Below are 45,289 nucleotides of genomic sequence, written 5' to 3' on the forward strand. Positions count from 1 at the left end.
GGGTTCCGTCGCGATGACCGTCGTGATGACCGGCCCGGTTTCCGTCGTGATGACCGGCCCAGCAGCGGCCCGCGCCGCGACGACCGTCCCTCCGGGCCCCGCCGTGACGATGACCGTTTTGGCGGTCCGCGCCGTGACGACCGGCCGAGCGGTCCTCGGCGCGACACGGACCGGGGTGGGTTCCGCCGGGACGACAATCGTCGTGATGACACCCGCCGCGACGACAACCGCGGCGGTGGGTATGGGCGTCGTGATGACCGGCCGAGTGGTGGTCCGCGTCGTGATGACGACCGTGGTGGGTTCCGTCGCGATGACCGTCGTGATGACCGGCCCGGTTTCCGTCGTGATGACCGGCCCAGCAGCGGCCCGCGCCGCGACGACCGTCCCTCCGGCCCCCGCCGTGACGACGACCGCGGTGGCCGTCCCAGCGGTGGCGGCGGTTACGGGCGTCGCGACGACCGGCCGAGCGGTCCGCGCCGCGACGACGACCGTGGGGCCCGTCCCAGCGGTGGCGGCTATGGACGCAGGGACGACCGCGGTGGTCGCCCCAGTGGTGGCGGCGGCTACGGCCGTCGTGACGACCGTGACCGTGGTGGCTACCGGGGCCGGGACGACAACCGGAGCGGCGGTTACGAGCGCCGTGACGACCGGGACCGCGATCGTGAGCCCATCAAGCGGCTGCCGATTCCGGACGAGGTCACGGGCGACGAAATCGACAGGAGTGTCCGGCAGGAGCTGATGAGCCTGCCCAAGACCCTCGCCGAGGACGTCGCGAGGAACCTCGTCATGGTCGCCAAGCTGATCGACGAGGACCCGGAGCGTGCTTACGCGTACTCGCGGGTGGCACTGCGGCTCGCCTCCCGGGTCGCCGCCGTACGTGAGGCCGCGGGCTTCGCCGCGTACGCCACGCAGAAGTACGCCGAGGCCCTGGCCGAATTCCGCGCGGCACGCCGGATGACCGGAAATGTCGATCTGTGGCCCGTCATGGCGGACTGTGAGCGCGGCCTCGGCCGTCCGGAGCGCGCGATGGCGATGGCCGGCGAGCCCGAGGTACAGAAGCTCGACAAGGCCGGCCAGGTCGAGATGCGGCTGGTCGCGGCCGGTGCGCGCAGGGACATGGGGCAGCTCGACGCGGCCATCGTGACCCTCCAGAGCCCGGAGCTGGCGTCGAACTCGGTTCAGCCGTGGACGGCTCGGCTGCGCTACGCGTATGCCGACGCCCTGCTCTCGGCCGGCCGTGACGACGAGGCCCGCGAGTGGTTCGCCAAGGCGATCGAGTCGGACAAGGACGGGGCCACGGACGCTTCGGACCGTCTCGCCGAGCTGGACGGGATCGAGTTTGTCGACGCCATGATCGACGACGCCGACGACGATGACGACGCCAACGCCGAGGACGACGACGAGGCGGAGACCGATGCCGCGTCCGCGTCCCTGAACGGCGTGGATCCGGCGGCCACGGAGCCGAGGGAGGTCCCGGACATCGATGACGAGATCGATGACGACGACGATGCCGACGAGGCCGACGATGCCGATGGCGTCGGGGAAGCCGACGACATCGCCGTCGTCGAGCACGACGGCGTCGAGAGTGCGGAGCGCGACAAGCGCTGAGTGATGATGCGTGTGGGCGGCACCCCGGCCGGGGTGCCGCCCACACGCATGTCTGGTCCCGGCCCTGGTGTCTCAGCCGAGAGTGAGGCTCCGCAGCACCAGTCCCGTCGCCGGCTTGGGGCCGAAGGATGTGGACTTGCGCGGCATGGTGACGCCTTGGCGGGCCAGGTCGAGCACGACTTCCTCATGTACCGGGTGCAGCAGGACCGCGGTGCCGCCATGGCGTTCCGCCTGCTCGACAGCGGCCTCCGCGTCGTGGATGTACGCGATGTGCTCGGGGGCGTCCGGGATCCGCCAGACATGGTCCAGCAGCGTGGAGTGCAGGACCGTCGCGTCCAGTGCGCGCCAGGCGGCCGGCCGGTCGGTGCGGATCGTACGCGCCAGCAGATCCCCGTCCGGACGGTCGACAAGGTGGAACCGTCCGTCGCCGGCCAGCAGGAACGCGTTGCCGGAGGAGGCGGCGCCGGCCAGGGCGTCAAGGGCGACTGAGAGGGAGCCCCCGATCGTACGGACCTGGAAGGAGCCCGCGAGCGCCGCCACGGCCCGGTCGACGGGCAATCGGTGGAGCAGCCGGTGGATGGCGCGGACCCGGAGCGGATGGCGCACCGTGTCGACCAGCAGGACCAGGCCGTACCCCCAGGGCCCGGTGGCCGGATGCTCGTCACGCAGCCGGAGATAGGTCGCCCAGCGGTGATGGCCGTCCGCGATCAGCGCCTGGTGGTGGGAGAGATCGTCGGCGATCTCCGCGAGGTCGGCGGCGTCCGTCACCGACCACAGCCGGTGCCGGAAGCCGTCTTCCGTGGTGGTGGCGAGAAGCGGGGCGCGGCCAATGGCGCGTTCGATGACGGCGGCCGTCCCGGACGTGGCGTCCCCGCCGGGCGTACCGGCTCCGGCGGTCGCGTCGCCCTCGCCGCGGTAGGTCAGCAGCAGTGGTTCCAGATTGGCGGCGGTGGCCCGCATCAGTGCCGCACGGTCCGCCACGACGTCCGGCATCACATCCTCGTGCGGCAGTACGACGCCCTCGGCGGGCGCCGAGAGCGCCAGGGCCCCGATGACTCCGCGCTGGAGCATGTCTCCGTCGCGCTGCTCGTACACATACAGCGCGGGCTCGGGGTCGGGTGCGAGGACGCCTTCGGACAGCCAGCGGCTCAGCGTCGACGCCGCCTGCCGGTGGCGGTCGCCGGGTGTGGCGGCCTGCGGCAGGATCAGCCGGACGATGTTGTGCGGATCCGCCGACTCAAGATGATGCAGCCCGTCGGGCCTGACGACCACGTCGTACGGCGGTGAGGTCACCGCGGCGAGGCTGCCGACCCGCTCGGGGACATAGCGGAGTCCACGGAACGGATGAAGTCGCAGCCCCTTGCCCGCAGGACCCGTTGTGTTCATCTGTGCATCGTATGTGTCAGCGGGCATGAGCGATGATCGGGGGAGAGGCCACGAGCGAGGAGCGGAAGACGGATGAGCGACCAGAGCAGGACCAGGCCGAGCGGCAGTGCGACCGCGCTGAACGAGGCGTACGACACGGCTCTGCTCGATCTCGACGGAGTGGTGTACGCGGGCGGCGAGGCCATCGCGCACGCGGTCGACTCCCTCGGTACGGCCCGGGAGAGCGGGATGCATCTGGCATATGTCACCAATAACGCGCTGCGTACGCCGGGGGCCGTCGCGGAGCATCTCACCGAGCTGGGGGTGCCGGCCGACGCCGCCGATGTGATCACCTCGGCTCAGGCGGTGGCCCGGCTGATCGCCGAGCAGGTCCCGGAGGGGGCGCGGGTCCTGGTGATCGGTGGGGAGGGGCTGCGGGTGGCGCTGCGCGAGCGCGGACTTGAACCGGTGGAGTCCGCCGACGAGGATCCGGCTGCCGTGGCGCAGGGATACGGCGGGCCCGACATGACCTGGGGCCGGTTCGCCGAGGCATGTGTGGCGATCTCCCGTGGTGTGCCGTGGTTCGCGTCCAACACGGATCTGACGATTCCGAGCGCGCGCGGGATCATGCCGGGCAATGGCGCGGCGGTCGAGGTCGTGCGGATCGCGACGGGCGCCGAGCCGCAGGTGGCCGGGAAGCCGCTGCCGCCGATGCACCGCGAGACGGTCCTGCGGACCGGGGCGAAGCGGCCGCTCGTGGTGGGAGACCGGCTGGACACGGACATCGAGGGCGCGTCCAACGGCGACGTGGACTCGCTGCTCGTGCTGACGGGAGTGACGGACGCGGCCCGGCTGCTGGCCGCCGAGCCCAGGCACCGGCCGACGTATGTGGACGCTGATCTGCGCGGACTGCTGACAGGGCAGCCCGAAGTGACCGAGAAGGACGGCGGGTTCGGCTGCGGCGGATGGACCGCTTCCGTCAAGAGTGGCGCGCTGGCGCTCGACGGGGACGGCGCGGCGCTGGACGGGCTGCGCGCGCTCTGCGCGGCGGCCTGGACGGACGCGGGCGACGGTTCCTGTGGGCTGGAGGCGGGCAAGGCGCTGGCGAAGCTCGGCCTGTAGTCCGCCGGGCACGCCGATGCGGCGTGCTCTCGCCCGGCGGGTGGCCCGGAGGCAGGGCCACCCCCGGTGAGGCGATAGCGAGGGTAGGCTAACCTAACCTCGTGTTGGTCGACAGTCCCCCAGAACAGCGCGTGGAGCCGATACCTCCCGCCGCCGCCCGCGGACACCGTTACGCGCGCGCCGGGGGGCTGCTGCTCTCCTTCGGCGTCCTGCTGCTGGTCTGTGCCGCCAGCATCGCCGTCGGTGCCAAGCCGCTTCCGCTCGGCGACGTGTGGCACGGGCTGTTCCATGACACCGGCACCGCCAGTGATGTGATCGTCGCCGATGTCCGGCTGCCGCGCACGGTCCTCGGACTGCTCGCCGGGACCGCCCTCGGGCTCGCCGGCGCCGTGATGCAGGCGCTCACCCGCAATCCGCTCGCGGAACCGGGGCTGCTGGGCGTGAACGCCGGAGCCGCCGCCGCCGTCGTCTCCGCCATCAGCTTTCTCGGTGTCACCTCGGTCACCGGTTATGTGTGGTTCGCCTTCCTCGGCGCCGCGGCCGTCTCCGCCGTCGTCTATGTCCTGGGCGGCAGCCGGGGCGCCACCCCCGTCCGGCTGGCGCTCGCGGGTACGGCGGCGAGCGCCGCGCTGTTCGGCTACGTCAACGCCGTTCAGCTGCTGGACTCCGCGGCCCTCGACCGGCTGCGCTTCTGGACCGTCGGTTCCCTCGCCTCGGCCGAGATGTCGACCGCCGGCAAGGTGTGGCCGTTCATCGCCGCGGGTGTCCTGCTGGCGCTGCTGATCGCCCGCCCGCTGAACGCCATGGAACTGGGTGACGACACCGCTCGCGCGCTGGGCGCGCATCTCGTCCGTACGCGTGTCCTCGCGATGGTCTCCGTGACCCTGCTGTGCGGCGCCGCGACGGCCGCGTGCGGGCCGATCGTCTTCGTCGGGCTGATGGTGCCTCATCTGGTACGCGGCATCACGGGGCCCGACGTGCGGTGGATCCTGCCGTACGCGGCGGTGCTCTCGCCGGTACTGCTGCTGGGCGCGGATGTGGTCGGCAGGGTCATCGCCAGGCCGTCCGAGATCCAGGTGGGCATCGTCACCGCGCTGATCGGTGGCCCCGTCTTCATCCAGCTCGTACGCCGCAAGAGGATGGCCCAGCTATGACGGTGTTCTCCCGTGAGAAGGCGCCGGTGCGCCCCGCGATCCGGGCGATCCGTCTGCCCGGCGGGCTCTCCGTACGGGTCGACAGCCGATCCGCCCTGGTGGTCCTGGTGCTGACGGCCGCCGCGCTGGCGGCCGGAATCGTGCTCGTCGGCAGCGGCGACTACCCGGTCCCTCCCGGCGATGTGGTCGCGGCCCTGACCGGACACGGCACACCCGGCCAGGAGTTCATCGTCCGGGAGCTGCGGCTGCCGCGGATCCTCGTCGGACTGCTCGTCGGCGCGGCCCTCGGCCTCGGCGGTGCGGTCTTCCAGTCCATCACCCGCAATCCACTCGGCAGCCCCGATGTGATCGGCTTCGGTCAGGGTGCGACCGTCGGCGCACTGAGTGTGATCGTTCTCTTCCATGGTGGGGCGCTGGCCGTCGCGGGCGGGGCGGTCGTCGGCGGTACGGTGACCGGCGCCGGTGTCTATCTGCTGGCCTGGCGGCGCGGGGTGCAGGGATACCGGCTGGTGCTCGTCGGCATCGGGGTGGCCGCGATGCTCACCGCCGCCAACCACTACCTGGTCACCAAGGCCGATCTGATCGATGCCACCCGGGCCGTGCTCTGGATGACCGGTTCGCTCGACGGCCGCGACTGGGACCAGGTCTGGCCGCTGCTGGCGGTGTGCGCCGTGCTCGTACCGCTGATCCTCGGTCACGGACGGCCGCTGCGCATGCTGGAGATGGGCGACGACGCGGCGTACGCGCTCGGGGTGCGGGTCGAGCGGACCAGAGTGGTCCTGATGGCATCGGCCGTGCTGCTCGTCGCCGTCGCGACCGCCGCCGCCGGCCCCATCTCCTTTGTGGCGCTGAGCGCTCCGCAGCTCGCCCGCAGGCTGACCCGCTCGTCCGGTCCCCACCTCGGTCCCGCCGCCGTCATGGGCGCGGTGCTGCTGCTGGTCGCGGACTGGTTCGCCACCTCGGCCTTCGGCGACCGGGAACTGCCCGTCGGCGTGGTGACCGGGGTCCTCGGCGGCTGCTATCTGCTCTGGCTGCTGATCGGCGAACGTAGGGCAGGGCGCATATGAGGGCGCGACAGATCCCAACGCGCGCGTGAACGGACAGGTATGAACCCCGTGGACATCAGGAGTACGACCATGCAACGCCTCACCGCGGAAGCGGTGACCCTCGGCTACGACCAGCGGATCATCGCCCGCGACCTGTCGGTGGAGATCCCCGCCCGCTCCTTCACGGTGATCGTCGGCCCGAACGCCTGCGGCAAATCGACATTGCTGCGGGCGCTCTCCCGGATGCTCAGGCCCACCGAGGGCCGGGTCCTGCTGGACGGCACGGCCATCCACTCGATGCCCGCCAAGAAGGTCGCCAGGACGCTCGGTCTGCTGCCGCAGTCCTCCGTCGCGCCCGACGGCATCACGGTCGCGGACCTGGTGGCGCGCGGACGCTATCCGCACCAGGGGCTGCTGCGGCAGTGGTCGCCCGAGGACGAACGGACGGTCGAGGAGTCGATGGCGGCCACCGGAGTCGGTGAACTGGCCGATCGCTATGTCGACGAACTGTCCGGCGGCCAGCGCCAGCGCGTCTGGATCGCCATGGCCCTGGCCCAGCAGACCCCGCTGCTGCTGCTCGACGAGCCGACCACCTTCCTCGACATCCAGCACCAGATCGAGGTGCTGGACCTCTGTGCCGAACTGCACGAGACGGAGGGCCGTACGCTCGTGGCCGTCCTGCACGACCTCAACCACGCGGCCCGCTACGCCACACACCTCATCGCCATGCGTGAGGGACGGATCGTGGCGGAGGGAGCGCCGGCGGACGTGGTCACGGCGGAGCTGGTGGAGCGGGTCTTCGGGCTGCGCTGCCAGGTCATCGAGGACCCGGAGACCGGCACGCCCCTGGTGGTCCCCGCCGGCCGCCGCGTGCGGCGTACGGCCCCCGTATCCACCGAGATGTCCTAGGGCGCGTTTCGAAAGCAGCGCCGTCCGCCTACAGCAGAGACCTCAGGCGCAGCAGATCGAGGAAGCTCGCGTCCAGCCTGATCCGTCCCGAGGTCCAGGCGCGGGCGAAATGCAGCTCGCCGTCGACCAGCGCGACCAGATCGTCGCCCGCCATGGCCAGCGCGATCTGTGCCTTTCCGCGCGGCGGGCCGTCCATGGTGTCGGCCACCACGATCCGGCCACCCGTCAGGCGGCCCGCGAAGGTGACATCCAGGTCCGTGATGTGGCAGCTCAGCGAGCGGTCGAAGCCGGCCGCGGTGCGGACCTTGCCGTCCGCGCGGGCCAGATTCTCCGAGAGCTTGTCGAGTGCGCCGCGGCACTCCTCCTTCGTCGCCATCGCGACCGACGGTACCTCAGTGCTTCGGGGTAGCGTCTGGGCATGAGCGACTCGATGGCGGGCCCGGCCGAGCGGGAGCCCGGAGCGGTGGACATCCCCGTGGACGAACCGGCGGCGCCACGGCCGCTCGGGGTGGAACGCGTACCGACCGGCGACGCCGGGGTGGACGCGTGGCTGGCCCGTCTCGCCGACGCCGACCACCTCCCCGCCGACGGCCACGCCGAGGTGTACGAGGATGTACACCGGGGGCTGCGCGACGCGCTGACCGCGCTCGACGCACGTCCGGCGCCCCCGGGACCCCACGGGCCCCGGGGGTGACGCGGTCCGGGACCACAGTGGCCTCAGGACCCTCCGGCGCCTCCGTGACCTCTCTCGCGTACGACCACAGGAGCTGAACCGAACGTGGCAGGACTGGCACGCCGCCGTCTCGATGCCGAGCTGGTACGCCGTAAACTCGCACGCTCGCGCGAGCACGCGAGCCAGCTCATCGCCGCGGGCCGGGTGACTGTCGGCGGCGCCACCGCGACCAAGCCCGCCACGCAGGTCGAGACGAGCGCGGCCGTCGTCGTCACCGAGGATGACGGCGACCCCGACTACGTGTCGCGCGGCGGGCACAAACTCGCGGGCGCGCTGGCGGCCTTCACCCCACTCGGACTGGAGGTCCGGGGCCGGCGGGCGCTCGACGCGGGCGCGTCCACCGGCGGCTTCACGGATGTCCTGCTGCGGTCCGGCGCCGCCCGTGTGATCGCCGTGGACGTCGGTTACGGACAACTCGCCTGGTCACTGCGGAGCGATGAACGCGTCGTCGTCAAGGACCGCACCAACGTACGGGAGTTGACGCTCGACGCGATCGGCGGGGAGCCGGTGGACCTGATCGTCGGTGATCTGTCCTTCATCCCGCTGGGGCTGGTGCTGCCCGCGCTGGTGGGCTGTGCGGCGCCGGACGCCGACCTGGTCATGATGGTCAAACCGCAGTTCGAGGTGGGCAAGGACCGGCTGGGCAGCGGAGGCGTCGTACGCAGTCCCGAGCTGCGCGCCGAGACCGTACGGGCCGTGGCGCGGCGGGCGGCCGAACTCGGCCTCGGGGTACGGGGCGTCACAGCCAGCCCGCTGCCAGGACCCTCCGGAAACGTCGAGTACTTTCTGTGGCTCCGAGCCGGAGCGCCCCAACTCGATCCGGCGGATGTCGACCGTGCAGTGGCGGAGGGACCCCGTTGACCACGAACGCAGAACGCACCGTATTCCTGCTGGCCCACACCGGCAGACCCGCGGCGATCAGAAGCGCCGAACTCGTTGTGAACGGACTGCTGCGCAACGGCATCGGTGTGCGCGTCCTGGCCGCCGAGGCGGTCGATCTGCCGCTGCCGCCGGCCGTCGAGACGGTCCCGGAGGGCAAGGACGACGTGCTCGACGGCTGTGAACTGCTGATCGTGCTGGGCGGGGACGGGACGCTGCTGCGCGGCGCCGCGTTCGCGCGGGCCTCCGGCGTGCCCATGCTCGGCGTCAACCTCGGCCGGGTCGGCTTCCTCGCCGAGGCGGAACGCGACGATCTGGACAAGGTCGTCAACCGGGTGGTCACCCGTGCGTATGAGGTTGAGGAACGGATGACCATCGATGTCGTCGTGCACAGCAACGGCGATGTCGTCCACGAGGACTGGGCGCTCAACGAGGCGGCCGTGCAGAAGGTCTCGCCCGAGCGGATGCTCGAAGTCGTCCTGGAGATCGACGGACGGCCTGTGACCGGGTTCGGCTGCGACGGGATCGTCTGCGCCACCCCCACCGGATCGACGGCCTACGCCTTCTCGGCCGGGGGACCGGTCGTCTGGCCGGAGGTCGAGGCGCTGCTGATGGTGCCGATCAGCGCGCACGCCCTCTTCGCGAAACCGCTGGTGACCTCGCCGACCACGGTGCTCGCGGTGGAGGTGCAGGCGCACACCCCGAACGGCGTTCTGTGGTGCGACGGGCGCAGGACCATCGAGCTGCCGGCCGGGGCGCGCGTCGAGGTGCGGCGCGGGGCCGTCCCGGTACGGCTGGCCCGGCTGCACCACGCGTCGTTCACGGACCGGCTGGTGGCCAAGTTCGCGCTGCCGGTCTCCGGCTGGCGGGGCGCGCCGCACTGAGGGGGCGTGGTCCCGGGCGGATCGTGAACGTACGGAATCCGGTGGGGCGGCGGGCGGGAAGCGGCGAACACTGCCCGGTCGGGCGAACCGGGGGTGGGGTCCGTCGCACGGCGGGGCCGGGACCTCGTATGGTCATGACCGTGTTGGAGGAGATGCGGATACGGTCGCTCGGGGTCATCGACGACGCGGTGGTCGAGCTGTCGCCCGGCTTCACCGCGGTGACCGGTGAGACGGGCGCGGGCAAGACCATGGTCGTCACCAGCCTGGCGCTGCTGCTCGGCGGTCGCGCCGATCCCGCGCTGGTGCGGATCGGGGCCAAGGCCGCGGTCGTGGAGGGGCGGCTCACCATGACCGCCGGCTCGTCCGCCGCCGTACGCGCGGAGGAGGCCGGGGCGGAGCTGGAGGACGGCACGCTGCTCATCAGCAGGACCGTCTCGGCCGAGGGGCGCTCACGGGCGCATCTCGGCGGGCGGTCCGTGCCGGTGGGGGTGCTGACCGAGCTGGCGGACGACCTCGTCGCCGTACACGGCCAGACCGACCAGCAGGGCCTGCTGCGGCCCGCGCGGCAGCGTCAGGCCCTGGACCGGTACGCGGGCGACGCGGTCGCCGGGCCCCACGCCACCTACGCGGCGGCCTACCGCAGGCTGCGGGCCGTCGCCACGGAGCTGGAGGAGCTGACCACCCGGGCCCGGGAGCGCGCGCAGGAGGCCGATCTGCTGCGCTTCGGGCTGAACGAGATCGCCGGTGTGGAGCCCCGGGCGGGCGAGGACGCCGAGCTCGCGGCGGAGGCCGAACGGCTCGGTCACGCGGAAGCGCTGGCCTCCGCAGCGGCCATCGCCCACGCGGCCCTCGCCGGAAACCCGGAGGACCCGGAGGGCGTCGACGCGACAACGCTCGTGGCGGGCGCCGGGCGGGCGCTGGAGGCCGTACGGTCCCACGACGCCGCGCTCGCCGGGCTCGCCGACCGGATGGGGGAGATCTCCATCCTGCTGGCGGATGTCGCGGGTGAACTCGCCGGATACGCGGACAATCTGGACGCCGATCCGCTGCGGCTCGCCGCGGTGGAGGAGCGCCGGGCCGCGCTCACCGGCCTGACGCGCAAGTACGGCGAGGACATCACCGGCGTACTCGCCTGGGCCGAGGAGAGCGCGGCACGCCTGACCGAGCTGGAGGGCGACGACGACCGGATCGGTGAGCTGACGGCCGAGCGCGACGGCCTGCGGACCGAACTCTCCTCGCTCGCCCAGGCGCTGACGGACGCCAGGACGGAAGCGGCCGCGCGGTTCGCGGAGGCGGTCACGGCGGAGCTGGCCTCGCTGGCCATGCCGCACGCGCGGGTCTCGTTCGACATCCGGCAGACCGAGTCCCCGGACGAGGTCTCCGGCGTCGAGGTGGGCGGACGCCCCGTGGTGTACGGGCCGCACGGCGTGGACGAGGTCGAGCTGCTGCTGGCCCCGCATCCGGGCGCCCAGCCCCGCCCGATCGCCAAGGGCGCTTCCGGCGGTGAGCTGTCGCGCGTGATGCTCGCCGTCGAGGTGGTCTTCGCGGGCTCCGATCCCGTGCCGACCTATCTCTTCGACGAGGTCGACGCGGGGGTCGGCGGCAAGGCCGCGGTCGAGGTCGGCCGCCGGCTCGCGAAGCTCGCCAAGTCCGCTCAGGTGGTGGTCGTGACCCATCTGCCCCAGGTGGCGGCCTTCGCCGACCGTCAGCTCCTGGTCGAGAAGACGAACGACGGTTCGGTGACGCGTTCGGGTGTGACGGTTCTGGAGGGCGAGGACCGGGTGCGCGAGCTGTCGCGGATGCTGGCCGGCCAGGAGGACTCGGAGACGGCCCGCGCCCACGCGGAAGAACTGCTGGCCACGGCCCGCGCGGACGCGTAACACCGCGCGGAGGCGCCGGCGCGCGACCGGGCGGCGCGGGCCCTCCGCCGGCGCCTTCACCCGTGTGAGTGATCCCGGCCGCGGAGTTGCGGCACCGGACACAAGAACGACGCCCCGGCGGTGCCGGAACGTGCGTACGGACTGGCATCCTTGACGGAGTCCCCGATCCCGAACCAGGAGCCTTGGCCACGTGACACAACTGCGTACGGTCCTGGTGCTGGGTGGCGGCAGTGCGGGCAGCAGCGCGCACGTCCGGTCGCTGGCGGCGGGCCTGGCCGCCCGGGGCGTGCGCGTCACGGTGTGCGCGCCCGCCGAGCTCGACCGCGCCTACGACTTCCGCGGTGCCGGGGCGCTGCACGTTCCCGTACCGAGACGCGGTGATCCGGCGGCTGTCGCGGCCCTGCGCGCCGCCTGCGCCGGGGCGGACGTGGTGCACGCGCACGGGCTGCACGCGGCGGTACGGACCGCGATCGCGCTCGGCGGCCGGCGCGTACCACTCGTTGTCACCTGGCACACCCGCCCGATCGAGGAGGGACCGCGGGCTCGACTGACGCGGCTGCTGGAACGAAGGGCGGCCAGGGCGGCGGCCATTGTGCTCGGTACGTCCTCGGAGCTGGTCGACCGGGCCCGCGGCAGTGGGGCGCGGGACGCCCGTCTCGCGCCGATCGCGGTGCCCGCGCCACACCGGCCGGCGGGCGGACCGGAGAGCAAGGCCCGCGCGGAAGTCGGCGCCGTCGGGCGTCCGTTACTGATGGCCGTCGGATCCCTGGAGCCCAACAAGGGATACGACACCCTGCTGGACGCCGCCAGGACCTGGCGCGGTCTCGACCCCGTACCGCTGCTGGTCGTCGCGGGGGAGGGCCGGGAGCGCGGCAGACTGCAACGCCGCATCGAGAACGGCGGGCTGCCGGTGGAGCTCATCGGCCGCCGGGACGACATCACCGAGTTGCTCGCGGCCGCCGACCTCGCGGTACTGCCCAGCCGCTGGGAGGCTCGCTCCATTCTCGCCCAGGAGGCGCTGCGGCTCGGAGTCCCGCTGGTCGCCACGGCGGTCGGCGGCATCCCCGAACTGGTCGGCGACGCGGCGGAACTCGTGCCGTACGGCGACGCGGCGTCCCTGTCGGAAGCGGTGCTGAGGCTGCTCGGAGATCCGGAACGCCGGCGGGAACTCGTCGCGGCGGGACGGGCGCAGGCGGCGACCTGGCCCACGGAGGACGAGACCGTCGCCCAAGTGCTGTCCGTGTACGACGAGTTGACGCTGCCGACGAGTTGAGGGCCGCCGACGGGCCGGGGCCGCGGGCGCCCTCCCGGCCCCTCGGCCGAATCCGGGTCCCCGGGGTCAGGGCGTGTGGCGGCGGGCCCTCAGGGCCAGGCTCAGGGCCAGCACCGTCTGGGGATCGTCCAGGTCGCTGCCGAGCAGTTCGGCGATCCTGGCCAGCCTGTTGTAGAGCGTCTGGCGGTTGAGACGCAGCTCGCGCGCGGTCTCGGCCTTGCGGCCCGCGTGCGCCAGATAGACCTCCAGGGTCGGCAGCAGCGCGGGTTTCGACACCCGGTCGTGCGCGCGCAGCGGTCCGATCGCCCGGTCCACGAAGGCCGCCAGATCGGGATGCTCGCGCAGGCGCCACAGCAGCAGGTCGATATCGAGACGCCGTGCGTCGTGCCACGGCCGGTCGGGCAGGCCCTGGGCCGCCGCCGCGGTCTCCGCCGCGTGCCGCAGCCCCGCACCCGCCGCGGCCCAGCCGCCCGGGACCCCGACCACCACCACCGGCGGTCGTCCGCCCGCCCGCTCCAGGCCGGCCCGCTCCACTCCGGCCCGCAGCGCCGTCGCGACCCGGTCGGCCACGGCCGTACGTTCCGACTCCGAGCGCAGCCCGAGCAGCAGCGGCACCCGGCCCTCCACGGGCCGTACGCCCAGCAGCACCGGCACCCCCACCGACGACAGCTCTTCCAGCACCGCCCGCGCCAGCAGCGCCCAGTTGCCCGAGGGCGACAATTCCGACGCCAGCCGCATCACCACCGGCAGCAGCGGTTCCTCACCGGGCCTGAAGCCCAGGACCCCGGCCTGTGCCGGAGCGTCCTCCGCGCGGATCCGGCCCGCCGCGAGATCGGTCAGGAAGTCGCCGCGGCCCCGCGCCGCCAGCTCCTCCTCCTGACGGGCCTGCATCAGCACGACCGCGAGAATGTCCGCGGCCCGCTCGGCCGCCATCCGGTGCACCGGCAGCAGCGGAGCCGACACGGCGGGCAGCATCAGCCGCGCGCGCACCGCGCCCGTACCCTGGCCGCCGCCCGGCACATCCACCAGCACCGAGCCCGCCGGCGGTTCCGCGGCCACCGCCGGCCGCCGGCCGCGCAGCCCCTCCCAGATCTGCAACGGGTCGGCGGCGGCCGGGGCGGCGCCGGGGGCCACGGCGTACAGCAGCCGCCTCTCCGCCGTCTCCAGGAAGACCGGGTTGCCCGCGAAGTCCGCGAGGATCCGGAGGACCTGTGGCACGCCTCCACCGCCCAGCAGCGCCTCCGTGCACTGCCGGTGGACCTCCTCGGCCCGCCGCAGCAGCGCGTAGTGACCGTTCACGATCTCGGTGTGGACCTCCTCGGTCACCGAGACGAAGGGCACCTCACGGTGGAGCTGCACCAGCGGCAGCCCGGCCGCGCGGGCCGCCTCCACGATCGCCGCCGGCAGCCGGTCGAACCGCGGCCCCAGCTCCACCACCAGCGCCGCGATCCCGCGTTCGGCGAGCCCCCGGACGAAGGCCCGCTGCCCCGCGGGCCGGGTGCCCAGGCCGAGACCGGTGGTGAGCAGCAGCTCGCCGCCCTTGAGCAGTGACGCGATGTTCGGGACCTCACCCGCGTGCACCCAGCGCACCGTGCGGTCCAGCCGGTCGGGGCAGGCGACGACCTCCGGGAGGCCACCGCGGAGTCCGGGCAGCTCAAGCGCCCGCCGCACGGTGATTCCGCCCTGAGTGTCCATGAGGCGGAGGCTACCCGTGGTGCGGGACCGGGGGTGTCCGGGCCCGGTCGCCGCCGCGCGTACGGGGGCTTCCGGCGGGGGCGTTCCGGGCTCCGGGCCGCCCCCGTCGGGAGGCCGCGGCCGACTCCTGGGCCGGATGGGGAATGGTTGACAGCGGCCCGGCGCGCCAGCAATCATGGTCATGTTTTGAGAGCGCTCCCAAAGTGTGCTGAGGCAATGCCGCCTCGCACAGGGACTCTCCTCGGCAGCCACTCCCTCTTCCGCAGGATCCCCACGCGACCGTCGCGGCTCCGTGCCGCGCGGCTGTCCGATCGGAACGGTTAAAGCTCCGTCGCGCGTACTCCAGGACGGCCCCGGCGGGCCGTGACCAGGGGCCGACGGTTCCGCCGACGCCCCCCGGGGTGGAGAAGAGAACGACATGCCTCGCAGAATCCTCGTGACCGGCGCAAGCGGCATGCTGGGCACGGACATGGTCACGGCGCTGAGCGCCGGAAACGAAGTGACCGGATGGTCGAACTCCCAACACCGTCCTGACCATTGGCGGATCGACGCCACTTCCCGCCGTCAGGTCGATCAGTTCTTCGCGGAGAACTCCCTGGACATCTGCGTGCACTGCATTGCCAACGCCGATGTGCAGGCGTGCGAAAGCGATCCCGAGTCCGCGGCCCGGTTGAACGCGGAGACGACCAGGAATGTCGCCGAGGCGTGTGTCCGCCACGGCGTGAAGCTGGTGTACATCTCGACGGAATACGTATTCGACGGAACCGCCCCGCACGGATACACCGAGAGCGACATCCCCCGGCCCTTACAGGTCTACGGCCGGACGAAAAGGCAGGGCGAGATCTACGCGTCCGGTGTCCCGGGCCAGTTGACCGTCCGTCTTCCGGTGCTCTACGGCAGCCGTGTCCCGGGCCGTGGGCCGACCTGGACGGAATCCCTGCTGCACGCGCTGGAGCGCGGCACCCCCGTGGAGCTGGACGATCAGTTCGAACGCCAGCCGACCTGGACACGGGACATCGCCGGGCTGCTGGAGCGCGCCATCAGCCGGGACCTGGACGGCATCCTTCACCTGGCCAGCCAGGAGGGGATGACGAAGTACGCCTGGGGCAAGAGGATCGCGGCGGCCGCGGGCCTGTCGGTGTCGCTGCTCCGTCCGCTGCGCACGCCGCCACCGGCGTCAGGGGTCGCGAAGCCCGTCCGTCCCTGGCTGAGCGCGGCACGGCTGGAACTGCTGGGAATGCGCCCGCCCGCGGGTGTCTCCGAACGCGTCGCGCCCTTCCTCCGGTCGATCGAGGCGGGCCGGACCGGCGGCGCGCGCCGGTAGTGACCGAGCCCGGGGCACCCGTTTCCCGGGCCCTCCCGGATTCTCGGATTCCCAGATTCGCGGAACAGATTTCGCACGTCACATCATTCCTGAAGGAGAAATCCGGTGGAAATCATCGTGCGCAACACCGTGTGCCGGCACCACCCGGATACATCTGTCGGCGTGCTTTCCCGTGTGCGAGACGCCGTACTGGACGGAACTCTCGGCCATGTCACCGTATTCACCGGTGAGACAGCCGCCGAAAACGACGAAACGGCCCCCTGGCCCGGCGTATTGCGACAGGTCGTGGCGGCCGAGGAGGAAGAGCGGTCGCGAGCGCTGACCGGGGCGCTGCGTGAAGGCGGCGGCAGTGTCCTTATTCTTGACTGTGCCTGTGACATCCGCGCCGGAGTTCTGCCGGCTTTCGCGAATCTGGGCACGGCGACCGCCCTGGTGACCGAGCGGGAAGATCTCGGAAGCCGGCTGTACGCCATGACCCGCCGGGAGGGAAAGCTCGCGCTGATCCTGGAAGGGCTCGCCACCAGCGGGGCCTTCGGCTACCTCGGAGCGCTGTTTCTGACCGAGCGGGACCGGGCGGCCCTGTGCGCGATCCTGGAAGAGAGCGGATTCCGGCTTCCCTGGCAGACGGTGGTCAGCCGGCTGGCACAGCGGACCCGTGTCCAGTGCGCGGCTCTGACCCGGGACGTCCATGGAAAGGACGTGGTCGTCGGAGGCTCCCTGGCGGGCGGCTCCCATGCCCGGACATATATCCGGCTCCATCCCGCGTCCGGGCGCCGCACGGTCCGCAAGGAGGCGGTGGGCGCCGGCTGCGGCAAGCTGACCGAGGAGATCGGCTGGCTGCACGGTCTCGAAGCGACCGCCGGCCGCCATTTCCCGGACGTCGTCGAATCCCGGATCGAGTCGCACGGGGTCTCGATGGATCTGGCCTACCACCATCTGCCCACGCTGCGGCGGCTGATTCTGGCCGGAGAGGTCGACGAGGAGGAGGCGGCCCGCTGGGCGCGCCGGACACTGGCCACGCTCAGACGCGATCTCTATCCGGTCGGGCACAGATCCGCGCCGGACGACTATGTGCGGCGCACCCATCTGGACCGTATCGAACGAAGGCTCGCGGAGACCGCGGCGGCACTGCCCGACCGGCGGCGGCTGTGGACCGCGGACACGGTGCGGGTGAACGGTGTTTCCTTACGCGGAGCCCAGCACCTGGTCACCGCCATGGCCAACGACGAGGAGGCACTGCGGATACTGACGCCGGAGCGGCTGGTCCGTACCCATGGCGACCCTCATTTCGACAACATCCTGATCGACCGGGACAACCACCGGTTCTTCCTGATCGATCCCCGAGGAAACTCCGGCTATGACATCGCCTACGACCTCGGAAAGATCTGGCACTCCGTCAACTCGCTGTACGACCTGATCCACGACGGCCATGTGCGGGTGGAGGCGGGCGACGACGAGATCGACTACACCTTCACCTCGCCGCGCCTGGTCGCTTTCTACCGCGGTGTGCGCGAACGGATCCACGCCTGGCTGCTGGCGACGGACTGGGCCCAGGGCGACGCTCACTGGCTGCTCAAGGTGCGCCTGGCGGAGGCCGCGCACATGTGCAGTGTCATGCCCTTCCACATAGTCCGCGACGCGCGGGAGACCGTCGCTCTGGCCTGCTACGCCCGCGGTCTCGAACTCCTCAACAGCCTGTACGAGGACCTGACGGCCGCGACCGCCACCGCCCGGGTGGCCTGACACGACGAGGGAAAGGAGGGGACGCGATGCGTGTTGTGCGCTCAGCGGACCTGACACCGGACCGGCGTCCGGACGGACGGACCGTGCTGTCTCTGCTCGACCTGCCGGTGGACGTGCCGGTCGACCGGGCGGCGGTTCTGCTCGTCGAGCACCCGGCCGGATTCACGGAGGAGAAGCACCTCCACCGGTATCTGTACGAGATCTTCTACTTCCTCGACGCCGCCGACTACTGGGTCAATGACATCCGGGTCCAGGTGCGCGCCGGTGACCTGCTGGTCCTGGAGCCGGGCGATTCGCACGGCGCGCTGCCGGTCCCGCACCCCGTCCGGCTGATCGTCTTTCATGTGCCCAAGGTGCCCGGTGACAAGGTGCCGGCGCCGGATCCCTCATGACGGCCCCGCGGGCCGTTCCTGGTGAGCAAGGTCCTTCACCGCGAGAAAAGACCACCGCGAGAAAAGACCACCGTGAGGAAAGAGGAGAACACCTGTGACGATCAAGGGCTGCATGTTTGACTTCTCGGGCACGCTGCTGCGGGTCGAGGCGACGGAGAACTGGCTCCGCGCGGTGCTGGACGACGCGTGCGTGCCCGTCACCGGCGCCGAAGTGGCCGAGTACGCGCAACGACTGGAGCGGCTGGGCGCGCTGCCCGGCGGGATCTCGCCGCAGGTGCTGCCGAGACATCTGGAGCAGCCCTGGGCGGAGCGCGACCTGACGCCTGAATGCCATCGCGCCGTGTACACGGGGCTGGCCAGACAGGCCGAGCTGCCATGGGGCGACGAGGTCTACGACACCCTGTACGCCCGCCATATGACACCGGCCGCGTGGAATCCGTACCCGGACACGGCCGAGGTCCTCCGCGAACTGCGGCAGCGCGGAATCCCGGTGGCGGTGGTGAGCAACATCGGCTGGGATCTGCGGCCGGTCTTCCGCGCGTACGGACTCGACGTCCTGGTGGACGCGTTTGTGCTCAGCTATGAGCACGGAGTCCAGAAGCCCGATCCACGGCTGTTCCGGACGGCCTGTGAGCTGCTCGGGCTGCCGCCGGAGCAGGTGGCCATGGTCGGAGACGACCGCCGGGCGGACACCGGCGCCGCGGCGCTGGGCTGCCCGGTCCATCTCGTCGACCATCTGCCGGTGGACCAGCGCCCCGGCGCCCTGCTGCCGGTGCTCGACCTGGTCGGCTGACCCGCGCGGGGGCCGGCCCCCGGCCGGCCTGAAACCGCCGGCGCCGCCGTGCCGGGGCCGTGGGCATCCCACCGGCCCCGGCACGGCGCGCGTGCGCCGGTCCGCGAAGGACCGGCCCACGACAGCGCCCTGTCAGCCGCCGTACGCGCCGGAGGCCGTCAGCCGCAGCGCCGTGTCGATCAGCGGCACATGGCTGAACGCCTGCGGGAAGTTGCCCACCTGGCGCTGGAGCCGGGAGTCCCACTCCTCGGCCAGCAGCCCCAGATCGTTACGGAGACTGAGCAGCTTCTCGAAGAGCTTCCGGGCCTCGTCCACCCGTCCGATCATCGCCAGATCGTCGGCCAGCCAGAACGAGCAGGCCAGGAAGGCCCCCTCGTCGCCCTGGAGACCGTCGACACCCGCGTCCTCGCCGGAGGTCGGATAGCGCATGACGAACCCGTCCTCGGTGGACAGCTCCCGCTGGATCGCCTCGATCGTGCCGATGACCCGCTTGTCGTCCGGCGGCAGGAAGCCCATCTGCGGAATGAGCAGCAGGGACGCGTCCAGCTCCTTGGAGCCGTACGACTGCGTGAAGGTGTTCCGCTCCTTGTCGTAACCCTTCTCGCAGACATCGTGATGGATGTCGTCCCGCAGCTCGCGCCAGCGCTCCAGCGGCCCGTCGGCGTCCCCGGACTCGATCAGCTTGATCGTGCGGTCCACCGCGACCCATGCCATCACCTTGGAGTGCACGAAGTGCCTGCGCGGCCCGCGCACCTCCCAGATGCCCTCGTCCGGCTGGTCCCAGTGCTTCTCCAGGTAGCGGATCAGCTTGAGCTGGAGGACCGAGGCGTAATCGTTACGGGCCAGGCCGGTCATATGGGCCAGATGCAGAGCCTCGGTGACCTCGCCGTACACATCGAGCTGGAGCTGGTGCGCCGCCCCGTTGCCGACCCGGACGGGACCCGACTGCTCATAGCCGGGCAGCCAGTCCAGCTCCGCCTCGCCGAGCTCCCGCTCACCGGCGATGCCGTACATGATCTGGAGGTTCTCCGGGTCGCCGGCCACCGCGCGCAGCAGCCACTCGCGCCAGGCGCGGGCCTCCTCGCGGTAGCCGGTGCGCAGCAGCGAGGAGAGCGTGATCGCCGCGTCGCGCAGCCAGGTGTAGCGGTAGTCCCAGTTCCGTACGCCGCCGATCTCCTCCGGCAGCGAGGTCGTCGGCGCGGCGACGATGCCGCCCGTCGGCGCGTAGGTCAGGGCCTTGAGGGTGATCAGCGAACGGACCACGGCCTCCCGGTAAGGGCCGTGATACGTACAGTGCTCGACCCATTCACGCCAAAAATCGGACGTGGCTTCGAGCGAACCCTCGGGATCGGGCAAAGCGGGCGGTTCCCGGTGCGAGGGCTCCCAGCTGATGGTGAAGGCGATCCGGTCGCCCGGTGCCACGGTGAAGTCGGAGTACGTGGTGAGGTCCTTGCCGTACGTCTCCGCGGTGGTGTCCAGCCAGACCGAATCCGGTCCCGCGACGGCCACCGTGCGGTTGCCGACCTTGTGGACCCACGGCACCACGCGTCCGTAGCTGAAGCGCATCCGCAGCGAGGAGCGCATCGGCACCCGTCCGCTGATGCCCTCCACGATCCGGATGAGCTGCGGAGCGCCGTCACGCGGCGGCATGAAATCGGTCACTCTGACCGTGCCGCGTGGCGTGTCCCACTCCGATTCCAGAATCAGCGAATCTCCGCGATAGCGGCGCCGTGAGGACGGCGGCGGCGCGGAGCCCGCGGGATGCGCGGGCCCGAGCCGCCAGAAACCGTGTTCATCGGTGCCGAGCAGAGCCGCGAACACGGCATGCGAGTCGAAGCGGGGCAGGCACAGCCAGTCGACTGTGCCGTCCCGGCAGACCAGGGCGGCGGTCTGCATATCTCCGATGAGTGCGTAATCCTCGATGCGCCCGGCCACGTGCATCTCCAGTCGAACGGCCATGTCCGCCCCGCGGGGCGCTTACTGCGGTCAAGGGTCGTTGACGAGCTCTTTTTCCGGGAAATCGGGCGGGGTGGTGCCGTTTGCCGGCCGGACTCGGCAGCGAATGTCCGAGCAGGATACGACGCACTTCGGAGATCCGCGCCACGGTCTTGGCAACATCGGTCCGCCGAACGGGTGAGCCAAGGGTGACACAACGGAAAGGTGCGGTGACGCGTGGCCGGAAGCAGCCTCTCCGGGGCGCTGATACCCTGGTAGCCCGTGGACCGGTGGACTCCCTGCGACGCAACGGGGCCCCGAACCCGCAGCGACGGCGGACCCTTCACTTCTCCGACAGGGAAGCCGGCACGCACCTCAGACCGCGACCACGGGAGCCCCCTCTTGGCCATGCCGACCCGATCCTCGACATCCTCGACGACCAAGCACATCTTCGTCACCGGGGGTGTCGCATCCTCCCTCGGCAAGGGCCTGACCGCCTCCAGTCTGGGTGCGCTGCTCAAGGCGCGCGGTCTGCGGGTCACCATGCAGAAGCTCGACCCGTACCTGAACGTCGACCCCGGCACGATGAACCCGTTCCAGCACGGTGAGGTGTTCGTCACCAACGACGGCGCCGAGACCGATCTGGACATCGGGCACTACGAGCGCTTTCTCGACGTGGACCTCGACGGCTCCGCCAATGTCACCACCGGCCAGGTCTACTCGCAGGTCATCGCCAAGGAGCGGCGCGGCGAGTACCTGGGAGACACGGTTCAGGTCATTCCGCACATCACCAACGAGATCAAGCACCGGATCCGGCGGATGGCGACCGACGACGTCGATGTCGTCATCACCGAGGTCGGCGGGACGGTCGGCGACATCGAGTCGCTGCCCTTCCTGGAGACCGTCCGGCAGGTCCGCCACGAGGTGGGCCGCGACAACGTCTTCGTCGTGCACATCTCGCTGCTGCCGTACATCGGGCCGTCCGGCGAGCTGAAGACCAAGCCGACCCAGCACTCGGTCGCGGCCCTGCGGAACATCGGTATCCAGCCGGACGCGATCGTGCTGCGCGCCGACCGCGACGTGCCGCTTTCGATCAAGCGCAAGATCTCGCTGATGTGCGATGTCGACGAGGCCGCCGTGGTCGCCGCGATCGACGCCAAATCGATCTACGACATCCCCAAGGTGCTGCACACCGAGGGCCTGGACGCCTATGTCGTGCGCAAGCTGGACCTGCCCTTCCGCGATGTGGACTGGACGGTCTGGGACGACCTGCTGGACCGGGTCCACAATCCGGACCACGAGGTCACGGTCGCGCTGGTCGGCAAGTACATCGACCTGCCGGACGCGTATCTCTCGGTCACCGAGGCGATCCGCGCGGGCGGCTTCGCCAACAAGGCCCGCGTCACAGTGAAGTGGGTCACGTCGGACGACTGCAAGACCCCGGCGGGCGCCGCGAAGCAGCTCGGTGACGTCGACGCCGTCTGCATCCCCGGCGGCTTCGGTGAGCGCGGGGTGACCGGCAAGGTCGGCGCGATCCGGTACGCGCGGGAGAACAAGGTCCCGCTGCTCGGTCTCTGTCTGGGCCTGCAGTGCATTGTCATCGAGGCCGCGCGGAATCTCGCCGAGATCCCCGACGCCAACTCCACCGAGTTCGACTCGGGCACCGCGCACCCGGTGATCTCCACCATGGAGGAGCAGCTCGCCTATGTGGAGGGCGCGGGGGACCTGGGCGGCACGATGCGGCTCGGCCTCTACCCGGCCAAGCTCGCGGAGGGCTCGCTGGTGCGCGAGACGTACGACGAGCAGCCCTACGTCGAGGAGCGCCACCGCCACCGCTACGAGGTCAACAACGCCTACCGCGCGGAGCTGGAGAAGAAGGCCGGTCTGGTCTTCTCCGGCACCTCTCCCGACAACAAGCTGGTCGAGTACGTGGAGTATCCGCGCACCACGCATCCCTATCTGGTGGCCACCCAGGCCCACCCGGAGCTGCGTTCCCGGCCGACCCGGCCGCACCCGCTCTTCACGGGTCTGGTGAAGGCCGCGGTGGAGCGCCGTCGGGGCCAGTAGGGGGCGTCCACGGGGAGAATGGCCGCGCTCGGCCAAGCGATACGGTGGGAGCCGGGGCACGGGTCTTTCGAGGCCGGTGCCCCGGTTTCCGCGTTTGCGCTGCCATGTGGGAGGACGCTTTCATGATCATCAAGGACGCCCCCGAGGAATGGCGGGTCACCGCGACGTCGACGCCCTTCCGCGGCAACAAGACGAGTGTCCGTACGGATCATGTGGTCATGCCGGACGGGACGGTGCACTCCCGCGACTACCAGGTGCACCCCGGGTCGGTGGCGATCGTCGCGCTGGACGACGAGGACCGGGTCGTCGTGCTGCGCCAGTACCGCCACCCGGTGCGGCAGAAGCTCTGGGAGATCCCGGCCGGTCTGCTCGACGTACCGGGCGAGAACCCGCTGCACGCGGCGCAGCGCGAGCTGTACGAGGAAGCCCATGTGAAGGCGGAGGACTGGCGGGTGCTGGTCGATGTCTACCCGTCGCCCGGCGGCTCCGACGAGGCGGTGCGGATCTTTCTGGCCCGTGACCTCTCGGAGGCGGACGGCGAGCGCTTCGCGGTCTCCGAGGAGGAGGCCGACATGGAGCTGGCCCGGGTGAAGCTCGCGGAGCTGACCCGGGGTGTGCTCGCCGGTGAGCTGCACAACACCTGTCTCGCCGTGGGTGTCCTGGCGCTGACGGCGGTACTGGCGGGTGACGGGCTGGAGACGCTGCGGCCGGCGGACGCGCCGTGGCCCGCCCGGCCGTTCGAATCCTGAGCCGGTTCCCCGATCCGCCTGCGTCTCTCCGGCACCGTTCCGGGATCCTTCCCATGGGTCTCCAGCGATCGTCCCGTGGTCCTCTGGTCTGAAGTGGTCCTCTGGTCTGAAGAAAAGCTGATCCGATTGGGGGATTTACCGGCCGTGCTCTCCCGGTTTGGTCGCAGAGAGTGAACTACGCTCGAAGCGCCCGCGCGGAGACCCGCCGGGCTCGGCTCGTGCGCAGGACGGAGCGTGGCCCGTGACGGATCAGGCGGTGGACTTGAACGGCCCCGGCCGCGCGCGGGCGACGGGGCGGACGGCCGGTTCGGCGGAGGCGCAGAAGGACCAGGAGGGCGCGCCGGGCGAGGCGCCAACCGCCCTGGAAGAGGGCGGTTCTGACGGGCCGTCGAAGAGGCGGTGGCGCTGGGCCAGGCCGGCCAGGCGGAAGCAGTCGGCGGGGGATCCGGAGACGCGGGACCCGGCCGGGGCGACGGCCCCGGAGGGGGCGGAGGACACGGAAACCGGCGGGGACGACGCGGACGGCTCCGGACCGGGCCGCGTCACGGAGGGTGGTGACGCGGCGATCTCGGGATCGCAGGGTGCCGACACCGCTCGGAAGACCACCGCCCGCGCCGACGCGGCGCGGGGAGCGGAGAAGGACGCGGCGAAGCCGCCCGGCGGCACGAGCGGTGACCACGGAGACACCGCCGCCGCCGAGCGGACCGAGGGGCCGGGGGTGCGTGGTGTGCCCTCGGGGGGAGCGGACGGCGCGCAGGCGCCGCGGGGAGATACCGGGGACATGAACGGGTCGGTGGCGCGGGACGCGGACGGGATTCCCGGGGAATCCCGCTCCGCCGCGGCGGCCGGTGCGCCGGGGGGCACCAGCGGCCCGGCGGCGCACGGCGGAGACACGGCAGCACCTGACGCCGGGGCGGGGCCGGGCGGCGAAGACGGTCCTCCGGCGGGACACGCGCCGGGGCCGGGCCCCCTGGCCGGACGCTCCGACGGCACGGCCGGTGAGTCCGCCGGCCCCCGGGCCGGATCCGGCGGGCAGGACGGCGCCCCGGTGGCGGGAAGCCCGGCCGCTGACCCGGCCGCGACCACCCCCGGCGTCCCGCCACGGCCCCCGGCCGGACGGCCCTCGCTCACCCGGCCCTCGGCCACCAGGCCGCCCCGGTCACCCGCGCGGCGCGCGGACACCCGGCCGGTCCCGAGCCGGGCGCGCCCCGCGCACGAGGGCCGGTTCTTCGGCCGGGAGCGCGAGCTCAAGGCCCTGCTCGGGGACATGGAGCGGGCCGGGCTCAACACGATCTCCGGGCGCAAGGAACCCCGCGCCCGGGTGCTGCTGATCGCCGGACGCCCCGGCGCCGGACGTACCGCGCTGGCCGTGGAACTCGCCGGGCAGCTCGGGGACGGCTATCCGGACGGGATCGTACGGACCCGGCTGACCGAGCCCGGCGGCGAGCGGGTGCCCACCGAGCGCACCGCCCGGGAGATCCTGGGCGTGTTCGACATCGCCACCCCGCCCGGCGCCGACGAGGACGAGCTGTCCCAGATGGTGCGCGAGGCGCTGGCCGTACGTCGGGTGCTGCTGCTCCTCGACGACGCCGCCGACGCGGAACAGGTCGATCCGCTCGTACCCGACAACCCGGACTGCCTGGTGGTCGCGGTCGCCCAGGGCCCGCTCACCGGCATCCCTGACGTGCGCCCCTGCACCCTCGGCGGCATGGACGTCAAGGCCGCCGTCGAACTGCTCACCCAGTACACCGGCGCCGTGCGGATCACCGTCGATCCGCAGGCCGCCGAATCCCTCGCCGAGGAGTGCGGCGGCCAGCCCGCCGCGCTCGTTCTGGCCGGGGGGTGGCTGGCGGCCCGCCCCACCGCTTCGGTCGCCGACGCGGCCAGGCGGCTGCGGGCCCTGCCGCACGACTCCGAACGCCCCCTGGGCGAGCGGCCGCTGGCCCGGTCCTTCCGGCTGGTCTACGAGAGCCTGCCCGCGCCCGCCGCCCGGACACTGCGACTGCTGGCTCTCGCTCCGGCCGGTCTCGCCGACGCGCACACGGCCTCGGCGCTGGCGGGCTGCACGGTCTCGGCCGCCCGGAAGACCCTGGACGACTTCACCGCCCTGGGGCTGCTCCGGGCCGCCGGCGACCAGTACGGGGTGCCCGGCTGTCTGGTGCCGCTGCTGCGCGACCTCGTCGAGGAGAAGGACCGCCCCGGCGAGGTGCAGCTCGCCCGCGCCCGGATGCTGGAGCGGACCGTACGGCTGCTCCAGTCCTGCCGTGCGGTCACCGAGCCCGACGGCTCCCCGGCCCGCAGGAAACTGGCCGGGCTGCCCCGCGCGCTGCGCTTCCCGAACGCCGCGGCCGCCGCCGAGTGGCTGCGACTGCGGCAGCCCGCCCTGCTGGCGTCCGCCCGGCTCGCGGTCGCCGACGGCGAACTGGACACCCTGGCCCGCCGGCTGGTGGCCGCGCTGGTCCGCGCGCTGGCCGCGCACCGGGGCACCGAGGCCGCCGCGCCCGAGCTGTACGGGCTGCACCAGCTCGTCCTCGACATCGCCGCGCGGCGCGGGCTGCACCGCGAGCAGGCCGCCGCGCTGCTGAACATCGGTGATCTGGACGCGCAGACCGGCCGTACACAGGACGCGCTCGCCCGCTACCGGGCCGCGCTGGACGCCGGACGGGCCGCCAACGACTTCTACGCGACCGGCCGCGCGATGGAATCCGTCGGCGGCGCCTACCAGGACCTGGAGGAGTGGCAGCGGGCCGCCGACTGGTACGGCAGGGCGCTCGCGCAGCGGCAGAGCCGGGGCGAGCGGGCCGACGAGGCCAGGCTGTACGGCCGCCTCGGCACCGTCCACACCTACGCGGGCCGCTACGGCGAGGCGCTGCGCAACTGGCGGGCCGCCGTCGCGGGCTACCGCCGGCTGCGTGATCTGCCCAACCAGGCAAGGGCGTTGAGCGAGGCGGCGCGGGTCCAGGAGTACGCGGGCCGGCCGTACGAGTCGCTGCGCACCTGTCAGGAGGCGGTGGAGTGGGCCCGGCTGGCCGACGACGTACGGCTGCTGGCGGCGTTGCAGCTCCGACTGGCGGACACCCTGGACCGGCTCGGTGACCCCACGGCGGCCAGGCTGCATCGCAGTGCGGCGGAAAGAATCCTGGAAAAGGAGGGGCCTGCCTACGAAATCCGTAGCGGTTCGACCGAGGAATAATGCTTTGCAAGGCTAGACAGTGGGAAGTCCTTCATTAGACTGGCTCCGCGCCCTACTCGTGGCGTCTGCCCGTGCGCCCCGCCGCGCCCGGCCATATATGGGATTGCCCCGGAATCCCCTGAGCCAAGGACCGTGATCTGCCGTGTTGGTCGGTATCCCCCGCGAGGTCAAGAACAACGAGTTCCGGGTGGCCATCACCCCCGCCGGTGTGCACGAGCTGGTGCGCCACGGACATCAGGTCGTCGTCGAGCGGAACGCCGGCGCCGGCTCGTCGATCACGGACGACGAGTACACCGCCGCGGGCGCGCGGATCCTGCCCACCGCCGACGAGGTCTGGGCCGCCGCGGAGCTGCTGCTGAAGGTCAAGGAACCGATCGCCGAGGAGTACCACCGGCTGCGCAAGGGCCAGACGCTCTTCACCTATCTGCATCTCGCCGCGTCCCGCGCGTGCACGGACGCCCTGCTGGACTCGGGCACCACCGCCATCGCCTACGAGACCGTCGAGACCGCGAACCGCGCGCTGCCGCTGCTCGCCCCGATGTCCGAGGTGGCGGGCCGGCTGGCCCCGCAGGTCGGCGCGTACCACCTGATGCGCTCGGCCGGCGGCCGCGGTGTCCTGCCGGGGGGTGTCCCGGGTACGGCGGCCGGCCGGGCCGTCGTCATCGGCGGCGGTGTCTCCGGCTGGCACGCCACCCAGATCGCTGTCGGCATGGGCTTCCATGTGACCCTGCTCGACCGTGACATCAGCAAGCTGCGCGAGGCCGACCGGATATTCGGCACCAAGGTCCGGACCATCGTCTCCAACGCCTTCGAACTGGAGAAGGCGGTTGTCGAGGCGGACCTCGTCGTCGGCGCGGTGCTCATCCCCGGCGCCAAGGCGCCGAAGCTGGTCACCAACGAGCTGGTCGCCACGATGAAGCCCGGAAGTGTACTTGTCGACATTGCGATTGATCAGGGCGGCTGCTTCGAGGATTCGCGCCCCACGACACACGCGGAGCCGACCTTCCCCGTCCACGGCTCGGTCTTCTACTGCGTGGCCAATATGCCGGGCGCGGTGCCCCACACCTCCACGTACGCGCTGACCAACGCCACGCTGCCGTACATCCTCGAACTCGCCGACCGGGGCTGGGCCGGCGCGCTGCGCCGGGATCCCGCTCTGGCCAAGGGGCTCAATGTCCATGAGGGCCAGGTGGTTTACCGTGAGGTCGCCGAGGCGCATGGACTGGATCACGCCGATTTGAGTGCGCTTCTGGACTGATGCGTCAACGCGCACCGTCAACTTCACGCCAACGGCCGGATCTTGCTGTGCGAGGTCCGGCCGGATGTGTGCCCGGCCGTGTCACCATGCCCCGCCAACTCACGCCGAACGTAACCTTTCCACCGATTCGCACACCGCGGAAACATGACCGCCATGCCTTGGTGAGAGGCTTGTGCGCCCTTGACAGAGAGGTGATCGGTTGCCGACACATCGGGCCGGGTCCGGCGGATTGTGTTGCTGCGAAGCGGTGACACGCCATAGAGTCGCCAACCGTCGGCATAGTGCCACGCTGACCTATCGATAAGTTTCCTGGTCACGTCCAAGGAGGTAAGACGACTTGTGAATGAGTCGACATTTACTCCCGGGGGTGGTCAACCAGGAATGCCTGCGAGGGGCCAGAGCCCGTCGTCCGGGTTCGAGGCTGTCGGCTCCGTCGCTGTCCGCACCTTCGCCACCCACCAGCACATGACGACAGCCCACCAGATGATGGACGGCCAACACGTGAACGCCATGGCCGGCAACGAGGGTGGCCGAGAGTCCACTCCATTCGCCGACTACGACGAAGTGCCCGAGGGGCACTTCTACGACCCCGACGCCGAGTACGAGCCCGACCCCGAGTACGCGGCCACTCTCGCCCCCGACGCAGCACGCCAGCGCCGCGAGCGGATCGGCCCGACCGGGCGTCCCCTGCCGTACTTCCCTATCCCGGGCCCGCTCACCGACCACGGCCCCGCGACGATCATCGCGATGTGCAACCAGAAGGGCGGCGTCGGCAAGACCACGTCGACCATCAATCTGGGTGCCGCGCTCGCGGAGTACGGCCGGCGCGTGCTGCTCGTCGACTTCGACCCCCAGGGCGCCCTGTCGGTCGGTCTCGGCGTCAATCCGATGGAGCTCGACCTCACGGTCTACAACCTGCTCATGGAGCGGGGCATGGCGGCCGACGAGGTCCTGCTGAAGACCGCGGTGCCCAACATGGACCTGCTGCCGAGCAATATCGACCTCTCGGCCGCGGAAGTGCAGCTCGTCAGCGAGGTCGCGCGCGAGTCCACGCTCCAGCGGGCGCTGAAGCCGCTGATGCAGGACTACGACTACATCGTGATCGACTGCCAGCCGTCGCTCGGTCTGCTGACCGTGAACGCGCTGACCGCCGCGCACAAGGTGATCGTGCCGCTGGAATGCGAGTTCTTCGCGCTGCGCGGGGTGGCCCTGCTGACGGAGACCATCGAGAAGGTCCAGGAGCGGCTCAACCCGGAGCTGGAGCTCGACGGCATCCTCGCGACGATGTACGACTCCCGTACGGTGCACAGCCGCGAGGTCCTCGCGCGCGTCGTCGAGGCGTTCGACGACCACGTGTACCACACGGTGATCGGGCGGACCGTGCGCTTCCCGGAGACCACGGTCGCCGGTGAGCCGATCACGACGTACGCCTCGAACTCCGTGGGCGCCGCCGCGTATCGCCAGCTCGCCAGGGAGGTGCTCGCCCGGTGTCACGCCGAGTGAGTCTGCCCGGGGCCGACGAGCTGTTCCGCACCACCGGGGGCACGGCGCTTCAGTCGTCGTCGCCCGCGGACCGGCGGCGGAACGCGAACGGCGAGCCCCGGGTGCCGCCCCCGGCGGGAGAGAGCGATCCGGCCGGCGAGACGGCGGGCGGCGCCCCGGCGGGCTCTCCGGCCTCCGCCGAGGAGCACTCCGCCGCGTCGGCGGACGCCGCGGAGTCACCCCGGAGCCGTACGGCCGACGCGGAGCAGGCAGCCGCCTCGGTGAAGGGCCGCCGGCCGCAGGAGGCCCCGTCCCCGGGCGCGGCGCAGGCCGCCGCGCAGCAGGGCGGCCAGCAGCGCCGCCGGGGCCGCGGTGCGAACCGCCGCCCCAGCGGGCGGGAACGGCACGACGAGAAGATCACGGTCTATGTCTCGGCCGAGGAACTGATGGACCTCGAACACGCACGGCTGGTACTGCGCGGCGAGCACGGTCTCGCCGTGGACCGCGGGCGGATCGTCCGCGAGGCGGTCGCCGTGGTCCTCGCGGACCTCGAATCACGCGGCGACGCCAGCATCCTCGTACGGCGCCTGCGCGGGCGCTGACGATAGCCTGCGCGGGCCGCACCCACCCTCCCCGCCTCCCAGGACCGCGATGCCCCCGCCTCCCGACCAGAACCGCACGCCTCGCCGCACCCTGGGCCGGGGCCCGGGAGCGGCGAGGCCCGCGGCGGCCGGCGGAGCGGAGGCGCCGGCGCGCCCCGGCCGGCCACCGGAGCAGGCCGGGACGGTGGCGACCGCGCCCGCCGGGGCCGTGCCGGCCGAGGCCCTGCTGGTCGAGGCCGTGCCGGTCTCTCCGGAGCCCGCGCCCGGGTCCGGTCCTGACGAATCCCTCCGGCCCGCACCCGCCGAGACCCCGGCGGCTGAACCGTCCTCACCGGCGGCGAGCGCCGGTCCCGCGGCGGCGGACGCGGACGGCGGGACCGGCGGTGAGCGGCACGCCGGTGAGGAGAGCGGCGACGGCCGGTTCACGGTGCGGCTCGCCAACTTCGAGGGCCCCTTCGACCTGCTGCTCCAGCTCATCTCGAAGCACAAGATGGATGTGACCGAGGTCGCACTCTCCAAGGTCACCGATGAGTTCATGGTGCACATCCGTGCCATGGGACCGGACTGGGACCTCGACCAGACCACGGAGTTCCTGGTGGTCGCGGCGACCCTGCTGGACCTCAAGGCCGCCCGGCTGCTGCCCGCCGCCGAGGTGGAGGACGAGGCGGACCTCGCCCTGCTCGAAGCGCGGGACCTGCTCTTCGCACGGCTGTTGCAGTACCGCGCCTACAAACAGGTCGCGGAGATCCTCAGCACGCGACTGGACGCCGAGGCCCGCAGATATCCCCGCACGGTCGGGCTGGAGCCCCAGCACGCCGAGTTGCTCCCCGAGGTCGTGATCAGCATCGGGCCCGAGGGCTTCGCCCGGCTCGCGGTGAAGGCGATGCAGCCGAAGCCCAGGCCGCAGGTGTACGTCGATCACATCCACGCGCCGCTCGTATCGGTGCGCGAGCAGGCGGCGCTGGTCGTCGCGATGCTGCGGCAGCGCGGCGAGACGAGCTTCCAGGAGCTCACCGAGGGCTCCGCCGACACCCTGACCGTCGTGGCACGCTTCCTGGCACTCCTGGAGCTCTACCGGGAGCGGGCCGTCTCCCTGGCCCAGGAGGAGGCCCTCGGGCCGCTGATGGTCCGCTGGACGGGCGGGGACGACGGCGCGGCGCCGGCTGTGAGCGACGAGTTCGACGGCGGGGACGGCCGGCCCGGCGGGACGGCTGACGGGACGAGCGAGGAGACGTCATGAGCGCCGAGCAGCGGAGCACGGGCACCGGCACGGTCGCGGAGCTCGACCTCAAGCCCGCGCTGGAGGCGGTCCTCATGGTCGTCGACGAGCCCGCGACCGAGGAGCACCTCGCCAAGGTCCTCGACCGTCCCCGCCGGGCCGTCGCGGACGCGCTGCGGGAACTGGCCGACGAGTACACCGTCCAGCGCCGGGGCTTCGAGCTGCGGCTGGTCGCCGGCGGCTGGCGGTTCTACACCCGGCCCGAGTACGCCGGGGCCGTCGAGAGCTTCGTCCTCGACGGCCAGCACGCCCGGCTGACCCAGGCGGCGCTGGAGACCCTCGCGGTCGTCGCGTACCGCCAGCCCGTGAGCCGTTCCCGGGTCTCGGCGGTACGGGGAGTCAACTGCGACGGGGTCATGCGCACCCTCCTCCAGCGCGGGCTGGTCGAGGAGGCGGGCGCGGAACACGAAACAGGTGCGATCCTGTACAGGACGACGAACTACTTCCTGGAACGGATGGGCCTGCGCGGCCTGGACGAGCTCCCGGAGCTCGCGCCCTTCCTCCCCGAGGCGGACGCGATCGAGGCCGAGACCCTGGAAGGTGTTCCGTCGTTCGATCCGGACGCACCGGACGCCCCGGACACCCACGTAGACGACAAGACGGACATTTAATGCGAAGTAGCGGCAGGAACAGCGGAAGCGGCAACCGGAGCGGCGGGAGCGGGAACGGAAGCGGCGGCAGGAGCGGCGGGAGCCGTGACTACCGGGGCTCCGGTGACGGAAGCGGCGGCCGGAGCAGCGGCGGCGGTGCCCGGAGCGGTGGCGCAGGCGGCAGCCGCGACTACCGCGGCTCCGGCGGTGGCCGGGACGAACAGCCGAAGCGCCCGTCCCGGCCCCGTCCCGAGGAGCGCCGTTACGACGTGGGCCGCTCCGGTCCCACCGGTGGTTCCGGCGCGTCCGGTGCTCCTGGCGGCTCGCGCCGCACCGGTGGTTCCGGCGAGTCCTCCGGCGACGGCGCACGCCAGGGCGGCGCCCGTGGCGCCGCGGCCCGTGGCGGCGCCAAGGGCGGCCCCAGGACCCCGCAGAGCGCGGGTGGCCGGGCCGGCGGCCCGCGCCGCGGCGGCCAGGGCGGCCCCGCCCGTCCCCGCGAGCTGGACGCCAAGATCGAGCAGCGCAACCGCGACCGGTACGCGGAGCGGCCCTCGGTCAAGACCCCGAGGACCAACCCCGGCGCCGAGGAGGAGGGCGAGCGCCTGCAGAAGGTCCTCGCCCGCGCCGGAATGGGTTCGCGCCGCGCCTGCGAGGAGCTGATCGAGCAGGCCCGCGTCGAGGTCAACGGCGAGGTCGTCCTGGAACAGGGCATGCGGGTCGATCCGGACAAGGACGAGATCAAGGTGGACGGGCTGACCGTCGCCACCCAGTCGTATCTCTTCTTCGCGCTCAACAAGCCGGCCGGTGTCGTCTCCACGATGGAGGACCCGGACGGCCGCCAGTCCCTCGGCGACTACGTCACCAACCGTGAGACCCGGCTCTTCCATGTCGGACGGCTCGACACCGAGACCGAGGGCATCATCCTGCTCACCAACCACGGTGAGCTGGCCCACCGCCTCACGCATCCCAAGTACGGCGTCAAGAAGATCTATCTGGCCGCGATCCAGGGCCCGCTCCCGCGTGATCTGGGCAAGCGACTCAAGGACGGCATCCAGTTGGAGGACGGCTACGCCAAGGCCGACCACTTCCGGGTCGTGGAGAACACCGGCAAGAACTACCTGGTGGAGGTCACCCTCCACGAGGGCCGCAAGCACATCGTCCGCCGCATGCTCGCCGAGGCGGGCTTCCCGGTCGACCGGCTCGTCCGGACGTCCTTCGGGCCGATCCCGCTGGGCGACCAGAAGTCCGGCTGGCTGCGCCGTCTCACCAACACCGAGGTCGGCATGCTGATGCGGGAGGTCGGGCTCTAAGGATCTCAACCGGCCGACCGGGCCGGAAGAAGAAAGCCCGCGGCCCGATGGCCGCGGGCTTTCCCCTTGTGGGGCACGCGCGTTCGCCTTTATAGTCAGTATGACTATTAAGGAGGTGGCTGTGAGTCTCGCGGACAGCCCCGCCGGACGCGGCCGGCGGACCTGGGCCCACGGGGGTGGACCAGGTCCCCTGCCGCCGCCGCTGCCGGAGCGCCGGTGAGCGCCCGGCGGCCGGGCGCGCCCGCGGGGTACGACCCCTCCGCCTTCGAGCCCTTCGCCGTCACCGTCGACCTCGCCGTCTTCACCGTCCGCGGGGGCCGGCTGCACGTCCTGCTCGTCGAACGCGGACAGGACCCCTACCTGGGCGCCTGGGCACTGCCCGGTGGCTTTGTGCTGCCGAGGGAATCCGCCGGGCAGGCGGCCCGCCGTGAACTCGCCGAGGAGACCGGCCTGTCGGAACGCACCGCCACCGCGCTCCATCTGGAACAGCTCAGGACCTACAGCGACCCGGACCGCGACCCCAGGATGCGGGTGGTGTCCGTGGCGTACACCGCGCTCGTACCGGATCTGCCGGAGCCGCGCGGCGGCGGGGACGCCGCCCGTGCGCGCTGGACGGAGTTCGGGGCGCGCGGACCGCTCGCCTTCGACCACGAGCGCATCCTCGTGGACGCCTGCGACCGCGTCGGTGCCAAGCTCGAATACACCTGTCTGGCCACGGCTTTCTGCCCCCCGGAGTTCACGCTCGGGGAGCTGCGCCAGGTGTACGAGACCGTCTGGGGCGTCGAGCTGGACCGCCCCAACTTCCGCCGCAAGGTCCTCGCCTCGCCCGGCTTCGTCGAGGCGGTCGAGGGGCCGCCCAGGCTGACGGGCGGGCGCGGGAAACCGGCCGCGCTGTACCGCGCCGGCCCCGCCACGACACTGCATCCCCCACTTCTGCGACCGGAAGGACGGACCGCATGATCACCACGAGGGCTCTCACCAAACAGGCCGCCACCGGCTCGCTGACCGGGCTCGCCCTGGGCGACGCCCTGGGCTTTCCGACGGAGTTCAACGATGTGCCGTCGATCCTCGCCAAGTGCGGCCCGTGGCGGGAGATGGCTCTGCCGGAGCCGGCGTTCGTCACGGACGACACCCAGATGACGCTCGCGTTCGCCCGGGGGATACGGACCGCGATGGACTCCGGCGTGCTCGGCCCGGCGGGTCTCGAACGCACGGTGCGGGACGAGTTCGTCGCCTGGTACCACTCCCCGGACAACAACCGCGCTCCCGGCCGCACCTGTCTGACGGCCTGCGCGCTCCTCGACGGCGACCGGCCCTGGCAGCAGGCCAGCCAGGTCGGCTCCAAGGGATGCGGGGCCAATATGCGGGTCGCGCCGATCGGGCTCGTCCCGGGGCTGAGCGGTGAACAGCGCGCGGGAGCCGCGCAGTTGCAGGCCGCTCTCACCCATGGCCATCCGACGGCGCTGGCCGCCTCCGACCTGACGGCGCGCGCGGTGTTCCTGCTGGCGCGGGGCGCCGAACCGCTCGGCCTGGTGGGCCAGTTGCGTTCGTACGCGTACGAGAACCGGAACCGCTACTACCACCGCTGGCTGGGCGACCTGTGGACACTCGGCCACGACCCGACGGCGGAGTCCTTCATCGCCCGGGGCTGGGACGAGTGCGTGGCGGCCCTCGAACGCGTACAGAGCGCCCTGCGCACGCCGTCCCCGGAGACCGACCCGTGCCTGGCGACGGGCGACGGCTGGATCGCCGAGGAGGCGTTCGCCACCGGGCTGCTCTGCTTTCTGCTCTTTCCCGAGGAGCCGGTCACGGCGCTGCGCAGAGCCGCCTGCACCAGGGGCGACTCGGACTCCATCGCCTGTCTGACGGGCGCGTTCGCCGGTGCGCACCTGGGCGCGGCGGCCTGGCCCAAGGAGTGGGCGGAGCGGATCGAGTACCGCAGCGATCTGCTGTCACTGGCGGCCCTCTGGGACGCCTGACCCGGGCCGGCGGCCGGTCACGTCAGGCAGGGACCCGGCCCGGTCCGTGCCCGAGCGCCGAGGCGCGGCGGGCACGGATCAGGAAGTCCTCCACGCGGGCGTGGTCGGGCTCGGCCGGGAGCGGGGAGCGCGCGACGGCGGCGTCGGCCTCGGCGACAAGGCGGTCCATCCGCCGTTCGACGCCGGACCAGGGAACCTCGCCGCGTTTCACCGCCAGCAGGGATTCCCGGTGCGTGCCGACGTCGATGACGAGCCGGCCCGTACGCAGCAGGTCCCGGCAGGAGAGGGCGAGGCGCAGCAGATGCATGGCGTGCTTCCAGTGCGATGCGCCGTGCTGCCGGACATCCGCCGCCAGCTTCTTGCGCCGGCTCTCGGCGTACCGGACGAAGGTCCGATGCGCCTGGCGGGACAGGAAGGCGTCGCGCAGCGCGACCAGTTCACGGCCCGTGTCGTCGACGTGCTCCACGAGCGGTGAGTGCAGGCACTCCAGGACGCCGGGATTGGCGCGCAGCGCCAGCGAGCAGAAGCGCTCCAGCTCCCACGAGAACTGCTCGGCCGCCGGTCCTTCGACATGCGTCGGCGGCTTCTCGAAGCGCCAGTACAGCGCGGTGGGAGCGAGATAGACACCACGGATGTCGGTGTCACTGTCCCGCGTGGCCAGCCCGAAGGCACGCGAACCCATCACACAGGAGTAGACGGTGTGGTCGCGGACGAGGGCATCGGGCGGAGTCATGCGCGAGAGGCTACGAGAAGGTGCCGGGCGCCGCGTACCGGTTTCCCGGCCGGGGCCCGCCGTGACGGCCGCGCCCCCGTCTCGCAGGACGGTCGCGGAAGCCTTTCTCCCGGTGGCTGACTACGCTGGCCGGAGCAGTCGATCACCGAGGAGAACGTCGTGGCGGTACGAGCGGTCCGTGGGGCCGTCCAACTGGAGCGGGACGAGTCCGCGCACATGGACGACCAGGTCAAGCAGCTCCTCACCGCGATCCTGGAGCGCAATGAGCTCACTCCTGACGATCTGATCAGTATCTGGTTCACGGCCACTCCCGATCTGCACAGTGATTTCCCGGCCGCCGCCGCGCGCGGGCTCGGTATCGTCGACGTGCCCCTGATCTGTGCCCAGGAACTGGACATCGCGGGTGCGCTGCCGCGGGTGGTCCGGATCCTTGCCCATGTCGAGTCCGACCTGCCCAAGTCCGCGATCGCGCACGTCTACCTCGGCGCCGCGGCCGCCCTCCGCAAGGACATCGCCCAGTGAGAAACGCCGTCGTCATAGGGTCGGGCCTGATCGGCACCTCGGCGGCCCTGGTGCTGTCGGGCCGGGGGGTCACCGTCCATCTCACCGACCACGACCCGGAGCGCGCCCGTACCGCCGCGGCGCTCGGCGCGGGGACGGACGGGCCGCCCGAGGGGCCGGTCGACCTGGCGATCGTCGCGGTGCCGCCCGCCCATGTCGCGGCCACGCTCGCCACGGCGATGCGGGACGGCGTGGCGCGCGGCTATCTGGACGTGGCCAGTGTCAAGGGCGGTCCCCGGTGCGAGCTGGAGGCACTGGGCCTCGATCTGACCTCCTACATCGGTACGCACCCCATGGCCGGGAAGGAACGCTCGGGGCCGCTGGCCGCGACCGCGGACCTCTTCGAGGGGCGCCCCTGGGTGCTGACACCGACCGCGGACACCGACACCGAGGTGCTGAACCTGGCCCTGGAGCTGGTCGCGCTGTGCCGCGCCGTGCCGGTGGTCATGGACGCGGACGCGCACGACCGGGCGGTCGCCCTGGTCTCGCACACCCCGCAGCTCGTCTCCTCGCTGGTCGCGGCCCGGCTGGAGGAGGCCGACGAGACGGCCGTGCGCCTCTGCGGCCAGGGCATCCGCGATGTCACCAGGATCGCGGCCTCCGACCCCGGCATGTGGGTCGACATCCTCTCCGCCAACCCGGGGCCGGTCGCCGATGTGCTGGCGGGCTTCGCCGCGGATCTCGGCGAGACGGTCGAGGCGCTGCGGGCGCTCCAGTCCTCGGACGAGGACAAGCGGCGCGGCGGCACGGCCGGTATCGAGGACGTCCTGCGGCGCGGCAACGCGGGCCGGGTGCGGGTGCCGGGCAAGCACGGCGCGGGGCCCGCGGTCTACGAGATCGTGTCGGTCCTGGTCAGCGACCAGCCGGGCGAGCTGGCGCGGATCTTCGCGGACGCCGGACGGGCCGGAGTCAATGTGGAGGACGTCCGGATCGAGCACGCGACCGGGCAGCAGGCGGGTCTGGTCCAGTTGATGGTGGAGCCGGCGGCGGCCCCGGCGCTCAGCGCGGCGCTGCGGGAACGCGGCTGGTCGCTCCGCCAGTAGCGGCCACCCGGCCGCCGGGGAGCGGATAGGGGCGGGCGTCCCGCCGAACGGGTGCATTCGCGGTCCTGAGTACTCGGTAACCTTGTGCGGGGGCGTACGGACGTCCCCGTCCATCCACCCCGAGAACCAGGAAGGTGTCCGCCCCCGTGGAAAACGGAGCAACCGCCGCCCGGACCGCTGTGATCGTCGCCATTGACGGGCCCTCCGGCACGGGCAAGTCGAGCACCTCCAGGGCCGTGGCCGCCCAGCTCGGACTCAGCTATCTGGACACCGGCGCGCAGTACCGTGCGATGACCTGGTGGATGATCAGCAACGGTGTGGACGTGCGGGACCCCGCGGCCGTCGCGACAGCGGCGGGCAAGCCCGTCCTGGTGTCGGGCACCGACCCGGCCGACCCGGCCATCACTGTCGACGGGGTGGACGCCGCGGGTCCGATCCGTACCCAGGAGGTCACCTCCGCGGTGAGCGCGGTCAGCGCCGTCCCCGAGGTGCGGGCCGTCATCACCGAGCTCCAGCGTTCCATCGCCTCGGCGGCGGCGTCGTCGAGGGGCATCGTGGTCGAGGGCCGCGACATCGGTACCACCGTCCTGCCGGACGCGGACGTCAAGATCTTCCTGACCGCCTCGCCGGAGGCGCGGGCCGCCCGTCGCAGCGGTGAGCTGAAGGGCACGGAGGCGGCCGATGTCGCCGCCACCCGGGAAGCGCTGATCAAGCGGGACGCGGCGGACTCCAGCCGGAAGACCTCGCCGCTGGCGAAGGCCGGCGACGCGGTCGAGGTGGACACCACGGACCTCACCCTGCGGCAGGTCATCGACCGTGTGGTGTCTCTCGTCGAGGAGAAGCGGGCCGGACGGTGAGCGCACCGTCCGCACGGGGCGCGGCGATCGGACGGGGCATCGGCATTGGGCTGATGCACGGGCTCTGGAAACCGCGGGTGCTGGGTGCCTGGCGGGTGCCGGCGAGCGGCCCCGTCATACTGGCCGTCAACCACTCGCACAACATCGACGGCCCGATGCTGATGGGCACCGCGCCCCGTCCGGTGCACTTTTTGATCAAGAAGGAAGCGTTCGTCGGCCCGCTCGACCCGTTCCTGCGGGGCATCGGGCAGCTCAAGGTGGACCGCAGGGCCGCGGACCGCGCGGCGGTCACCGACGCGCTCGGTGTTCTCGGCAACGGCGGGGTGCTGGGGATCTTCCCCGAGGGCAGCAGGGGCGAGGGCGACTTCGCCTCGCTGCGCGGCGGGCTGGCGTACTTCGCCGTACGCTCCGGCGCGCCGGTCGTGCCCGTGGCGGTGCTGGGAAGCCGTGAGAGCCGGGGACGGTTGATACCGGCGCTGCCCGCTCTGCGCGGCCGCGTGGACGTCGTCTTCGGCGATGCCTTCGAGGCGGGCGACAGCGGCGGGCGGCGCACCCGCAAGGCGATGGACGACGCCACCGTACGGATCCAGGAGCGGCTGACCGCCCACCTGGAAAACGCCAGGCGCCTCACTGGGCGCTAGGCAAGACTTGAGTAGTGCGCCGCGTGCCGCGGCGCACCGATCACGATGAACGAGGTACGGACTTCATGAACGACCAGATCGACTCCGGCGACGAGCACGGAGAGCTTGGCGACGCCGAGTACGCGGAGTTCATGGAGCTTGCCGCGCTGGAGGGCTTCGAGGCAGAGGAGGTGGAGGGCGCGATCGGTGAGGCCGGTCACGGCCCGCTGCCCGTCCTCGCCGTCGTCGGCCGTCCGAATGTCGGCAAGTCGACCCTTGTGAACCGGATCATCGGCCGCCGGGAGGCGGTCGTCGAGGACAAGCCGGGCGTCACCCGTGACCGGGTGACCTACGAGGCCGAGTGGGCGGGCCGCCGCTTCAAGGTCGTCGACACCGGCGGCTGGGAGCAGGACGTGCTGGGCATCGACGCCTCTGTCGCCGCCCAGGCCGAGTACGCGATCGAGGCCGCCGACGCGGTGGTCTTCGTCGTCGACTCCACGGTGGGCGCGACCGACACCGACGAGGCCGTGGTCAGGCTGTTGCGCAAGGCCGGCAAGCCCGTGGTGCTCTGCGCCAACAAGGTCGACGGACCGAGCGGCGAACCCGACGCGACGGCTCTCTGGTCGCTCGGACTCGGTGAGCCGCACCCGGTCTCCTCGCTGCACGGCAGAGGCACCGGCGACATGCTCGACGCGGTGCTCGAAGCCCTGCCCGAGGCCCCGGCCCAGACCTTCGGCACCGCCATCGGCGGCCCCCGCCGGATCGCGCTCATCGGGCGCCCCAATGTCGGCAAGTCGTCCCTGCTGAACAAGGTCGCGGGCGAGGAGCGCGTTGTCGTCAACGAGATCGCCGGCACCACCCGCGACCCGGTCGACGAGCTGATCGAGCTCGGCGGGACGGTGTGGAAGTTCGTCGACACCGCGGGCATCCGCCGCCGGGTCCACCTCCAGGAGGGCGCCGACTACTACGCGTCGCTGCGTACGGCCGCCGCCGTCGAGAAGGCCGAGGTCGCGGTCGTACTGATCGACACGAGCGAGTCCATCAGCGTCCAGGACCAGCGCATCATCACGATGGCGGTGGAGGCGGGCCGAGCCCTCGTTGTCGCGTACAACAAGTGGGACACCCTCGACGAGGAGCGGCGCTACTACCTGGAACGCGAGATCGAGACGGAGCTGGCCCAGATCGCCTGGGCGCCCCGGGTGAATGTCTCCGCGCGGACCGGCCGCCACATGGAGAAGCTGGTCCCGGCGATCGAGACGGCGCTGGCGGGCTGGGAGACCAGGGTGCCGACCGGCAGGCTCAACGCGTTCCTCGGTGAGCTGGTCGCGGCTCATCCGCATCCGATCCGGGGCGGCAAGCAGCCCCGGATCCTGTTCGGTACGCAGGCGGGTACGAAGCCGCCGCGCTTTGTGCTCTTCGCCTCGGGCTTCATCGAGCACGGCTACCGGCGTTTTGTCGAGCGCCGGCTGCGCGAGGAGTTCGGTTTCGAGGGCACCCCGATCCATATCTCCGTGCGGGTGCGCGAGAAGCGCGGCCGGAAGAAGTGACGCGTGAGGGCCGCATCCCCCCGGGGGGATGCGGCCCTCACGCGTCAGGAGGGAATGCCGTCAGGCGCCGCGCCGGGGGCCCGGGGGGAGAGCCGCGGGTGCGTGCCGCCCGGTGCGCTGGCGGCCCTCCCGCTGCCAGGACCCCGTGAACGAGGTGTGACCGAGCCCGCTGTGGCTGCCGGCGTATCCGAGCTGGGCGGCGTGCAGTCCGGTGCCGAAGGCCGTGAAGCCGAGATTCTCCTCGTTGCTCCGGTCGCCGGGCAGTGCTCTGAAGGACCGGCGGAACTCGGAGTACAGCGCGTCGTAGATCGGCGTCGTCGAATATCCGTCCGCTACGTCCTGCGCGGGGCGCATGGACGGGATCTGGCGCTGGTACGGCTGTCGGGAGGGGTCGTATGAGTGCACGTACGTGCCAACGACCCCGCCCTCCGTCGGATGCGGGCCAGACGCGGAAATTGCCGCCGACGGTGCGCGGGCCGTGCCCAGGACGGCCCGGGTGGCGTCGGTCATGTGCCGGCCAGCGGCATGGCCGCGGCGACCAGCATGCCATTGGCCGTGGCCTTGTCCAGGGCGTCGCGCAGCAGGTCCTCGCGGGGCTGCTGGCCGATGGCGCCGACCGGCGCGGCGAAGACCAGCACCGTGTGCGATCTGTTGGCCGCCGCCCGCCAGCCCTCCGTGACCTGGAGCGGCTGATGGGCCTGCCACCAGGCGACCGGGCTGCCGCCGCCGGTGCCCGGCTGGAGCACGGCGTGGAGCTGGCCCATCGCGAGCAGCACCGACCAGCCGTGCAGTGGAGCGGGCAGCCGGTTGAGATCGGCGACCGGCTGGAAACCCTGCTCGACGAGGAGCTGGAGGAACTCGTCGGTGGTGCCGCGCGAGCCGGGCCGGGTGATCGCGGCCGTCGGCTCGACGACCAGGGCCGGGTGCAGATTGCCCTCGATCAGCACCAGACCGCTGGTCACCCCGAGCACGGCCTGTCCCGCGCCGCCCGGGGCTGCGGGCTGCGGCTCGCTGCTGGTGATGCTCCGGACCGCGCCCTGGAGCTGGTCCTCGGCGACCTGCACGACCTGCGAGGGGATGCAGGTGGCATGGGCGAAGGCGAGAACGGCGGTCTCCTCGCCGACGAACAGCACGGTGCTGGTCCGCTCCTGTTCGGAGTCGCCGGGGGTCCGGCAGGAGGTGCAGTCGTAGCTGCCCGGGGAGTTCTCACCGGTGAGCAGCCGGTCGGCTTCTTCGTCGCCGATCTCGGCGCGTACGTCCTCGCTGACGTCGAGCATGCGCGGCACGGGTGGCTCCTCGAACTCAGTGCGTGGGCCGGGCTGTTCCCGGCTCGTAAAGAAGACAACGGGCGAGCCGTGGCCAGGGTCACGCGTGGAATGGCACAGAATCGAACCATCCGGCGAAATGGACGAGCCGTCGGACGGAACCCGTGCTTCCGCACCAATGCGTGCTGGACGACGGGAAGTTGACCCGGAACGGCGAATCGCGGGTCGGTACATTGACAGGTCGACAAATCGGGAACCAGTGAACCAATGGGGTGGCTGATTCCCGCTGGTCAGCGCGTCGGTCCGGGTGTCTTCGCTGCGCCGTCCGGGTGCCGGACCGCCCGGAAGTGCGTGGAGTCGGCACCATCCGGGTCATTTCTGCGTCTACCCGGTTGCCCGGACAGGGCCGGCAGGACAGGACCAGCCGGACGGACCACCGGCCGGACAGGAGCAGCGCGGGGCAGGACCGGCGCCCGGACGGGCCCGGCAGGCGGACAGGACAGGGGGAACCGGCACGGATGCACATCTCTTTTCTGCTGCACAACGCGTACGGCATCGGCGGGACGATCCGGACCACGTTCAACCTCGCCGGGACACTGGCCGAGCAGCACGACGTCGAGATCGTCTCCGTCTTCCGCCACCGTGAGGAGGCGGCCCTGGGTGCCCCCGTCGGCGTACGGCTGCGGCACCTCGTCGACCTGCGACGGGACGGCCCCGGCTACGAGGGCGACGACCCGGAGTACACCAGGCCCGCCCGGGTCTTCCCGCGAGGGGACGGACGGCACCGGCAGTACAGCCGGCTCACCGACGCCAGGATCGGCGCCCATCTGCGCTCCCTGGAGGCCGATGTGGTCATCGGCACCCGGGCGGGGCTCAATGTCCATATCGCTCTGCAGGCCCGGCGCGGCCAGGTCCGCGTCGCCCAGGAACACCTCTCCCTCGACAGCCACAGCGGCCGGCTCCGCCGCGAGATCGGCCACCGCTACCGGCTCCTCGACGCGGTCACCACGGTCACCGTGGCCGACGCACGCGCCTACCGCGCCCGGCTGCGGCTGCCCGGCGTACGGATCGGAGCGATTCCCAACAGCGTGCCCGCGCCCACCGTCGCGCCCGCCGACTCCACCGGAAAATGGGTCGTCGCCGCAGGCCGGCTCACCCGGGTCAAGCGGTACGACCTGCTGGTGCGGGCCTTCGCCCAGGTGGTGGCCGCCCGCCCGGACTGGCGGCTGCGGATCCACGGCGGCGGCGACTCGGCCGGCGACGAGAAGGCGGCGCTCCGGAGGCTCGTCGAGGAGGGCGGCCTGTACAACCATGTGTTCCTGATGGGGCCGGCCGCCCCGCTGGAGGCGGAGTGGGTCAAGGGATCGGTCGCCGCCGTCACCTCCAGCCGTGAGGCGTTCGGCATGACCATCGTGGAGGCGATGCGCTGCGGCGTCCCGGTCGTCGCCACCGACTGCCCGCACGGCCCCGGCGAGATCATCGAGAACGGCGTCGACGGCAGGCTGGTGCCGACGGGTGACGTCGACGCCATCGCCGGGGCGCTGCTCGGGCTGATCCAGGACGACGAACTGCGCGGGCGCACGGGACAGGCGGCGCTCGCCGCCTCGGCCCGCTTCGACCCGGCGCGCATCGCCGGGCGGCACGAGGCGCTCTTCACCGAGCTGGCGAGGAGTTCCCGGGCCACGCTGCGGAAGTCGCTGCGGAACTCGCTGCGGCGGGGCGGCAGCGCGGTACTGGGCGGCGCGTACGGCGTGCGCGACCGGGCCGCCGACGTGATCCGGAAGGGCAGGACCGCATGACCGGACCCACCGGAAAGCGAGTGCCGCACGCCGTGCACACCGCCGACTGCATCGCCGACTCGGCGGGCGGGATCACCTTCGACATCAGCGGGGCAGCCCGGCCCGGCGCGCTGCTCGTGCTGCGCCGGCGCGGCGGCCGGCCGGGTGAGGCCGCCGACGAGGTCCGGCTGCCGCTGACCGGGTCCGGCGGGTCCCGGCTGCGCGCCGCGCTGCCCAGCACGGTCGATCTGGCCGAGGGGCACTGGGACGTCCGCACGGGCGTCACCGGCGACCAGCCGGTACGGCCCGGGGTCCGGGACGTACGGGCCCTGATCGACCGGGTCCCGGAATCCGGCCGGGTCTTCGCCCGGATCCCGTATCCCACCCCGGACGGCCGTCTCGCGGTCCGCTCCTGGGTGCGCGCGCCGCACGCCGAGGCCGGGACGGTCCGCTGCGACCAGGACACGGCGACGGTCGAGGGCGTGCTGTACGGCTCCGAGCTGGGCGAGGGCGCCGAGGCCGAGGCACGGCTGCGCGGCGGTGACCGTACGCACCGGGTCGCCGTCACCGGCCGTGGCGGGACCTTCGCCTTCACACTGCCGTACGGTCCGCTCGCCGCCGAGCCGGTCGAGAAGCGCCAGTGGTGGGATCTCTGGCTGCGTCCCGCGCGGGACGCGGCCGGGATACGGATCTCCCGGATCCTCGACGACGTCTGGGACAAGCGGGCGATCCATGTCTACCCCGGTCACCGGGCGGACGGCTGGCTGGCGGCGCCCGGCTACACGGGTGACAACGACTTCTGCGTACGGCTGGACCCGGCCCCGGCAGCCTCCCCGGCGCGCTGAACGCGGGACCGGGACCGTGCCCGGCCGGGTGTGCGGGCCCGCGCCTGCACCGCCGTTCCGGGCCTCGCCCGAAGAGGTGGCCGGGGCCGGGTCACCGTCCGCCGGGGCCCCGGCGGCGATCGAGGGCGCCCGGCCTGCGGAGCGCGTACGGAGCGTCCGGATATGGCGCGAATCAAACGTGTCGCCGGACGTCGGATTGTGCGGGGGATTCGTGAATTCTGTGCACTTCTTGAATTGGCCGGGAACGCCGGCGTCATGGTCCGGCAAAGGCGAATTCAGGACGAGTAAAAATCGCGCGATATTCAGGAACGGCGAATTACTCCGGAGTGGTGTATGAAGCGCCCGTTGGAGTGAAGCCGTCCCCTCCGAAGCGCGTTGTGATCTTGTGACACAGGTGTGACCGGTGACAGACAGGAACCGTCCCGGCGGGGGCCCGCCCGGCTTCCGTCACGCTCTCCCGGCGCCTACGGTGAGTGGTATGTCACCGACACCGACCCCTCCCGTACCCCCCTCCGACGACCCCGCGGCCTATGTCGGCCTCGACGCCGGGAGAGCGGAGCGCCTGGCCCGAGAGCGCGGCTGGAGCACGGTCCGGGGGCTGCCGCCCGGCTCCATCATCACCATGGAGTATGTGGCGGACCGGCTGAACTTCGAGGTCGACAACGGGCGGGTCGTGCGCTGCTGGCACGGCTGAGCCGTCCCTCGGCCCGGGCGGGCACCCTCGAACAGGACACGGCCGATCTGTTCGTACGGACCCTCTCACTCGGCCGGCTCACCGCACAGCACGTCATGACGC

Annotated in this window: 41 protein-coding genes; 34 read left to right on the forward strand and 7 right to left on the reverse strand. The window is 72.0% G+C overall.

Features of this window, described 5'->3' with window-relative positions; genetic code table 11:
- The first annotated feature begins 13 nt into the window (after positions 1–13).
- Both ABZ707_RS31860 and ABZ707_RS31865 read left to right on the forward strand, forming a co-directional pair.
- Positions 14–739, forward strand: coding sequence for a hypothetical protein (locus ABZ707_RS31860; protein WP_360181861.1), 726 nt, complete (start codon positions 14–16; stop codon positions 737–739).
- On the forward strand, positions 739–1,608 hold the full coding sequence (locus tag ABZ707_RS31865) for a hypothetical protein (protein ID WP_360181864.1): 870 nt from the start codon (positions 739–741) through the stop codon (positions 1,606–1,608). The genes ABZ707_RS31860 and ABZ707_RS31865 overlap by 1 nt, the downstream gene beginning before the upstream one ends.
- Positions 1,609–1,680: 72 nt before the next feature.
- On the opposite strand, the gene ABZ707_RS31870 is transcribed toward ABZ707_RS31865, so the two are convergent.
- Positions 1,681–2,994, reverse strand: coding sequence for a DUF1015 domain-containing protein (locus ABZ707_RS31870; RefSeq protein ID WP_360181867.1), 1,314 nt, complete (start codon positions 2,992–2,994; stop codon positions 1,681–1,683).
- A 72-nt stretch (positions 2,995–3,066) separates the two neighbouring features.
- On the opposite strand from ABZ707_RS31870, the gene ABZ707_RS31875 reads away from it, so the two are divergent.
- The 4 genes from ABZ707_RS31875 (at position 3,067) to ABZ707_RS31890 (ending at position 7,204) form a co-directional block, all read left to right on the forward strand.
- The gene (locus tag ABZ707_RS31875) at positions 3,067–4,095 is read left to right on the forward strand and encodes an HAD hydrolase-like protein (RefSeq protein WP_360181870.1); all 1,029 of its coding nucleotides are present in this window, start codon (positions 3,067–3,069) and stop codon (positions 4,093–4,095) included.
- A 101-nt stretch (positions 4,096–4,196) separates the two neighbouring features.
- Positions 4,197–5,249, forward strand: a complete 1,053-nt coding sequence (locus tag ABZ707_RS31880) for an iron chelate uptake ABC transporter family permease subunit (protein ID WP_360181873.1) — start codon at positions 4,197–4,199, stop codon at positions 5,247–5,249.
- Positions 5,246–6,316 (forward strand): iron chelate uptake ABC transporter family permease subunit, encoded by a 1,071-nt coding sequence (locus ABZ707_RS31885; protein ID WP_360181876.1) that lies wholly within the window; start codon positions 5,246–5,248, stop codon positions 6,314–6,316. The genes ABZ707_RS31880 and ABZ707_RS31885 overlap by 4 nt, the downstream gene beginning before the upstream one ends.
- A gap of 69 nt (positions 6,317–6,385) precedes the next feature.
- A complete protein-coding gene (locus ABZ707_RS31890; RefSeq protein ID WP_360181879.1) occupies positions 6,386–7,204 on the forward strand; it encodes an ABC transporter ATP-binding protein in 819 nt (272 codons plus the stop codon).
- Positions 7,205–7,232: 28 nt separating this feature from the next.
- Here the strand turns inward: ABZ707_RS31890 and ABZ707_RS31895 are convergent, their stop codons facing one another.
- Positions 7,233–7,580: a sterol-binding protein gene (locus ABZ707_RS31895; RefSeq protein ID WP_360181882.1), complete on the reverse strand. Its 348-nt coding sequence runs from the start codon at positions 7,578–7,580 to the stop codon at positions 7,233–7,235.
- Between the two features lie 42 nt (positions 7,581–7,622).
- On the opposite strand from ABZ707_RS31895, the gene ABZ707_RS31900 reads away from it, so the two are divergent.
- The 5 genes from ABZ707_RS31900 (at position 7,623) to ABZ707_RS31920 (ending at position 12,853) form a co-directional block, all read left to right on the forward strand.
- Positions 7,623–7,898 carry a hypothetical protein gene (locus ABZ707_RS31900; RefSeq protein WP_360181885.1) on the forward strand — a complete coding sequence of 92 codons (276 nt, stop codon included), beginning with the start codon at positions 7,623–7,625 and terminating at the stop codon, positions 7,896–7,898.
- An 84-nt stretch (positions 7,899–7,982) separates the two neighbouring features.
- A complete protein-coding gene (locus tag ABZ707_RS31905; RefSeq protein ID WP_360181888.1) occupies positions 7,983–8,798 on the forward strand; it encodes a TlyA family RNA methyltransferase in 816 nt (271 codons plus the stop codon).
- Complete coding sequence (locus ABZ707_RS31910; RefSeq protein WP_360181891.1) at positions 8,795–9,700, forward strand: NAD kinase; 906 nt, start codon at positions 8,795–8,797, stop codon at positions 9,698–9,700. The genes ABZ707_RS31905 and ABZ707_RS31910 overlap by 4 nt, the downstream gene beginning before the upstream one ends.
- 134 nt (positions 9,701–9,834) lie before the next feature.
- The gene (gene recN, locus ABZ707_RS31915; protein ID WP_360181894.1) at positions 9,835–11,580 is read left to right on the forward strand and encodes a DNA repair protein RecN; all 1,746 of its coding nucleotides are present in this window, start codon (positions 9,835–9,837) and stop codon (positions 11,578–11,580) included.
- Positions 11,581–11,770: 190 nt separating this feature from the next.
- Complete coding sequence (locus tag ABZ707_RS31920) at positions 11,771–12,853, forward strand: glycosyltransferase family 4 protein (protein ID WP_360181897.1); 1,083 nt, start codon at positions 11,771–11,773, stop codon at positions 12,851–12,853.
- 66 nt (positions 12,854–12,919) lie between these two features.
- Here the strand turns inward: ABZ707_RS31920 and ABZ707_RS31925 are convergent, their stop codons facing one another.
- Positions 12,920–14,548: a PucR family transcriptional regulator gene (locus ABZ707_RS31925; RefSeq protein ID WP_360181900.1), complete on the reverse strand. Its 1,629-nt coding sequence runs from the start codon at positions 14,546–14,548 to the stop codon at positions 12,920–12,922.
- A gap of 418 nt (positions 14,549–14,966) precedes the next feature.
- On the opposite strand from ABZ707_RS31925, the gene ABZ707_RS31930 reads away from it, so the two are divergent.
- The 4 genes from ABZ707_RS31930 to ABZ707_RS31945 all read left to right on the forward strand — a co-directional run bounded on the left by ABZ707_RS31930 (position 14,967) and on the right by ABZ707_RS31945 (position 18,800).
- A complete protein-coding gene (locus ABZ707_RS31930; protein WP_360181903.1) occupies positions 14,967–15,872 on the forward strand; it encodes an SDR family oxidoreductase in 906 nt (301 codons plus the stop codon).
- 174 nt (positions 15,873–16,046) lie between these two features.
- Positions 16,047–17,615, forward strand: a complete 1,569-nt coding sequence (locus tag ABZ707_RS31935; RefSeq protein ID WP_360181906.1) for a phosphotransferase — start codon at positions 16,047–16,049, stop codon at positions 17,613–17,615.
- Positions 17,616–17,641: 26 nt separating this feature from the next.
- Positions 17,642–18,007, forward strand: coding sequence for a hypothetical protein (locus ABZ707_RS31940; RefSeq protein WP_360181909.1), 366 nt, complete (start codon positions 17,642–17,644; stop codon positions 18,005–18,007).
- A 94-nt stretch (positions 18,008–18,101) separates the two neighbouring features.
- Positions 18,102–18,800: an HAD-IA family hydrolase gene (locus ABZ707_RS31945; protein WP_360181912.1), complete on the forward strand. Its 699-nt coding sequence runs from the start codon at positions 18,102–18,104 to the stop codon at positions 18,798–18,800.
- 132 nt (positions 18,801–18,932) lie between these two features.
- Here ABZ707_RS31945 and ABZ707_RS31950 read toward each other — a convergent pair whose 3' ends face one another.
- Positions 18,933–20,759: a glycoside hydrolase family 15 protein gene (locus ABZ707_RS31950; protein WP_360181915.1), complete on the reverse strand. Its 1,827-nt coding sequence runs from the start codon at positions 20,757–20,759 to the stop codon at positions 18,933–18,935.
- Between the two features lie 384 nt (positions 20,760–21,143).
- On the opposite strand from ABZ707_RS31950, the gene ABZ707_RS31955 reads away from it, so the two are divergent.
- From ABZ707_RS31955 to ABZ707_RS32005, 11 genes are all read left to right on the forward strand, one after another.
- Positions 21,144–22,802, forward strand: a complete 1,659-nt coding sequence (locus ABZ707_RS31955) for a CTP synthase (RefSeq protein WP_360181918.1) — start codon at positions 21,144–21,146, stop codon at positions 22,800–22,802.
- 122 nt (positions 22,803–22,924) lie between these two features.
- Complete coding sequence (locus ABZ707_RS31960) at positions 22,925–23,551, forward strand: NUDIX hydrolase (protein WP_360181921.1); 627 nt, start codon at positions 22,925–22,927, stop codon at positions 23,549–23,551.
- A 1,048-nt stretch (positions 23,552–24,599) separates the two neighbouring features.
- A complete protein-coding gene (locus ABZ707_RS31965) occupies positions 24,600–26,744 on the forward strand; it encodes a tetratricopeptide repeat protein (RefSeq protein ID WP_360181970.1) in 2,145 nt (714 codons plus the stop codon).
- Between the two features lie 142 nt (positions 26,745–26,886).
- Positions 26,887–28,002, forward strand: a complete 1,116-nt coding sequence (gene ald, locus ABZ707_RS31970; RefSeq protein ID WP_360181924.1) for an alanine dehydrogenase — start codon at positions 26,887–26,889, stop codon at positions 28,000–28,002.
- Positions 28,003–28,383: 381 nt separating this feature from the next.
- Positions 28,384–29,505, forward strand: coding sequence for a ParA family protein (locus ABZ707_RS31975; RefSeq protein WP_319679423.1), 1,122 nt, complete (start codon positions 28,384–28,386; stop codon positions 29,503–29,505).
- Positions 29,502–30,086: a hypothetical protein gene (locus ABZ707_RS31980; protein ID WP_360181973.1), complete on the forward strand. Its 585-nt coding sequence runs from the start codon at positions 29,502–29,504 to the stop codon at positions 30,084–30,086. The genes ABZ707_RS31975 and ABZ707_RS31980 overlap by 4 nt, the downstream gene beginning before the upstream one ends.
- 49 nt (positions 30,087–30,135) lie before the next feature.
- Positions 30,136–31,326, forward strand: coding sequence for a ScpA family protein (locus tag ABZ707_RS31985; protein ID WP_360181928.1), 1,191 nt, complete (start codon positions 30,136–30,138; stop codon positions 31,324–31,326).
- The gene (gene scpB / locus ABZ707_RS31990; RefSeq protein ID WP_360181931.1) at positions 31,323–31,976 is read left to right on the forward strand and encodes an SMC-Scp complex subunit ScpB; all 654 of its coding nucleotides are present in this window, start codon (positions 31,323–31,325) and stop codon (positions 31,974–31,976) included. Before ABZ707_RS31985 ends, scpB begins: the two co-directional genes overlap by 4 nt.
- Positions 31,976–33,265, forward strand: coding sequence for a pseudouridine synthase (locus ABZ707_RS31995; protein ID WP_360181934.1), 1,290 nt, complete (start codon positions 31,976–31,978; stop codon positions 33,263–33,265). The genes scpB and ABZ707_RS31995 overlap by 1 nt, the downstream gene beginning before the upstream one ends.
- A gap of 216 nt (positions 33,266–33,481) precedes the next feature.
- Complete coding sequence (locus ABZ707_RS32000) at positions 33,482–34,225, forward strand: NUDIX domain-containing protein (RefSeq protein WP_360181937.1); 744 nt, start codon at positions 33,482–33,484, stop codon at positions 34,223–34,225.
- A complete protein-coding gene (locus ABZ707_RS32005; protein WP_360181940.1) occupies positions 34,222–35,244 on the forward strand; it encodes an ADP-ribosylglycohydrolase family protein in 1,023 nt (340 codons plus the stop codon). The genes ABZ707_RS32000 and ABZ707_RS32005 overlap by 4 nt, the downstream gene beginning before the upstream one ends.
- A gap of 22 nt (positions 35,245–35,266) precedes the next feature.
- Here the strand turns inward: ABZ707_RS32005 and ABZ707_RS32010 are convergent, their stop codons facing one another.
- Positions 35,267–35,977: a nucleotidyltransferase domain-containing protein gene (locus tag ABZ707_RS32010; protein WP_360181943.1), complete on the reverse strand. Its 711-nt coding sequence runs from the start codon at positions 35,975–35,977 to the stop codon at positions 35,267–35,269.
- A 159-nt stretch (positions 35,978–36,136) separates the two neighbouring features.
- On the opposite strand from ABZ707_RS32010, the gene aroH reads away from it, so the two are divergent.
- The 5 genes from aroH to der all read left to right on the forward strand — a co-directional run bounded on the left by aroH (position 36,137) and on the right by der (position 40,605).
- Positions 36,137–36,499, forward strand: coding sequence for a chorismate mutase (aroH, locus tag ABZ707_RS32015; RefSeq protein ID WP_319679416.1), 363 nt, complete (start codon positions 36,137–36,139; stop codon positions 36,497–36,499).
- A complete protein-coding gene (locus ABZ707_RS32020; RefSeq protein ID WP_360181946.1) occupies positions 36,496–37,581 on the forward strand; it encodes a prephenate dehydrogenase in 1,086 nt (361 codons plus the stop codon). The genes aroH and ABZ707_RS32020 overlap by 4 nt, the downstream gene beginning before the upstream one ends.
- 146 nt (positions 37,582–37,727) lie before the next feature.
- Positions 37,728–38,438 carry a (d)CMP kinase gene (cmk, locus tag ABZ707_RS32025; protein ID WP_360181949.1) on the forward strand — a complete coding sequence of 237 codons (711 nt, stop codon included), beginning with the start codon at positions 37,728–37,730 and terminating at the stop codon, positions 38,436–38,438.
- 53 nt (positions 38,439–38,491) lie between these two features.
- Entirely contained in the window at positions 38,492–39,079 is a 588-nt protein-coding gene (locus ABZ707_RS32030) for a lysophospholipid acyltransferase family protein (protein ID WP_360181976.1), read from the forward strand.
- A 65-nt stretch (positions 39,080–39,144) separates the two neighbouring features.
- Positions 39,145–40,605, forward strand: a complete 1,461-nt coding sequence (gene der / locus ABZ707_RS32035; RefSeq protein WP_360181952.1) for a ribosome biogenesis GTPase Der — start codon at positions 39,145–39,147, stop codon at positions 40,603–40,605.
- Between the two features lie 60 nt (positions 40,606–40,665).
- Here the strand turns inward: der and ABZ707_RS32040 are convergent, their stop codons facing one another.
- Together ABZ707_RS32040 and ABZ707_RS32045 are read right to left on the reverse strand one after the other, a co-directional pair.
- Positions 40,666–40,959 (reverse strand): hypothetical protein, encoded by a 294-nt coding sequence (locus ABZ707_RS32040; protein ID WP_360181955.1) that lies wholly within the window; start codon positions 40,957–40,959, stop codon positions 40,666–40,668.
- 152 nt (positions 40,960–41,111) lie between these two features.
- Positions 41,112–41,891, reverse strand: coding sequence for a hypothetical protein (locus ABZ707_RS32045; protein ID WP_360181958.1), 780 nt, complete (start codon positions 41,889–41,891; stop codon positions 41,112–41,114).
- A 497-nt stretch (positions 41,892–42,388) separates the two neighbouring features.
- Here ABZ707_RS32045 and ABZ707_RS32050 point away from each other — a divergent pair, with 497 nt between their 5' ends.
- The 3 genes from ABZ707_RS32050 (at position 42,389) to ABZ707_RS32060 (ending at position 45,187) form a co-directional block, all read left to right on the forward strand.
- Entirely contained in the window at positions 42,389–43,669 is a 1,281-nt protein-coding gene (locus ABZ707_RS32050; protein ID WP_360181961.1) for a glycosyltransferase family 4 protein, read from the forward strand.
- A complete protein-coding gene (locus ABZ707_RS32055; RefSeq protein ID WP_360181964.1) occupies positions 43,666–44,493 on the forward strand; it encodes a hypothetical protein in 828 nt (275 codons plus the stop codon). The genes ABZ707_RS32050 and ABZ707_RS32055 overlap by 4 nt, the downstream gene beginning before the upstream one ends.
- Positions 44,494–44,971: 478 nt before the next feature.
- Positions 44,972–45,187, forward strand: coding sequence for an I78 family peptidase inhibitor (locus tag ABZ707_RS32060; RefSeq protein ID WP_360181967.1), 216 nt, complete (start codon positions 44,972–44,974; stop codon positions 45,185–45,187).
- The last annotated feature ends 102 nt before the right edge of the window (positions 45,188–45,289 follow it).

The sequence above is a fragment of the Streptomyces sp. NPDC006923 genome (assembly GCF_040635655.1).
GTDB lineage: Bacteria > Actinomycetota > Actinomycetes > Streptomycetales > Streptomycetaceae > Streptomyces.

Excerpts from the sequence above, each read along its gene's own strand:
- ABZ707_RS31860 (WP_360181861.1), top strand. The coding sequence starts at position 14 with ATGACCGTCGTGATGACCGGCCCGGTTTCCGTCGTGATGACCGGCCCA.
- ABZ707_RS31865 (WP_360181864.1), top strand. The coding sequence starts at position 739 with ATGAGCCTGCCCAAGACCCTCGCCGAGGACGTCGCGAGGAACCTCGTC.
- ABZ707_RS31870 (WP_360181867.1), bottom strand. The coding sequence starts at position 2,994 with ATGAACACAACGGGTCCTGCGGGCAAGGGGCTGCGACTTCATCCGTTC.
- ABZ707_RS31875 (WP_360181870.1), top strand. The coding sequence starts at position 3,067 with ATGAGCGACCAGAGCAGGACCAGGCCGAGCGGCAGTGCGACCGCGCTG.
- ABZ707_RS31885 (WP_360181876.1), top strand. The coding sequence starts at position 5,246 with ATGACGGTGTTCTCCCGTGAGAAGGCGCCGGTGCGCCCCGCGATCCGG.
- ABZ707_RS31890 (WP_360181879.1), top strand. The coding sequence starts at position 6,386 with ATGCAACGCCTCACCGCGGAAGCGGTGACCCTCGGCTACGACCAGCGG.
- ABZ707_RS31895 (WP_360181882.1), bottom strand. The coding sequence starts at position 7,580 with ATGGCGACGAAGGAGGAGTGCCGCGGCGCACTCGACAAGCTCTCGGAG.
- ABZ707_RS31900 (WP_360181885.1), top strand. The coding sequence starts at position 7,623 with ATGAGCGACTCGATGGCGGGCCCGGCCGAGCGGGAGCCCGGAGCGGTG.
- recN (WP_360181894.1), top strand. The coding sequence starts at position 9,835 with ATGACCGTGTTGGAGGAGATGCGGATACGGTCGCTCGGGGTCATCGAC.
- ABZ707_RS31925 (WP_360181900.1), bottom strand. The coding sequence starts at position 14,548 with ATGGACACTCAGGGCGGAATCACCGTGCGGCGGGCGCTTGAGCTGCCC.
- ABZ707_RS31930 (WP_360181903.1), top strand. The coding sequence starts at position 14,967 with ATGCCTCGCAGAATCCTCGTGACCGGCGCAAGCGGCATGCTGGGCACG.
- ABZ707_RS31940 (WP_360181909.1), top strand. The coding sequence starts at position 17,642 with ATGCGTGTTGTGCGCTCAGCGGACCTGACACCGGACCGGCGTCCGGAC.
- ABZ707_RS31950 (WP_360181915.1), bottom strand. The coding sequence starts at position 20,759 with ATGGCCGTTCGACTGGAGATGCACGTGGCCGGGCGCATCGAGGATTAC.
- ABZ707_RS31955 (WP_360181918.1), top strand. The coding sequence starts at position 21,144 with ATGCCGACCCGATCCTCGACATCCTCGACGACCAAGCACATCTTCGTC.
- ABZ707_RS31960 (WP_360181921.1), top strand. The coding sequence starts at position 22,925 with ATGATCATCAAGGACGCCCCCGAGGAATGGCGGGTCACCGCGACGTCG.
- ABZ707_RS31975 (WP_319679423.1), top strand. The coding sequence starts at position 28,384 with ATGCCTGCGAGGGGCCAGAGCCCGTCGTCCGGGTTCGAGGCTGTCGGC.
- ABZ707_RS31985 (WP_360181928.1), top strand. The coding sequence starts at position 30,136 with ATGCCCCCGCCTCCCGACCAGAACCGCACGCCTCGCCGCACCCTGGGC.
- scpB (WP_360181931.1), top strand. The coding sequence starts at position 31,323 with ATGAGCGCCGAGCAGCGGAGCACGGGCACCGGCACGGTCGCGGAGCTC.
- ABZ707_RS31995 (WP_360181934.1), top strand. The coding sequence starts at position 31,976 with ATGCGAAGTAGCGGCAGGAACAGCGGAAGCGGCAACCGGAGCGGCGGG.
- ABZ707_RS32005 (WP_360181940.1), top strand. The coding sequence starts at position 34,222 with ATGATCACCACGAGGGCTCTCACCAAACAGGCCGCCACCGGCTCGCTG.
- ABZ707_RS32010 (WP_360181943.1), bottom strand. The coding sequence starts at position 35,977 with ATGACTCCGCCCGATGCCCTCGTCCGCGACCACACCGTCTACTCCTGT.
- ABZ707_RS32030 (WP_360181976.1), top strand. The coding sequence starts at position 38,492 with ATGCACGGGCTCTGGAAACCGCGGGTGCTGGGTGCCTGGCGGGTGCCG.
- der (WP_360181952.1), top strand. The coding sequence starts at position 39,145 with ATGAACGACCAGATCGACTCCGGCGACGAGCACGGAGAGCTTGGCGAC.
- ABZ707_RS32040 (WP_360181955.1), bottom strand. The coding sequence starts at position 40,959 with ATGCGCCCCGCGCAGGACGTAGCGGACGGATATTCGACGACGCCGATC.
- ABZ707_RS32050 (WP_360181961.1), top strand. The coding sequence starts at position 42,389 with ATGCACATCTCTTTTCTGCTGCACAACGCGTACGGCATCGGCGGGACG.
- ABZ707_RS32055 (WP_360181964.1), top strand. The coding sequence starts at position 43,666 with ATGACCGGACCCACCGGAAAGCGAGTGCCGCACGCCGTGCACACCGCC.
- ABZ707_RS32060 (WP_360181967.1), top strand. The coding sequence starts at position 44,972 with ATGTCACCGACACCGACCCCTCCCGTACCCCCCTCCGACGACCCCGCG.